Here is a 55,481-nt window from a genome sequence, read left to right as displayed (position 1 = left end):
GGTTAGCATTTTCTTGTCCTTTAGAATTTCGTGTTATCATTCTAACATGGATTGCGTGGATTTAAACAGCGACATGGGCGAGGGCTTTGGGGTGTACCGCTTGGGCGATGACACCGCCATCATGGAGTTTGTCAGCAGCGTAAATTTGGCTTGTGGCTGGCATGCGAGCGACCCGTTGATCATGCAAGAAATGGTGGGTCTTGCTCAAAAATCAAACCTAGGGCTGGGCGCACACCCGGGTTATCCTGACTTACTAGGCTTTGGGCGGCGCCATTTGAATATCAGTCCTAAAGAAGCTAGGGTTTATACCCTCTATCAAGTGGGCGCACTCTTTGCCTTTGCCAAAGCACAGAAAACCCCCTTGCAACATGTCAAATTGCACGGGAGTTTTTATAACCAAGCCGCCTATGATCTCAAACTCGCTTTGGAGGTGCTTAAGGGGATCAGAGACTTTGACCCCCATTTAATTGTGCTCGCGCCCAGCCTTAGCCCTATGGCAAAGTTGGGGCAGGACATGGGTTTAAAAATCGCTGAAGAAGTCTTTGCCGACAGGCACTACTTAGACGATGGGCGGCTGGTGCCAAGAGACCACCCAAAAGCCTTTGTCAGTGATTTAAACGAAGCCCTAATGCGCGTGGTTTGCATGGCAAAAGAGCGCAAGGTGCAAACCATCAGCGGCAAGAGCATAGACATCGTGGCTGACTCCATTTGCGTACATGGTGACAATCCCCAAGCGGTGTGGCTAGCCATGCAAATCAGAGAAGTTTTGCTAAAAAACGGGGTAGCCATCAAACCTCTAGGAGAGTTCATAAGGGGGACGCATTAGCCACTTACTCGGAGCAGCTTTTTTAATGGCGACCTCAGCGGTGGGCCCGGGCTTTCTTACCCAAAGCGCGCAATTTACCCAGGAGCTCAAAAGTGCTTTTGCCTGCGCGATCCTCATCGCCACCCTAGCCTCTTTGATCGCCCAGCTCAATGTGTGGCGGGTGCTTGCAGTAGCCAATCAAAGGGGGCAAGAGATTGCCAGCACCCTAGTGCCCGGGCTTGGGGCATTTTTGGCTTTCTTAATTTGTCTAGGAGGCTTGGTTTTTAACATTGGCAATGTGGGCGGGGTGGCGTTGGGCTTGCAGGTATTGGTCGGACTGAATTTAAAAAGTGGGGCTGGGCTTGGGGCGTGTTTAGCCATTTTTGTGTTTCTCTTCAAGCGGGCGATGCTTTTCATGGATAAAATGACGCAAATTTTAGGGGTGTTGATGGTGGCACTGATGGCTTTTGTCGCCCTGCACGCCAAAGCCCCCCTAGCGCAAGTCCTCAAAGAGAGCCTACACCCGAGCCACTTTTCTATGGTGGCGGTGTTGACTTTAATCGGGGGCACCGTGGGGGGGTACATCATTTTCTCGGGCGGGCATCGGCTTTTGGATGCTGGGGTCTGTGGTGCTCATCGCCTAAAAGAAGTGGATTTAGCCGCTTATTTGGGCATCTTTGTGGCAACTTTAGTGAGGGGGCTGTTGTTCTTGGTGATTTTAGGGGTGGTTGAGAGGGGAGTAGTGCTAAATCCTGCCAATCCCGCTCTTAGTGCCTTTGAGTCCTTTGGGGGGTGGGGACGGGTGGTTTTTGGCGTGGTGTTTTTAGCCGCAAGCCTCACCTCCATTGTGGGCGCGGCTTACACGAGTGTGTCGTTTTTAAAGAACTTAAGCTGGGTGAGGCGGCAGGAGAACACTTGGGTGGTGGGCTTTATCGGTGTGTCGGCTCTCATCTTTTTGGGCATAGGCAAACCCGCCACGCTCCTAATCGCCGCTGGGGCACTCAATGGGCTGATTTTGCCCCTAACTCTAGCCCTCATGCTCATCGCCGCCAAGAGCCCTAAAATCGTGGGCACTTACAAGCACCCCCCCATCTTAAACGTGCTGGGCTGGGTGGTGGTGGGCTTTAGTGGCTATTGGGGGCTGCTCTCTTTAAAACCGCTCTTCAAACTCTTTGGGGCTTAAAGTGGAGTTTAAACCCTGCGCTGAGGATGCTTTGTTGATCACCTTGGGCGATCTGATTGAACCTAGCCTCAATGCCAAGGTGCGCTTGTTGTGTGAAAAATTAAAGGTGCAAAGGTTACAAGGGGTGCTAGAGATTGTGCCCGCCTATGCCTCGTTGCTTGTGGTGTATGACCCCTTCATTTGCTCTTATACCCACTTGGTGGAGCAGGTGCAAGCCTTGAGCCTAGAGCTCTCTACACAAGAGGAGCAAGAGGTGTATTTGGTGGAAGTGCCCGCCTGCTATGAGCTAGGGCTGGATTTACAAAGCGTGGCAGAACAAACGGGTTTAAGCGTGGCGCAGGTGATAGAAAGGCACAGCGGGCGGGATTACTTGGTGTATTGTTTGGGTTTTTTGCCCGGCTTTGTTTATTTGGGTGGGCTAGACCCTGCGCTCAAACTGCCCCGCCTTGCCACGCCTAGATTAGAAGTGGCTGCGGGCTCCATTGGCATTGCCAACGAACAAACGGGCATTTACCCCATCGCTAGCCCGGCCGGCTGGCATATCCTCGCTAAAACCCCCATCAGTCTTTATCAGCCCAACAACGAACCCCCCGTCTCTATTTTTGCCGGCGATTATGTCCGCTACAAGCCCATTAGTCTCAAAGAGTTTCAAAATAGCCCACACACCCTAAAGCGCACCCTTGTGCCAAAGGATAGCCTGCATGCCTAGTGTGCGGGTGTTAAAAGCGGGGCTAAGCACCACTATCCAAGACTTGGGGCGGGTGGGCTATCTTGCACTAGGTATCCCTATAAGCGGGGCGATGGATCCCTTTAGCGCATGTGTGGCAAATTGGTTAGTGGGCAATGCCAAAGAGCAAGCCCTTTTAGAAATGACCTACACGGGCGACACCCTAGAGTTTTTAAAGCCCATGCAAATTGCCCTTACTGGGGCAAATTTAAGTCCTAAACTCAATGGGGCGCAGATTTCTAATTGGGAGTCTTATGCCGTGCAAGCAGGCGATATTTTAGAATTTGGCCAGCTTGTGAGTGGGGCTAGGGCGTATTTGGCTTTGAGCGGGGGGGTGCAAGTGCCCCTAGTGCAGGGTAGCAGAGCAACTTACATACGCGCGAAAATCGGGGGCTTTTTGGGGCGCACACTGCAAAAGGGCGATGAGATATTTACACTCCCAAGCCCTCCGCAACAAAAACGCTTGTTACCAAAGAAGCACCGCCCCCTTTATACCAAAGAAACGAGCCTGCCCGCCCTCTTAGGCACAGAGGCGCACTATTTTAGTCTGCAGAGTGTGCGCCGCTTTTTCCACTCCACCTACACGATCACAAAAAGAGCCGATCGCATGGGCATTTGTTTAGAGGGAATAGCCCTCGAGCGGCGTTTGTTAAAAGAGCTGGTGTCTAACCCCCTGGTTCTGGGCAGCGTGCAAGTGCCAAGCAGCGGGCAGCCCATCGTTTTAATGGCAGATAGGCAAACCTTGGGGGGCTATCCAAAAATTGCCACCCTACTTAAAGAAAGCGTGGTTGCCCTAGCCCAAATGCTGCCCGGGCACAAGGTGCATTTCATCCCCATCAAATTAGAGCAGGCGCAAGAGAGATACAAGACCTTTTATAAAAACCTCTCTCACTTGCAAGAGATTTTAAAATAAGGGCGCGTCCATGGTGCTAGGGATTTCTAAGCCCATCAGTTTCAACACGCTGGCGGCGACATTGTTTAAGCCACCGTTTTTCAGGCGTTTGACCCCATGCCCCATCACAAAACAATAGACCTCATAGGTGGTGTGGTTGGTGAGCACCTGCTCGCCTTCTTGCATGTGTTCGCAGTTGCCATGGTCGCTGGTGAGCACGAGGGCATAATCGAGCTCTTTAGCTAGTTGCACAATTTGCCCTAGGGCTTTATCCACCACCTCCACGGCTAAAACCGCCGCTTTAAAATTGCCTGTGTGCCCCACCATGTCTCCATTGGCAAAATTGACGATGATTAAATCCTTGCCCTTTTGCATGTGTTCGCAGACGGCATTAGCCACGCCAAAGGCACTCATCTCAGGACAGAGGTCGTAGGTTTTAACCTTGGGGCTTTCGATCAAAATCCGCTCTTCGTTTTTAAAAGGCTCTTCCACCCCACCATTGATAAAAAAGCTCACATGGGCGTATTTCTCGGTTTCGGCAATGTGCGCTTGGCTTAGCCCCGCATCTGCCACCACTTGGGCTAAAGTGTGGGTGATGTTGGGTTTTTCAAAGAGCACGGGGTAGGTAAAGTCGGGGCTGTAGCTTGTCATTGTGGCGATGTAAAGCTCTGGAGGGGCTTTAAAGCCCTCTAGTTCCTCACTCCCCCCCAAAGCTTGGGCTAATTGGCGCATGCGATCGCTTCTAAAGTTAATGCAAACCACCCCCTCGCCATCAAACATGCCCGTGTAGGTGGCAAAGCTAGCCGGCTCGATGAATTCGTCAGTGATCCCTCGAAAATACATTTCTTTAATGTAGCGATCGGGACCAAAGTCTGTTTTATTGGCGGCGTGCACGATGCAGTTATAAGCCTTTAGCAGCCGCTCGTAGCGTTTGTCGCGATCCATAGCAAAGAAACGCCCCGATAGGCTAGCGATGCGGATGTTTTCGCTACAAATGGAAGTGATGTGTTCTAAATAGCCCAATGCGCTTTGGGGCAGAGTGTCGCGCCCATCGGTGATTAAGTGCAACCACACCTTTTTGCCTAGCCTTTCTAAGAGTAATGCCATGCTGGTGAAGTGCTGGATGTGCGCATGCACCCCCCCATCACTCATCAATCCAACAACATGCACCACTTTGGCGTGATCAGTTACGCTCTTTAAGGCGGGGTTGTCCTCAATGTCCCCTGCTGCAAATGCCTTAGAAATGCGCACCAAGTCCTGGTAGAGCACCCGCCCCGCCCCCATGCACATGTGCCCCACCTCCGAGTTGCCCATTTGCCCTTCGGGTAGCCCTACACTGAGGCCATGCGTTTTGAGCAGGCTATGGGGAACATGCTCAAAGAGCCAATCGTAGGTGGGCTTTTTGGCCGCCATAAAGGCATTGCCTTCAGGGTTGGGGTTGTGCCCGATCCCATCCGTGATGATTAGGAGGGTCTTTTGCATTTAAAACACCGGCGATTCTTGCATCAAGATGATTTTATTGGCATCCTTGCTGTTTTTAGGCGTTTTGCCCGTGTGGGTTTTATCCCTAGGTTCGGTGTATTTAGGTGCGCTCTGGTGCGCTCTGGTGGTTGGTTTTAGCTTGTGGTGGGGGTGGGGGTTGTAGTGCTTTTTGGGGGTGTTGTGGGGCTTTGGGGTAGGAGCGATTTGGGGTTCGGGTTGCATTTGCGCCACCTCCTTGCTCGCATGTGCATATTTTGTATACTCGGTGGTTTGTAGAGGTGCAGCTCGGATTTCATCCACGCTCTCTTCTAAGGTGGGCATCATGCCTTGCAAGGTTTTGATTTTGGCGACGATGTCTTGGTAATACTCATCGGCAATTTGGTCAATGCGTTCGTTTTTTTGCCAGCGCAAACCCTTGTAGTAGGACTTGATCATGTCCTTTAAATCCCCCTTATGGATACGCTTCCAACTAATCAAGGTGTCTAGGGCAACTCTAGAGGCGAAGTTTTTATCTTTAATGAGCAAATCCCCATACACGCTTTGCATAAAACGGGTGTCGCGCTCGTTGTAAAGCTTAAGCACATCGGGAATATAGGCATGGTAAATGCCTGCACTCGGGTCGCTAAAATCCACCCGATACATGCCCGCGCAAGACTCTTTCCACGCAATGGCGGCTAACTCGTAGCCCAAATTATCTTTAAAACCGTAGCGGTAGGCATACACCAAAATGCGTTTTTGCGCAAGGCTAAATTTATGCGGATCCACACACTCAGCCAAAGACACCTTCTTTTTTACCTGATCTGCGATCAGGGCGTTAGGCAAAAAAAGACAAGCTAACAAGGCTAACGAAAAAAAACGGACCCTTTTTAAAACCGCTCGGCACACGCATTGCATAACAAACCTCTTAAGAGTTTTTCATTGTGATTTTGCTATAATTGTAGCAGAAGTAACCCTTGAACACCATAAAAACCACCTTTCACATAGGAGTCTACTTGGACCAAGCCCTCCTTGTTGAAATCTTGTTAGAAGAGTTGCCCGCTAAGCCCCTTTTGCAAGAATTCCCCCACATGCTAGACAAATGGCAAACCCTTTTAAGCGCACACGACTTAAGCACCGATACCAGGTTGCACTACACCCCCACAAGGCTTGTGTTGCATGCCCCAAATTTCCCCACCCACACGCCCACAAGCACACAAGAGTTTTTCGGTCCGCCTGTGGCTGTGGGTGTAACAGACAATGCCCTAAACGCCATAGGGCAAGGCTTTTACACAAAATTGAACTTGGAAGTGCCTCGTATGTGGCAAACAGCCACAAAAAATAATAAAGAAGTTTTATACGCTTGCATGCAAATTGCGCCCAAGCCCACAACTCCCCTCCTAGACAGCCTCATTTTAAACTTCTTGCAAGCCCTAGACTTTGGCAAAAGCATGGCGTGGGGGGAGGTCAAAGCCCGCTTTATCCGCCCCGTGCATAATATTTGCGTGCTTTTTGGCAGTGATGAAGTCCCCTTGCCCCTTTGCCAAGAAACCTTTTTATGCACCACAAAGCGCGCCACAAAATTGCACTTCTCCAAAGGCTTTGGCTGGCATGAAACCCCTAACATAGACGCTTATTTTGACACCTTAGAACAAGGTAAAGTCATTTTAGACCCCAAAGCTCGAGAAGTGAAAATCTTAAACGAAATCCACGCCCTAGAACAAGAGCATGGGTTTAAGGTGCAAGTGGATAGCGATTTGCTCGCCGAAGTCGTGGCGATCACAAGCTACCCCACCGCCCTTTATAGCAAATTTGACCCCACATTTTTAAGCCTACCCCCTGAAATCACCACCACCTCCATGCAAGAGCACCAACGCTACTTTGCCATTTTTAAAGAGGGGGCTTTGCATGCCGGTTTTATCGTAGTCGGCAACACGCCCTTAGACAACCCTACCGACTTTAAAGAGATTGTGACGGGCAATGAGAAGGTGCTCAAAGCGCGTCTTAGCGATGCCATGTTTTTTTATGAAAACGACCTGAAAAGCCCCTTTAGCCCCCAAAATACAAACTTAGAACAAATCGCCTTTGTGCAAGGCTTGGGCACACTCGCTAACAAAGTCCAAAGGGAGCAAACGATCGGGCAAGCCCTCGCACAAAAATACGCCCCAAATTTACAAGAAGACTTAAAAGAAGCCTTGAGTTTGTCTAAGCTCGACCTGCTTAGCGAAGTGGTCTATGAGTTCCCCGAATTACAAGGGATCATGGGGGGCTATTACGCCAAAGCTAAGGGACATAAAGAAGCCATCAGCACAGCGATTAAAGAGCAATACCTCCCTAGTAGCGAAAACGCCCCTTTGCCCTCTAGTCTTTTGGGGGCGTTGGTGTCTTTAAGCCACAAATTCGATAGCCTCTTAGCCCTTTTTAGCGTGGGGAAAATCCCCACGGGTTCTAAAGACCCCTTTGCTTTGCGCCGGGCGTGCAATGGCATTTTACGCATTTGTTTGCATTTCAATTTGCCTCTTGATTTGCAAATAGACACCCAAGAGCTGGCTAAAAATTATCAAAGTTTTAACACCGCCCTTTTAAGGGATTTTGCGCTAGAACGCCTAAGCCACATTTTAGAGAACATCCCCGGTTATAGCCTAAATATTTATAAGGCCGTGCTCTCAGGCATCGCCCAAAGCCAAGGGGCTTATGAAGTCTGCCAAATCGCCCAAAAGGTTCAAGCTTTAGCCACTTTCTTAGAAACTACGCAAACTAGGGAATTTGTGGCGGTGTTTAAAAGGGTGGCAAACATCACACAAAATTATAAGCCAGATTTAGAGCCCAGCCCAAAACTCTTTAAAGACCCTAGCGAACACGCCCTTTACAACGCTTTTTATGCTTTGCAAGCTAGAAAGTTCAAGGATTATTTAGAGCAACTACACGCCCTGTTTGCGCTTAAAGAGCCTTTGGAAGTGTTTTTTGACAATGTGCTTGTCAATGACCCCGATTTGGCTGTGCAGAACAACCGCAAAAGCCTACTAGGGGCGATTTATCGGGCATTTTTAGGCATTGCGGAAGCCAAAGAATTGTAGGCATGCGCTTAGCTTTGTTGTTGTGGGGGTTGTGGCTCGCAGCTTTAAGTGGGCGCAGTTTCACTTTAGCCGAGTTTTTTAAGCGGGTGGAGCGCAACTCTATGGAGCTCATCCAAAAAAAGGCAACTTTTATCAGCCTCTTAGAAGAGCAAAAATCCACCAATGCGTGGGACTTTCCTTACATCTCCAATGAAACCTCTATGGTGCGCAACTACCAAGGTATTGCAGAAGCCCAACCCCGCACGGTTTTAATGATCACGCCAAAGTTGCCGTGGGTTAGCCGTCTCTTAGCGCGCAGTTTATCCATTAAGAATGTGCAATACCGCAAGAGCTATGAACTCAGCCGTAATTTAGCTTTCATTGGGGCAAAAAGGCTGTATCTTAACTACATTTTAAACATCGAAAAACACAACATTTACGCTAGACGCGAACAAATCTTCCACTCCCAACTCGATGCGGCAAAAGCAAAAGTCGCCGCGGGGAGCATGTCTAAAAAAGACTACATCAACTTTAAAAACTCTTATTTGGAGTCCAAACTCGCTAAAATCAATATGGAAACGCTCATCATTAACCAAGAGCGCACCTTAAACACCATGCTTGCCATCGTCGATCCGATCGGGCAGAACGCCCGTTTTTCTAGCTTTGTGGATCAAGAGCACCAAATTAAAATCCCTGAGTTGAAGTTTGAGTATGTGCATTTGGGCGAACAGGCGCTAGAAAGGGTTTTACAGCACTCTTTATATGTGCAAGTGTTGGATCTGACCGCCAAGGACTACCGTGTCAATGCGAATTTAGCTAATCGGGATGTTTTTCATAATTTTGAATTTGGTTTGGGGACAGAAAGCTATAACTCAGCCACCAATTTGTCGATGGAATTTTACATCCCCCTACCCATAACGCCCAAAAATATCCATTTGAAGCGCAAGTTTATGGCGTTGGAAAACGGCGCACGGGCGCAAAACGAAGTGATGAAGCGCAACATCCACATCAACGCCAACGCCTATTTAGACCAATTACAAACCAAAGAACGCTACATTAAAATCCAAATCGATGCGATCGACAATAAGGCAAAACTCATGGAAATGGGACGGGTTGCCTACGAGGCGCAAAAAATCGGGCTCTTTGAATATCTTTTTTACCAAAATGCCTACATGGACGCACTGATTGCTCTAGCTGAGGCGCGGATTGAATATGTCAACATCACCGCTCTTTTGGAGGAAACTTTGGGCCAAACCCTCACACGCATAGGGAGCGTGTATTGAGATTACTCATTGCTCTTTTGTGCTTTTATGTGTTGCAAGCCTATGAAGAGATTTCTCTAACCCCTAAGCAAATTGAAAGTCTGGGGCTTAAGGTGGTGTCTTTGGATCAAAAATTTGCCACGCGCGGTCTGCCCTTCAGTGCCGCCATCGATTTTAATAACCTCAACCTCAAACACACCGTGATCCAAAGCCTAAGCTTCAACGCCACAGTCGTGGCGATTTACAAAAACGAGGGCGAGTTCGTGCATAGGGGCGATCTCATCTGCGAGATCAGCTCCATTGATTTGAGCAACCTTTACTTTGAGTTGCAAAACAACCAAAACAAATTAAAGGTCGCTTTAGATGTCAGCACTAAAGACCACGAACTTTACAAGCAGGGTGTGATCGCCAAGAGGGAATACCAAAACAGCTTTTTAATCAGCGAAGAGATGAGCCTTAAGGTGCGCCAACTCGAAACGACCTTTGCCAATTTTGGCATCGATCCTAAAGACCCTTTAGGGCTATATGGGTTTCGCATTATTGCGCGCAACAGCGGGATTCTCTCCATCGCCCCCAAAGTCTTAGGCGAAAAGATACTGCCTTTCACGACCTACATCCGCATTTCAGAGAATAACGACCTCATCGCCCGCATAAAACTCCCCGTGAGCTTGTCGCGCTACATCAAGCGCGGGTCGCAGGTGTTCGACCAAATGGGCAACGCCATTGGTAAAATCCAAAGCATATCCGTTGTGCTAGACAAAAGCTCCAACACCATTTTGGCCACCGCCCGCATCGAGGCAGGCAATTTCCATGTGGGCGAGATGATCGATGTCTACATTGAGGGGGCAAAACCCAAAAATTCGCTTTTTATCCCCTCCAGTGCCGTCATTAAAAACGACCAAGATTATTTGATTTTCGTGCGCACAAAAAAGGGTTTCATGCCCACTGCAGTGCGGGTCATTGAAGAGCGCAACCATGTCTTTGTCATCAGCAGTAAAAACATCAACCCGCATGCCAAAGTCGCCACGGGGGCTTTGGTGAGCTTAAAGGGCATTGTCAATAACTTAGGGGACGACGATTGATGCTAGCCTCTCTCATTGAATTTGCCCTAAGACAGCGTGTGGTTGTGCTCATTTGTGCCTTTTTGCTCTTGCTCTTTGGGCTTTACAGCTTTTTTACCACCCCCATAGATGCCTTTCCCGACATGTCTCCTACGCAGGTAAAGATCGTGTTAAAACTGCCGGGCAGTTCGCCCGAAGAGATGGAAAACAATGTCGTCCGCCCTTTGGAGTTAGAGTTGCTAGGGTTAAAGGGGGAGAAGTCTTTAAGGAGCACTTCTAAGTATTCCGTGTGCGACATCACGATCGACTTTGACGACAACATGGACATTTATTTAGCCCGTAACATTGTGAATGAAAAACTTTCCTTAGTGTTGCCCGACTTGCCCCCCGATTTAGAAGGGGGGATGGAGCCCATTGTAACCCCCCTATCTGACATCTTAATGTTTACGATCGATGGCAATTTGGACGACATTGACAAAAGGCAGTTATTAGACTTTCTCATCAAGCCCATGCTGCGCACGATCCCCGGGATTGCCGATGTCAATTCCATCGGGGGCTTTAGCCGCGCTTTCGTGGTCGTACCCGATTTTAACGACATGGCAAGGCTTGGCATTTCTATCAGCGATTTAGAAAACACCTTGCAGGCGAATTTAAGCAATAGCGGGGCGGGGCGGGTCGATAGAGATGGGGAAACCTATTTAGTCAAAATCCAAACCATCGCCCTAACCCCTGAGGAGATTGGCGACATCACCATCTCCACCAAGAAGGGCTTTTTACACATTAGGGACTTTGCAAGAGTGGTCGTGTCTTCGCGCACAAGGCTAGGCTTTGTGACGAAAAACGGGATCGATGAAACCACAGAGGGACTCGTGCTTTCGCTCAAAGGGGCAAACTCCAGCACGATCATTAAAGCCGTGCGTGAAAAACTCGACAATGAAATCAAGCCCTTACTGCCTGCCGGCGTGCACACGCACATCTTTTACGACAGATCCGAATTTACAAAAAAAGCCATCAGCACCGTTACAAAAACCTTGATTGAAGCCATTGTGCTCATCATCATCACGCTTTTTTTATTCTTGGGTAATTTTAGGGCGAGTATTGCGGTGGGTGTGATTTTGCCCTTGAGTTTAAGCGTGGCGTTCATTTTAATCAAGCTCAACCACATGACTTTAAATTTAATGAGCCTAGGCGGGCTCATCATCGCCATAGGCATGCTCATCGACTCGGCGGTGGTGGTGGTGGAAAACGCCTTTGAGAAGTTAAGCACCCACACAAGCACCACGAAACTCCACACCATTTACCGCTCCTCTAAAGAGATTGCCGTGTCCGTGGTGAGCGGGGTCATCATCATCATCGTGTTCTTTGTGCCCATCATGTCCTTAGAGGGCATTGAGGGCAAAATGTTTGTGCCGCTAGCCACTAGCATTGTGTTTGCGCTCTTGGGGACTTTGGTTTTAGCCATCACTGTGGTTCCGGTGATTAGCTCTATGGTGCTTAAAGTGCAGGCGCACAAAGAAACCCCACTCACGCGCTTTTTTTATTGGCTTTACACGCCCACTTTGCAATTTGCCCTCAAAAATCCCAAAACCATGCTCATCGGGGCGCTTATTTTTTTAGTATCTAGTCTGTCTCTTTTCCCCTTTGTAGGCAAGACCTTTATGCCAAACTTAGATGAGGGCAGTAGTGTTTTAAGTGTGCACACGGTGCCCTCCATCTCACTCGACCAATCTAAGGATTTGGTTTTACGCATTGAAAAGACCATTAAAGAGCGTGTTAAAGAGGTGAAAATGATTGTGGCGCGCACGGGCTCAGACGAGCTAGGGCTTGATCTAGACGGGCTCAACCACACCGACATGTTTATCTCTTACATCCCCAAAGAGCAGTGGAGTGTGAAAACAAAACAGGAACTCCTGGATAAGATTTTGGCGAGTTTAAAGGACTACAAAGGCATTAACTTTGCTTTCACCCAGCCCATTGAAATGCGCGTTTCGGAGATGCTCACGGGCGTGCGAGGGGACTTGGCAATTAAAATCTTTGGCAACGACATCGAAAAATTAAACGAGCTGAGTGCGCAGATTGTGGAGGTGGTGAAGGGCATTAAGGGCTCGGATGAGGTTTTCACCACTTTAAATAAGGGCGTGAATTATCTGTATGTCACGCCAGATAGGGACTCTATGGCAAATGTAGGTATCACTAGCGATGAGTTTGCTAAGTTTTTGAAATCCGCCCTAGAGGGCATCGTTGTGGAGTACATCCCCACGGGCATTTCACGCACCCCGGTCATCATCCGCCAAAACAAGGACATCGCCTCGAATGCCACTTTATTAAAAAGCCTTGAGATGACTTCTAATAGAGGTTTTGCCGTGCCGATCACTTCTATTGCGAACATTACAGAAGTTGATGGTCCCGTGGCGATTGTGCGCGAAAACAGCAAGAGGGTGAGCGTGGTTCGAAGCAATGTCGTGGGGCGGGACTTGGGCGGTTTCGTGCAAGAGGCGCGCCAAAAGATCGCTGAAAAGGTGCAACTGCCCCCAAACTACTACATCACCTACGGCGGGCAGTTTGAAAACCAAGAGCGGGCAAACAAACGCCTAGCCACCGTGATCCCCTTAAGCATTTTAGTGATTTTCTTTATTTTATTTTTCACCTTTAAAAGCGTGCCTTTATCGCTACTCATTTTATTAAATGTCCCCTTTGCGATCACAGGCGGACTTATTGCCCTTTTTGCCAGCCATGAATACATCTCAGTGCCTGCCAGCGTGGGTTTCATCGCGCTCTTTGGGATTGCAGTGTTAAATGGTGTGGTGATGGTAGGCTATTTTAGAGAGCTACTAAGGCAAGGTAAGAGCATAGAAGAGGTTGTGTTTGAGGGGGCTAAAAGGCGTTTGCGCCCCGTGTTAATGACCGCGTGCATTGCCGGGCTAGGCTTAATCCCCTTGTTGCTCTCCCATGGCGTGGGCTCAGAAGTGCAAAAGCCCTTAGCGATCGTGGTTTTAGGCGGACTTGCCACTTCGAGCATTTTAACGCTCCTGCTCTTGCCCCCGATGTTCATGCTTTTAGCGAAAAAATTAAAAGTGGTGTGATGGTTTTAGTGGAGATTTATGCGGACTTGGCGATCAAGGATATGATCGTGGATCACTTGTTCGCCCACGGGCATGAGGATTTTTACTTTGGGGAGTGTTTTGCCTACGCCACTTCTACGCTGTTAAAAAGTGAAAAAGAGCAGGTGAGCGGACGCAAGGACTATGGGCTGTTTAAACTCTACCTAGAAGAAGAGCGGGCGCAAATTTTAGCTAGGCAAATGCAAGCCTTGAGTAAAGAGGCGACTTTGTATTTAATCCCCCTTGGGGCAATCTCCACACCCCTAGCTTAGAACATGCTAGAATAGGCATTTTTGAAAGGATGGCTATGCGAGTTGCGGTTTTTGGCGGAGGGGCATGGGGACGGGCTTTAGCCTTTGCTTTGGGACACAAAAACTCCATCAAGATCGTTTCAAGACAGGATTTAACCCCCCTACTCATGCCCTTAAACAAAGACCTAGTGCTAAAGGAGCACGAGCCCATCACGCAATGCGTGTTACAAGAGGCGTTAGAGGCGGATTTATTTGTCATTGCCATCAGCGTACAGCATTTGAGGGCGTGGTTTGAAAGGGCAAAACTGCCCCCCCACTCTCGGGTGTTGATCGCCGCTAAGGGGGTTGAGATTGGGGGGCATTTTGTGAGCCAAATTGTGGGGGCGTTTTTAAAAAGCGAAAACATTTGCTACCTTGCCGGCCCTAGCTTTGCTAAGGAGATTGTGGCGAGTTTGCCCTGTGCTTTAGCGATACACTCCAACAATGCCACGCTGGCTAGTGCCTATGCTAGCTGTTTGCCCACCTTCATCCGCTCTTACATCCACGAGGACATTAGGGGAGCTGAGATCGCCGGGGCATATAAAAATGTGATCGCTATCGCCGCTGGGGTGTGCGATGGGCTGGAGTTAGGGCAGGGGGCTAAGGCGAGTTTGCTCTCAAGGGGGCTTGTGGAAATGAGCCGTTTTGGGGCACATTTTGGGGGCAAAATGGAAACTTTTTTAGGCTTGTCTGGGGCGGGGGATTTGTTTTTAACCGCCAATTCTGTGCTTTCACGCAATTACCGCGTAGGGCTAGGCATCGCCGCTTGCAAGCCCTTAGCCACGATTATAGAAGAGTTGCAAGAAGTCGCTGAGGGGATCAAAACCACCAAAGCGATCGTGCAAATCGCCACAAGGGAGAGTATCCACGCCCCCATTGCTAAAGAATTAGACCTGCTTTTAGAGGGCAAGAACCCCCTAGAGAGCATGACCGCCTTAATCAAACGCTAAGGATAACGCCGTGCTGACCTTTTCAAATATTTTATTGAAATTGCAAGAGTTTTGGGCGAAACAGGGTTGCACCCTTTTACAGCCCTATGACATCCCGGCAGGGGCGGGGACCTTCCACCCCGCCACCTTGCTAAGGAGTTTAGACTCCACCCCGTGGAGCGTGGCCTATGTCGCCCCTTCACGCCGTCCCACAGACGGGCGTTATGGCGAGAACCCTAACCGCTTAGGCAGTTACTACCAATTTCAAGTCTTAATCAAGCCAAGCCCCTTAAATATCCAAGAGCTGTATTTACAAAGTTTGCAGGCTCTAGGCATTGACTTTAGTAAGCACGACATCCGCTTTGTGGAGGACAACTGGGAGTCGCCCACTTTGGGGGCGTGGGGGCTAGGCTGGGAGGTGTGGCTTGATGGCATGGAGATCACGCAATTTACCTACTTTCAGCAAGTGGGCTCGATTGCTTGCAGCCCCACGCCTATAGAAATCACCTATGGCGTGGAGCGTTTAGCAACCTACATTCAGCAAGTCAATTCGGTGCTGGACATTGTATGGACGCTAAGGGATAACAAGCCCGTGTATTACAAAGAGGTGCATTTGGAGGGCGAATATGAGTTTAGCCATTACCACTTCAACCACGCCAATTTAGACTTTTTGCAAGCTAGCTTTGAAAACAACCAAGCCGAAGCCAAGCGTTGCTTAGAGCAAAACCTGCCCCTAGTGGCTTACGACTTTGTGATGCTCTCTAGCCATTTTTTTAATGTACTAGACGCTAGAAAGGCGTTGTCTGTGGCTAAACGCCAAGAGTGCATTTTAAAAATTAGAGAGCTTGCCAAAGCCTGTGCCTTGTTATACAAAGAGCAAGAGCCAGAGAGGTTAGCCCGCCTAAATGCTTAAGTTAAACGAACTTCTTGCCTTTTTAGACCAGCTAAGCCCCTTTGCTTTGCAAGAGAGTTGGGATAATGGGGGGCTGAATTTAGGCAGTTTGCATGCTGCGTATGAAAACATCGCCATCGCCCTAGAGCTCACTTTAGAGTTAGTGCAAGAGTTGCCCCCTAAAAGCGTGGTGCTCACTCACCACCCCCTATTTTTTAGACCCTTTAAAAACTTCAACCCCAGCCTTTACCCGGCTAACATCGCCACCTTGTTGTTACAAAAATCTTGTGCCCTTGTAGCCCTACACACGAATTTTGACAAGACCCATTTAAACCCCTACTTTGCCAAAACTCTAGGCTTTAGCCACACCAAAGAGGAGGGCATGGCATTAGTGGCTGAAATTACCCCCATAAGCCTAGAGGACTTAGCCACAAAGGTACAAGAGCGTTTAAACCTGCCCTATGTGCGTCTAGCAGACGCTAAAACCAAAATTAAGCGTGTGGCTGTGGTGTGTGGGGCGGGCTGTGGGGTTTTACACGAGCTTAAAGAGCCCCCTAGCAATCTTTGCCTCATCACGGGCGACATCAAGCACCACGATGCCATGCAGGCTCTCAGTGTGGGGGTTTCGCTCTTAGAAGTCCCCCATTATGAGAGCGAAAAGTTTTTTGTACCCTTGCTGAAAGACTTGCTAGAGCCCTACATTTTGCAATCTCAAGTAAAGTGTGTTAGACTACTCGATTGTAAAAATCCATTTATACTTAAGGTTTGACATGAACGCCCACTTAGTGCAGTTGATCCAAATTGCCAAGTTAGATAAAGACATTGAAGCTTTAGAGCCCTTGATTAAAGCCAAGAGAGCCGACTTAGACAAAGCCCTAGCCACAAGACAGAAAAAGCAGGCAGAATACGCCTTGCTTGAAGAAGAAAAAGGCAGTTTGCACCTACAAATCCAAAAGAACGAACAAGCCTTGTACGAAACCAACGCCAAAGTCGATAGCATCCAAAAAAAGATTTCTCAAGTCAAAAGCGAAAGAGAGTTACGCTCTCTAGGCATTGAAGAGGACATCACCAAAGAACGGGCGAACCAAGCCAACAAAGAGATCGAACGCTTGCAGATAGAGAGCGCGCATAAGAGCAAGCTGCAGGAAACCTTACAAAGTGCCTTAGAGGATTTGGAGCAAGAGATCGCCACGCTCGAGCAGAAAGTGGAGACAGAAACTGCCGAGATTAAAGAGCAACAGCAAAGAATCTTCCAAGAAAAGCAAGATTTAACCTTGAAAATGGACCATAAACTCATCGCCTTCTATGAGAAAATCCGCCGTTGGGCGGGCAACACCTGCGTTGTGAGTGTGAAAAAGCAAGCTTGTGGGGGGTGCTTTATCCGTATTAATGATCGCACCTATGCCGAGGTTTTAAGCAGCAGCGACATTTTGACTTGCCCGCATTGTGGTAGGATTTTATACATAGACACCGCACAATCCGCTTAAGGTTTGGCTTTTTTTAAGTTTGTGTATTTAACGCTCTTGTCTGTGGGGCATTTGTGCGCCACGCCCTTTTTAGCCCTCTTTAGCCTCAAGGCAAAATACCGCCACTCACTCAAGGCGCGCTTTTTTGCTAGGAGATATGCCCTAAGCTTTAAGCCCCGCTTATGGCTGCACGCTTGCTCTTTAGGCGAGGTGAAGTCCTTAGAGTGTTTGCTAAATGCCTTTAAGGACACGCCCACACTCTTAACCACCACCACGCAAACGGGCTACAACCACGCCCAAAAATTGGCCAAAGATCACCACAATCTCCAAGCGCACTTTTTACTCTTTGAAACCTTGTTATTTCTATGGTGCAAGGATTTAGATGAGTTAAAAGCCCTTGTGGTAACAGAGGCGGAGCTGTGGTTTCAACTCTTTGCTGTGGCAAAGTCTGTGGGCGCAAAGACCTTTTTAATCAACGCCCGCATTTCTAGCCGCTCCTACCCCAAATACAAACGCTTCAAGCCCTTTTACACTGCCCTTTTTAAAAACATTGATTTTATCTACGCCCAAAGTGTGCTAGACAAAGAGAGGTTAGAAAGCTTAGGAGCAAAAACACTTTGTGTTTTCCCCCACACTAAGTTATTCAACCCCCCCATTTGCACCAAAAATTACCCCAAACTTAAAAACTTAAGCATTGTGGGGGCGAGCACCCACGCTAGCGAAGAGGCACTGATTGTAGAGGCGTTTTTAAGCTTAGACGAGTCGGCACAGCTCATTTTAGTCCCCCGCCACCCCGAACGCTTTAAAGAAGTGCGAAGCTATTTAGAAAAGCACCCCAAACTTAAAGGTGATTTTAGCTGTTTTTCTAGGGGCTTGAGGTGGGATAGTCGGGTGCTTCTCATTGACGCTTTGGGCGAGCTGATTAACTTTTATGCGATCGCGGATATTGTTATTTTGGGCGGGGCGTTTGCCCCCATTGGCGGGCACAACCCCCTAGAACCTGCTTACTTTGGGGTAAAGCTCATCAGTGGGACGCATATCTTTAACCAAGAGGCGTTGTTTGCCTGCGTGCAGAATTTTTATTTGGTGCAAGAAAACGAATTAGCCCCCACTTTGGCAAACCACGCCACGCTAAAGCACAGCAAAATAGACACCCACGAGCAAGAACTCCAAACTTTAATCAAGGCAATTAATGTTACAGGCGTATAAGGTTTTGGCTAAACAGCTTACAATCTCGCATAAAGAGGCTAAAAGGCTCATCGACAAAGGTCTAGTGAGCGTAGCCGGGCAAAGGCTCAAATTAGCTAGAGCGCTTATCGCCTCAAATGCCCCCTTAAGCGTCTTAAAGTGTGAAAGTCAGGTTTTAGCCAAAGAGACAGAGTTTCTAGCCTTGAATAAAGCCCAAAATGTGTCTAGTTTTGAATTAGAGCGCACCCACAAGCCCTACCAACTTTGCCACCGCTTAGACCAAAGCACAAGCGGCGTTTTATTGTTGGGTTTGGGGGAGTTTTATAAAAAAGCCCTAGAGGCGTTTAAAGAGCGCAAGGTGTATAAAGAGTATTTGGCTTTAGTGCAAGGGGTGTTAGATAAACCTTTAAGCGTGTCAAAGAATTTAAGCGTGCAAAAAAGCCACACAGAGGATAAAAAGGGCTTTGTGCGGGCGTTTGTGGATAAAAAGGGCAAGAGGGCACTTACGCACATCACCCCCATTAAGACAATCGGGCAAATGACTTTATTAAAAGTGGTGATAGAAACGGGAGTAACGCACCAAATTAGGGCGCATTTAGCCCACCTCAAACACCCCATTGTGGGCGACATTTTCTACGGCGCAAAGCCTAATCAATATTTTTTCTTACACGCTTTTAAATTAGAGCTATTAGGGCTAAAATTTCAAGCCCCCCTACCCCCTTACTTCAAGGATTGCTGTGAGTTACTGGAACACGATTTATAGCCATTTTAGCCCCATTGCTTTTCATCTCTTTTCTATCCCCGTGCATTGGTATGGGCTCGCCTATGTGAGCGCGCTCGTTGTCGCCTTTTTTCTCGCCAAGAGGGCACTAAAGACAGACCCCGCGCGCTTTCCCATTAGCCAAACAAACTTTGAGAGCTATTTTTTATACGCTGAGGTGGGCGTAGTGTTGGGGGCAAGGCTGGGCTACATTCTCATTTACGACCCCAACACGCTTTACTACCTCAAAGCCCCATGGCAAATTTTTAACCCCTTTTACAACGGGGAGTTTATCGGCATTAGAGGCATGAGCTATCACGGCGGGCTTGTGGGTTTTTTGGTGGCTTCGTGGGTCTTTAGCAAGGTGAAAAAGCAAAACTTCTTAATTTACTTGGATTTGATCGCCGTGAGTTTGCCCCTAGCCTATGTCTTTGGGCGCATTGGTAACTTTTTAAACCAAGAGCTCTTTGGGCGGGTTGTGCCCAAGGGCGATATTTTTGGCGAGAAAATAGGCATTTTAGTGGGTGGGGTGTTGCGTTACCCCAGTCAGCTCATAGAGGCATTTTTAGAGGGCTTTTGTGTGTTCTTGGTGATTTGTGTGGCTAGGCATTACAGCAAAACGCATGGCATGCTCATGGTGGTGTATGGCTTTGCTTATGCGTGTGCGCGGTTTGTGGCAGAGTATTTTAGAGAAGCGGATGCACAGCTGGGTTATTATGTGTGGCATTTAAGCATGGGGCAGATTTTGAGTTTTTGTATGGTGCTGGTGTCCTTGGGGCTGTGGGGCTTTATCAAACTTGATAAATCCGCCCAAATGCGCTAAAATGGGGCTTTTTAGGGAGTGCAATGGAAAACAAAGAAGATGCGATCATTAGGTTTTCGGTGTCCTTACAACAAAATCTTTTAGATGAGCTAGATAACCGCATCATTAAAAACGGCTACTCATCTAGGTCCGAGCTCGTGCGCGACATGATTAGAGAGCGCCTTGTAGAGGACAGCTGGTCTAGGGCAGATAGCGAGGACAAAGGCTTGATTGTGGCGGTTGTGGTGCTCATTTACGATCACCACCAACGAGAGCTCAACCAGCGCATGATCGACATCCAACACGAGAGCCACATCAGCATTTTATGCACCACGCATGTGCATTTGGATGCGCACAACTGCCTAGAAACCATCATCTTAAGGGGCAAGCCGGCGGACATCATGCACTTGCATTTAGAAATCGGGGGGCTTAAGGGCGTGAAATTCTCCAAGCTCACCAAAGCATCGAGTTTTGAGTCCAACACCTAAGCCCACCATTGCGCTGTATGGGGGCAGCTTTGACCCTCCCCACATCGCCCATTTAGAGGTGATTTACCAAACTTTAGCCAGTTTTACCCTAGATAGGTTGTTTGTCCTAGTCGCCCACCAAAACCCCTTTAAAAAGCCCCCCGCCTTCACGCCCAAGCAACGCTTGCTGTGGATGCAAGAACTCTTAAGGGGGGTGGACAAAGTCGTGGTGAGCGATTATGAAATCAAACAAAACCGCCCCGTGCCCACCATTGAGAGCGTGCGCCATTTTCACCAAACCTACACCCCCCAAAAGCTCTACTTTGTCATGGGCACGGACAATGTGGTGGGCTTAAAGGATTGGGAGGGCTACACGGAGCTTATCAACCTTGTACATTTTATTTTGGTGCAAAGGCAGGGCTACCCCTTGAGCACGCCCCCAAGTTTCACCCACTCGTTTTTATCTCTTGAAAACATCAAATGCCCTATTTCATCCACACAGATTAAAGCCGTGCTTGCCAAACACCAAATCTCCCCCCACCTACCCCCCCTAGTGCAAAGCGGAGTGCTGACAACCTTTAAGGAGAACCATGAGAATTGCTAGAATCGTCGCCTTGCTTGAGGAGAAGAAGGCGGAAAATGTCGCCACCTTTGATTTAAGAGAGCAAGACTACATCACCGAGCATGTGGTGATCGCCACCGCCTTAGCGGGCAAGCACGCCCTAGCCCTGCTCGATCACCTCAAAACCACGCTCAAACCCCTAGGCGAAACCTTTTACGCCGTGGATGAGAGCAATGAGGAGTGGATCATCATTGACTTGGGCGACATTATGGTGCATATTTTCACCCAGAATTATAGAGAGCGTTTTGATTTAGACGGGTTTTTAAAGACCTATAACAAGCCCCATTGAAAATCATTGCCATCATCGGGGCGAGTGGGAGCGGGAAGAGTGCATTAGGGCTAGAGATCGCTTTGTGCTTAAATACCCCCATTGTATCCTTAGATTCGCTGAGTGTTTATCAAGAGCTAGACATTGCCAGCGCCAAACCAAGCCCACAAGAGCTAGCCCTTGTCAAGCACTACGGCATAGACATTTTAACCATCCCCCAAAAAAACAATGCCCAAGTCTTTAAAGCCGAGCTTGAAAGGGCTATGTTAGAACACGAACAACTCTTGATTGTAGGCGGGAGTGGGTTTTATTTAAAATCCGTGATCGAGGGCTTGAGCCCACAGCCCACACTCAGCCAAAAGCAAGAGCAAGAGATTTTAGAGCAAATCAAAGCTCTAAAAGACCCCCACGCCTTTTTAGCTAAAATTGACCCCACCTACGCCAAGCACGCCACAGACCCTTATCGCACCGCCCAGGGGCTAAAACTCTACTTTGCCACAAACACCCCCCCAAGCCTTTATTTTAAAAACCACCCCAAAGAGCCCTTTAGCCACCCCATAGACATTTTTATTTTAACCCTAGACAAGCCCGCCCTGTACGCACAGATCGCCAAACGCACAAGGCGCATGTTAAAAAGGGGCATGGTGCAAGAGATTGAAACCTTAGCTCAAAAGTACGGCACGCACCACCAACCCTTTAAAGCCATAGGACCTAAAGAGTGCTTGCAATATTTAAGGGGAGAAATTAAGGCGACAGAGCTAGAAAGCCTCATCACCACGCACACTTGCCAGCTGGCTAAACGCCAAATGACCTTCAACAAGGGTTTTAAAAACGCACAATTCTTGCCCTCCTTCAAGCTCAAACAAGCGATTTTGCGCCTTAATGCTCCCGCACAATAGCCGAACTTTTAACAATCACGCGGTTATAGTCTTTTTGTAAGGGGCGTTGGTTGGGCTTGTTGTGCATGATTTTTTTAATGCCTTCAAATTGCTGGGGCGAGAGGCTAAGGGTTTCCTCAAGGACAAACCAAGTCACGCCCTCTGTGCAAGGGGGTGTTGTGAGCGAGCCGTTGAAGTGGTAGTAGTGGATCGTGTCTGGCAAAAGTTTTTCTAAGGCGAGGGGTTTGGGGGGTGTTTTGTATGTATAAGCGTTTAAGAGAGGCGTTAAGAAGGGATTTTCTTGCCCAATTGTAAAGCCAATCCCCACCACCAATAAACGCCCTTGAGCGTCTTTATGCACTAGGTGCATGCTCAAGGGTTGGCGCTTGCCATGGATGGCAAATTCCATAGGGATATGGAAGTGCAGATTCACTAGGTTATACTTGTGATCTCTGTAGATAGTAGAATCTTTGGGGTGGGCAAACTTAGCCACAAAAGTGTGGTGTGCATAGTCGATCGAAGTGGGGGCTGTGCTGTGGTAGTTAAAGACAAAATTTTCTTTGTCGGGTGCATGGTAGTAATGTTCGATATTGATGGGAGATTGGTTTTTCCCCGCCTTACAAACCGCATAGTCTTTATGTAATTTATCCCAGTGTTTAGCCCCCGTATGGGCTTCATAGCTCCAATGCTCTGCCCCTAAAGCCATGGGCAAACTTAAAGATAAACCGATGAGAAATAAACTTGTTTTCATAACCGTTTAAGCCTTTCTAAAATGTTTTTATTTAAACTCTTTGGGTCTTGGCTTGCGTCTAGGGTGTGGGTTTTGAGCCCCAAAAGTTGGCAAGCTTGCAACAAACGCTCTTGGGTGTGCTCTAAAAACTCTAGCCCCTTGGATTCGATAAAGTCGTGGGTTTTGGTGTGCATCCGCTCTTTTAAGGCTTTAGGATGTAGTTTTAGCAAAAATACACAATCGGGCAACACTTCTAACAAGCCGTGTAAGCGGTGTAATTCTAGGGCTTGCTCTAAGGGATAAGGAGCGTAGGCAAGCCCTGAGATCAAAGAGCGGTCGCTAAAGATGAGTTTATGGGCGTTGGGCTTTAGCACCTCCTCTAAGTGCAACGTCCGATCGGCTAGGAACAATAAAAACTGCGTAGGTGGGCTTAAATTCTCATGCAAGACCTTTTGGCGTAGGGCTTGCCCTAACTTAGTGCCCCCCGGCTCTTTGGTAAAAAGTGCATGCGGGTAGGCTTCTTTAAGTAGGGCAATTTGCGTGCTCTTGCCGCTCGTGTCTACCCCTTCTAAAGCGACATACATCTAAAACCTTTGGTTGATGAAGTCTAACACAAGGGGGGGGACTAGGTGGGCGATTTGCCCCTTGTGGCTTAGGATTGAGCGCACCACAGACGAGCTGATGAAGGCGTTTTGCAAAGCGGGCATGAAAAAAAGGGTTTCAAGCTCGGGGTTTAAAGATTTATTGGCATAACCCATTTGAAACTCAAATTCAAAATCGCTCACCGCTCTAAGCCCTCTTATGATCCACTTACAGCTATAAGACTTCGCTAAATCGCATAACAGCCCCTCAAAGGCGAGGCATTGGACATTGTCTAAAGACTTCGTGGCAAGTTGCAACATTTCTAATCGCTCTGGCAAGCTAAACATGGGGTTTTTTACGCTGGATTTTGCCACCGCCACAATTAGGGGGTTAAACAAGTTTGCCCCTTTTTTGATGATGTCTAAATGCCCGTTGGTGATGGGATCAAAGGTCCCCGGATAAATAGCCGGGTGCATTAAACCCCCCACCTTGGGTATAAGTCGTGTTCGATCCCTAAAGAATCAAACCACTTACCCACTAAAAACAGCTCCATGCTCTCTAGGTCTTTGGGTTTGGTGTAGTAGGTGAGTAAGGGGGGGGCGATGATCGCACCCGTCTGCGCTAATTTTAAAAGGTTTTCAAGAGCGATAGAGTGCAGGGGCAACTCCCTAGGGGCGATTAAAAGCTTTTTCTGCTCTTTTAAGGCGACTGAAGCCGTGCGTGTGAGTAGGTCATCGCAAATGCCATGGGCAATTTTGCTAAAGGTGTTGAGGCTGGCTGGGATCACCGCCATCGCATCTACGTTGAAACTGCCCGAAGAGATGGGCGCGTCTATCTCGTGGTGCTTGTAAAGGGTGTAGGGGCGTTTCAACTCTTTTAATTTGTCTGTAAAATTTAACTCCATTTCCGCTAGCACAACTTTCTTAGCATGCGCACTGAGCACAATGAATAACTCCACTCCAAGCGGCAAGTTTTCCACAAACCGCCACGCCAAATTAACCCCGCTCGCCCCACTCACGCCTAAGACTAACTTCACAGCACCTCCCCTTTTAAAAACCCCGTGATTTTCACCTGCACGACTTTTTTACTCTCCACATTTAACGCTTGGATCACTTGATCCAAAACTCCATTTTCTAAGGCTTGCAAAGAAGTTTCTAAAGAGATCGCCCCCTCTCTTAGCGTGGCGTGGAAAATCTCGTGCTTGTAAACTAAAATTTGTGCCCCGACTTTGTCGATGCTTAAAAGCGTGTTGGCGGCTAAGAAACTCCTTGCACTAGAGTTATTGATGTAAGACGAGTCGATGGGCATGGCAAAAAAGCGGGTGAAGGGAACACTCACTTGGTAGGTGTTGCTGGGGTCTAGGTTTTGGTCTTTTCTTAACATGCTCTTGCTCTTATAGACCTGGATCGTGGCTTTGATTTTATAGCGCACCCACACGCTTTGGTTTTGTAGGCTTAGGTTGAGCAGCCCCTCTTGGCTTAAAAACTGCGGATTGCGCCAAGATAAATTTAAATCTTGTGGCTTTTTGGCTTGCTTTAAAATTTTCTCCAACACGGCGGGGTTGCCGCTAGTAAGGCTTATTTGCACGGCTTGGATTTTCAAGGGGTATTTGGCGTAAAAGTTATTGTAGGCTTGCCTGATCGCTTGCTCTAAAAGCCCCTCAGCCATTAGGGGCAAACTGAGTAGGATAAAAAGTAAGAGCCTCAAAGCACGATCTTTTTAACAGAGTTTGGTCTAAGCCACACAAGTCCATGCGTGAAGAAGACTTGCAAGTGCCCCTCTTCAATGTGTTTAATCAAGCCAAAGCCATAGTGGGAGTGGTGCACGCAATCGCCCACATGTAGAATGGGGGCGGGGGCTAATTTGGCTTCTTCCACAAAACGGGATGGGCTCAAATTGACTTGCTTTTGCCTAAAATACGCGCGCTCTTTAGTGCTACAAATATAAAATTCTTCCTTCGCTCTTGTGATGGCGACATAGCCTAAACGGCGCTCTTCTTCAATGTCCGCCTCCTTTGTGCCATAGGGGAAAAAGCCCTCTTCAAAGCCCACGAGAAAAACCACGCTAAACTCCAAACCTTTAGAGGCATGCACGGTCATGCACTTGACCCCCTTAGAATTTTTTGAATGGATGGCTGGAGTTTCTAACACGCTCTGGTCTAAAAAATCTTGCACGGATACACAGCTCTCTAATGCTAAAGATTCAGTCACAAAGTCTAAAAACATGGTTTTTAAAGCTTGTAAGCGTTCTAAAACTTCCTCATCTGTTTGTTCTCCATCGTCCATGTAGGCGTAGGCGTTAAAAAGCTCTAGAGCTTGCTTAGGTTTGCTTAGGTGCGTGGCTTGGAGGGATAGGGCATCTAAAAGGGTGAAAAACTCTTGTAAGCGAGCGTGGGCTTTACTGGGGAGTCCTTGGAGCAAATGGGATTGATAAGCCTTAGCGATGCTACAAGCATTTTGCGCGCAAATGCATTGGATTTTTTCTACACTACCCTTGCCCAACCCTTTAACTTTGCTAAGCAAGCGCAAAAGTGCGCTGTCGTCATGGGGGTTAGCCAGCGTGCGCAAATAGGCGAGGCGGTCTTTAATTTCGGCGCGCTCAAAAAAGCCCGTCTGTCCCACAAGAGTGTAGGGGATTTTAGCTTGGCGTAGGGTTTTTTCAATGTCTTCAGCAAGGCAATTAAAGCGGTAAAGGATGGCGATTTCCTCATAGGGGATTCCCTTAGCGGCGCATTCTAGGATTTTTTTAAGGATAAAGCCTTGTTCTTCTAAGGTGTTTGGGAAATGCTTCGCTTTTATGGTGTGTGCACCCCCTTGGCTCTTTTGGCTAAATAAGGTCTTTTGGTGGCGGTATTGGTTATGGGCGATGAGTTCGTTTGCGCAGCTAAGGATTTCAGGGGTGGAGCGGTAATTTTGCTCGAGTTTGATGACCTTAGCTCTGGGGAATCGGTTCTGAAAGTCTAAAATATTGCTGATGTCTGCCCCCCTAAAGCCGTAAATGCTTTGGTCGTCATCACCCACCACGCACAAGTTTTCGTGGGTGCTGCAAAGTTGTTTTAAAAGTTTGAATTGCAAGGGGTTGGTGTCTTGGTACTCATCTACAGAGATGTATTGGTAATACTCGCTGATTTGGCGCGCCAGTGTAGGCGTTTCTTCTAAGATGAGATGGGGCAGTGCGATGAGGTCGTCATAATCCACCCAATTTTGTTTTTCTAAATATTCTCCATAAGCCCTAAACGCTTTTTTGACATCGGGGTAGCAATCTTCCCATTTGATGAGGTGGTTTTTGATCCGCAAAAAATTTTTAAATAAATGACCGAGAAAGTGAGAATCGTCTTGCCATGGAAAATTACTATTGTTTTTGTAGGGGAGCAAAATGTGTTTGAGTTCTTTTTTAAGTTCTTCGGGTTTTTTGACAATAAAGTCTTTTGTGCGCCCCAACACTCCCATGTATTTTCTCAAAAAAGCGCAACCAAAGCTGTGGAAAGTGCTGAGTTTGAGTTTATAAGGTTTGTGCTGTGTGCCGAGCAATGCCATCGCCCTCTCTTGCATTTCATGGGCGGCTTTTTTGGTGAAGGTTAAAGTGAGCGTGTTTTCAGGGCGCACCCCCACAGAGCCGATGAGGTAAGCTAGGCGGGTGGTTAGAGTCTTGGTTTTACCGCTGCCTGCTCCGGCTAAAATCAATAAGGGTCCGTCAATATGGAGCACAGCTTCTCTTTGGGCAGAGTTTAGAGGGGCAAGTAGACTTTGGGCATTCATGGCAAATCTTGGGCGTTTGTGGGTGCTCTTAAATAGAAATCAAAATAAGAAGAGTGAAAATCATGGGCTTTAATCGCACCAAAATTATTTAAGCTAGCCTCTAAATTACCAACTCTTTGGTAAAGCAGTCCCAAGCCATAGCGCACATCGTAATTGCCCGGATCCATGCTCTTGCCAATCTCTAACAACAAGGCGGCATCGTCAAAGCGTTTTAAAGCAATGTAGGATAGACTCGCCAATTCGTAAACCTCCATTTCGTGATCGCCCAGCTTGTCGATGAGGGCGTTGTAAATCCCTATGGATTTTTCATACTGCTTTTGGAAAATGTGGAGCAAGCCGAGCATGCGCAATAAATCTGTGCTCATCTCTTGGTTGTTTGAAGCACTTAAGCGGGCGTTGAGCTCCTCCTCCTCTTGGTTTAAAAGCCCTGTGATGAAGCCCATGTAGATATACATCTTGCGTGCCAAAAGCGGACCATGTATGAGTTCCTCAAAGTTCGTCTTTTTGTTGGTTAAAAAGGCATAAGCCCCAAGCATTTGGCGGATATCGGCGTGGTATTTAAGCATCATCTCATAAAACACACTTGTGAGCATGTTTTTGGGGCGCATTTTTTTTAGGGCGGCGAAGTTTTTCACTAGCCCTTGTTTGTTATGGGTGCGGTTGGCATAGGCTACACCTAAGGCGTAGTAAATGCTCAAAGGCCGCTTAGCCTTTTGCATCCAGTTCAAATCATCATCGGTCGCCCCGTTTAAATAAGAGAGGAAAGAACTTAAAAAGGCATGCCTTGTGGGATCACTAAACTTCAAAGTTTGGAAATCCAAAGTGATTTGTTTGAGTAGGGCACTAGGGTCGCGGTAATCTAGGCGTGTGCTCATGACAGCAAAAATACCAGCGAGGACATTTTTAGGATCGAGGTGGTAAGCCTTTTTAAAGTGGAATCTGGCTTTATGGAAGTTCTCTAGCTGGGCGTAGATTAAACCCGTATCGTAATGTGCCACAGAGCTGTTAGGATTATCTTCTAACGAGAGTTCAAACTCTTTAAGCGCTAGGCGTAAGTGAAAGAGGCTTAGGTGCTTGATCCCGGCGATCATGTGTCGGTCGGCAAGGCTGCCATATTTACCATTTTCTAAAAAATTGACTGCCTCCATAAAATCCTGACTCTCACCGCTATCCACAAAAAACACCCCCTCTTGGATCGCACCCAAGGCACTTTTAATATTGACTAATTTGTAGGGGGCGTAGTAAAACAATACCCGATTGACGGGCAGTCCGGGTCCATCTTTAAAATTTCTACTCCAAAAATCCTTGCGGATGGTGTTCATGTCAAAAAAATACGCATTAGGAGATGGCTCAATTGGGTAAGTGTCCGTTAAAATCTTTTCTTGGTGTTTGCTTTTATTGATGTCGTGTAAAAGAGCCTTTAAGATGTCTTGCACGGCACCAAAATCCCCCAATTTGAGTGCGATGAGCTCTAAAGCCACTAGCACATCTTTATCTTCCTTGTAGCGTTCGTTGTAGCGTTGCAGGTATTCAATCGCCTGTTCGTAATCGCCCATGCGCGCATAGAGCAAGCCCAAAGCCTTATTATCTCTGGGAGTAGCGGTAGCGCTCAGTTGTGTGATAGCGCTGGCTTCGTCTCCAAAGAGCAAATATATCTTAGCCGCCAAGCGTTGCCTATCCCCGTTGAATAAATCGGAGTTGGGGTTGGTTAAGGCAGATAGGGTTTCAAAGTAATGCCCTCCGTAGTAAAGAGTCAGGGCATAGACATAGGAGTAAATGGGCTGTTTTTCTATTTCTGACATGTTGTCTACGGCCACTTTTAAATAGCGGGTGTAAAGATCCATATTGTTGATATAAAAGGCAGCAGCCATTGCGTCAATGGCATCCACACTATCATTACCCTTAATCGCTAAAGCATCATTAAAAGCCTGTAAGGCTCCTGTATAGTCGTGCTTACGCATTCTAATCACCCCTAGATTGTGGTTAGCAATGCTCGATGAAATGTTGGAGATGTTGCTAAAAACCTGCAAAGATTCATCGATTTGCCCATGGTTGTAGAGGATTTCAGCCTTCTTAATCAAAGTGTTGACTTGCTCTTCATTGCTTAGGGGGATGCGGCTACTCTCTTTTAAAGTGGGCAAGTTATCTAAAATCGAATTCTCGCTCTTCTCCACTTGCACGAGTTTACTAAGTTGTTGTTCGGTGTTTTTGCTCAGTTTTTTTTCATGGTGTTCTTCATGGGCAACAAAGCTTGTGATGAGTGCACCCACAACGATTAAGACCACAAGGCCCGTCCCACCCAAAACAGAGAAGTATAGTCTAGGGTAGCTATGCAAGCGGACTAAAAACTCTTTGGGGCTTTTAGCGTTGAAAAGGGGGCTTTCTTTGTTAAAAAATTTTTTAATCTGGTCTAAAAAGACAGAGAATTTATTTTCACTCTTGCTTTTGTTTTGTTCCCCCTCTACAAGGTCACTAGGGGCATTTTTTCGGTTAGTTGTCTTATTTTTTTGGGGTTGCTCTTGATTTTCATCCACCATACCAAACCTTTAGAATGTGCTAGGCAAGTAGGGCAACAACACTTTAGGGATTTTAATGTGCCCATCTTGTTCTTGGTGGTTCTCCATCAAAGCCACCAAAGTGCGCCCCACTGCCAAAGACGAGCCGTTTAAAGTGTGCACGAAAGTATTCTTTTTGTTCTCTTTGTAGCGGATTTTGGCGCGTCTGGCTTGAAAATCCCTAGTGTTACTCACTGAGCTAATCTCCCTATAGCAATTTTGCCCGGGTAGCCACACCTCAATATCGATTGTGTTGCTTGCACTAAAACCGATGTCCCCGCTGCAAAGTTGCATGAATCTATGGGGCAATTCTAGGGCTTTTAAAATCCCACTTGCGGTTTCTAACATCTTAGCTTGCATGGCATCGCTCTCTTTAGGGTGGGTGATCGCCACTAACTCCACTTTGTCAAATTGATGCTGGCGGATAATGCCCCTTGTGTCCTTGCCCGCGCTGCCCGCCTCTTTACGAAAACACGGCGTGCAAGCGGTCATTAAAATGGGCAATTCTTCGGCAGTTAAAATCTCATCGGCGTATAAATTCGTAAGGCTCACTTCAGAAGTGGGGATCAAATACAAATCCTCCTCTTGCACCTTGAATAAATCCTCTTTAAACTTGGGTAATTGCCCCGTGCCAAAGAGGGTTTGGGTATTCACCAAAATGGGGGGGCTCACGATTTCAAAGCCCGCTTTGTAGTTGTAATCGAGCATAAAATTTAAAAGCGCGCGGCTTAAAAGCGCACCTTCTTTTCTTAGCACACTAAAGCGGCTTTGTGCAATCTTTACGCCCCTTTCAAACTCAATCCAGCCATTTTCTTGGGCGAGTTCGTGGTGTTCTTTGGGCGTAAAGCTAAAGGTTTTTGGTTCTAACACCCTCTTAATCTCTACATTGTCGTTTTCATCTTTGCCAAAGGGCGTGATGGGGTCTAGTAGGTTGGGGATAGTGTGTAAAAGTGCGTCTAGCTCCTCTTCTAGTGTGTTGGTGTGGGCGACTAGGTCTGCGATCTTGACTTTGTTCGCCTCTAGGGCGTTTTTTAACTCTTGTGCCTTTGCGGGGTCGTCCTTGTAGGTGAAAAAGAGTTTAGAGCTTTTGTTTTGGAACTCTTGGGCTTGCTCGAGCTCTTGTTTCTTGGCTTTGTAGGCGATGAGTTGTTCTTTTAGAGTTTCTAAAATTGTGGGGTCTAAAAAGCGTTTGGCTAAATTTTCTTGCACGCCCTCAAAATCGCTAAGTAGTCGTTTTTTATCAATCATCATCTCTCCTTAATTTGGGGGACGAAAGCCCCACTCCTTAGCCCATGCCTGCAAATACGCCTTATGCACCTCCAAGTGCAACACCCCCAAATCCCCCTCTAAACTGCTGGCGATATTGCCATTGGGCAGGGCGATCAAACTATCCCCATAGAAACGCCATGGGATGTTTTGGTTTTCACGCACCATACCGATACGATTTGCCCTAGCCACCAGCATAGAGTTACAAAATGCCCTTGAGCGCAAGACACAGCGCCAACGCTCAAACGACTCAAAGGTGCTAGCCGTGCTAACCAACACTACCTCTACTCCCGCCTCTTGCAAAGCCACCCAAAGCCTATCAAAATGCAGTTCATACCCAAAGAGTGGGGCGATTTTAATCCCCTCAATTTCTAGGATCGGGGGGGTTTTAAAGGCGGTGGGCTGTGGGTTGGCAAAAAAGCTAGCCTCCCCCCAGTGTTCAAAATTCACTAAGCGTTGTTGGCTGTAAAATTGCGTATCCTGTGGGCTGATTAAAGCAATGTGTTTCAACAAGCCCTGCTCTTTTAATAAGACAAGCGGGACACTAAAGGTGATTTGGTGTTTGGCACTTAAGAGCTGTAATTGGTCTAGGCGGGCTTGGCTGTGGCTGTCGATCTTCTCGGGGGCTAGACTTAAGAGCTCCAAGAAAAAGGGAGTCGCGGCATACTCGGGCAAAACCACCACCGCATTTGGGGGCATTTGGCGCACGCTCTTTTGGATGAACTCCCACTCAAAACTAGCCATTTGTAGTAGAAATAAATGCATTAGAGTTTCACCGCAAAAATGCCCGACACACTTTTATACATGTAGTGGCTCTTTTGGACGACCTCTAAGCCCACATCACTAAGTTCCTCTTCTAGCTCATCTGCGCTGATGAACCTTTCAATGGATTTTGGCAAATAGGCGTAGGCTTTGTAATTCCAGCTAACAAGCATCCCCACAAAGGGCAAAATCTTAGAAGTGTAGATGTGTGCCAAGTAGCCTAAAATCCCCTTTTTATCTTGGCGCATAAACTCAAGCACCAACAACACCCCCCCTTTTTTTAGCACCCTAGTAAACTCTTTTAACGCCTCTTTGCGCTCCACGACATTACGCAGCCCATAGGCGATGGAGAGCAAATCCACGCTATTATCAGCTAAGGTGCGTAAGTTTTTTGCTTCCAAACAATCTAGGCGGATACGGGCGTTTTGGTTAAAGGGGCTTGCGGCGATTTTTTGCTCGGCTAGGCGCAACATTTCCGCAGACGGGTCGATCCCACACACGCTTGCCACGCTTCCCTTACACGCAACGATTCTCTCCAAAACACACAACAACATATCCGCTGTCCCACACGCAATGTCTGCGACATTTAAGTCCTTTAGATCCCTTCTAAAGGCGTAAACATGGCGCAGGGCCTCTTGCACGCTCTCTTTGCGCCATTTATGGTCTTGCTTGAAGCTGACAACTTTATTTGCTGTGTCGTAGGTTTTGGCAATGGAGTCGAACATGCCGATGATTTGCTGTTGCTTGTCTGTGGGTTTTGCCATCAAAAGAATTTCCCCACCACCGCAAACACAATCACCGCCATGCATGCGGTCGGCACTTCGTTCATCACCCTAAAAAAGCGCGAACTTTTATAAGTCCCCTCGTTTTTGAGCGCACGCATCCACTTACGGCACATGAAGTGAAAATGCAAGAGCAACAGCACAAAGAGCAATTTTAAATGCACCCAGCCGTAGTGGAATAAATCTAGCCCGCCCAAAATATAAAACAACCCTAAACCACTAAGGATGCTTAACACCATGGCGGGCGTGGCAATGCCGTTGAACAAGCGCGCCTCTTGCACCCGCACCACCGCTACAAACTCGGGCTTGTCGTGGTTTTCTCTGTGATAGACGAACAAACGGGGCAAGTAAAGCAAAGCTGCCATCCACGAGATGACGGCTAAGATATGCACGATTTTAAGCCACAGATATAGGGTTTGCATGTCAATGTCCTAGTGCTTTTTCTAAAAGATGGGGCGCGCCGATCAAATCCACCCACGCCCCCGTGCTTTGGGTTTCCTTCACCACCACTTGCACGCCATACTTTAGCCCCCTAGCCTTGAGAGCCTGCAAAGCCCCTAGCCCCACCCATTCGCAAATGTGCATGGGCACCACAAAGGGCTCTAATTTGGCTTGTTCTAAACAAAGTTGTAAAGACAAGCCATAGGCTTTCATAAGCCCCCCAACGCCTAAAAGCACCCCTCCAAAATAGCGCACCACAAAGATCGCCACATTGATTAAATCCTCACGGCGCAGCATGTCCAATAGGGGTTTGGTGCTGTTTCTTGGTTCTCTATCCTCGTGCAAGGCTTCTTTTAGGGTGTTGTCCTCTAAATAGCGGTAGGCGTAAACGATGTGGCGGGCTTTGAAGTGTTCTTGTTGCAGTTGCTTTAAAGTGGGGCTAAAGGCGTGCATGGGCACGAGAAAGCCTAAAAAGATCGAGCCTTTGATTTGGTGTTTGGAAGTGGGGGCGTTTAATAGGCTTTGCATCAGTGCTGCATGTAGATTTTCATTGTGGGGCTTTCGAGCAGAAGCGTGTTCTTGCCCCTTGTGATGTTAAAAACGCCCTTCAAATGGTTGTAAAACGCCAACTCAAATGCCATCAATTTCTCATTCCCACAAACTTTTCTGGCGATCCCCTTGTCGTCTAAGACAAGGTGATCATCATCCCTAAAGTTATAGCTAAAAAAGTACTTGTTACAGTAAACCATGCCATAGGCCCTTAGCTGCCGTTGGTCAAACTCTATATGCCCCATAGGGCTTCTCACCAGCGTAGGGGGCTTTTGGGTTTGGTCGCGTTTAATGTCGCTCTCTAAATGCTTCATGTCTTTTTTGATCATGGACGCATCGGGAGAGATGTCCTTGGTGTCTAAGTTCTTAATGCGCTGTTCTAACTCGGCTTGCAAGAGTTCTAGCTTGTCTTTGGGGGGGTTCTTAGAGTTGCTTTGGGGTTGGGGGGGTTGGGGTTGGGGGTGCTGCGCTTCCTCTATCAAGTCTTTAAAGTCAAAGGTTTGCCCATCCAACACCACCCGTACAATCTGGTATTGGTTGTGGCTGAAGTTTTTATTAAAAAAGCGCACCAACACACAACCGGTCAAGAGCACAGACAAGCCCACCATAGACAATAAAAAATGTGCTCTAAAGCCCCTCACAAACCGCACGCCAAACTCCTTCACACAGATAAATCCCTATTATATTCCAACTTGGTATAAAAGTAGCTTTATGTTATAATTGCGCCTTAATTTACCCTAAAGTTTGGAGATGCTCTACTACCTCTACCCTCTTTTGCACATTAATTTATTTCAGTATTTGACTTTCCGCTCAGGGATGGCGTTTTTTTTAAGTTTCTTTGGCTGTGTCTTTGTGATGCCTAAATTCATCGCATGGGCAAAGGCAAAAAAAGCAAACCAACCCATATCGGTTTATATCCCCCACCAAAACAAGCAAAACACCCCCACCATGGGCGGAGTGGTCTTTATAGCCACCACTTTAGTGGCTGCGCTTTTAACCGCTCGGCTTGACAATCTCTTCGTGCTTTTAGGGCTTTTTACCCTTGTGGGCTTTGGGCTCATCGGGGTGCAAGACGATTACACCAAAATCAGCCGCAAGAGCAATGCCGGCGTGACCTCACGCTATAAATTTGGCATGTTAGCTTTGCTTGCTTTTTTTATTACCCTCGCCCTCTTAGGGCTCATGCAAAACAAAGACCTTTACTTCCCCTTTTTAAAACACCCCATTTTTTCTTTTGAAGGGCATAATCTCTTGCTTGTGGGCTTTTGGATGTTGGTGTTCCTCTCCACCTCTAATGCCGTGAATTTGACAGACGGGCTAGACGGGCTAGCCACGGTGCCGAGCATTTGCGTGCTTGTGAGCCTTAGCGTGTTTATTTATGTCGTGGGCAATGCCGAGTTTAGTAAATACCTACTCTATCCAAAGGTGAGCCACAGCGGAGAGGTCATGGTCGTGGCGATGGCTTTAGTGGGCGCGCTCTTAGGGTTTTTATGGTTTAACTCCTTTCCGGCAGAGGTGTTTATGGGCGATAGTGGGAGCTTAAGCATTGGGGGGTTCATCGCCTACATGGCAATCCTTACAAACAATGAAATCTTATTGATCCTAATGGGGTCTGTGTTTGTGCTTGAGGCGGGTTCGGTGATTTTACAGGTTACCAGCTACAAGACCCGCAAAAAGCGCATTTTCCGCATGGCACCCTTGCACCACCATTTTGAATCCAAGGGTTGGCCCGAGAATAAAATCATTTTGCGCTTTTGGATCATCGCCCTTTTGAGTAATATTGTGGCTCTGCTTAGTTTAAAAGTGCGCTAAATTAGCGTTAAGTTATCCTAGTGTGCTATCCTAGCCTTTATTGATTGACTTTATTTCGAAGGCTTTTAATGATCTCTTTGCTTGGATATGGACAAACAAATAGAGCTTTTGCCGCCTATTTGCACCGCAAGAACATCCCCTATTGCATTTATGATGATCATGTGCTGACCCCCTCGCTAGACACCAACCAGCAAAAGTGGCTGCCCTCTAAAATGTTTAACCCTTACACTTCTAATTTAGAGCTCGTGAGCCCGGGCATTCCTTTTAACCACCCCCTCGTGGTGGCTAGCAAGCACCTTTGTAGCGAATACGACTACATTAAACGGCTTTGGGAGAGTAACCGCAAAGACCCCCTGCCGACCACGATTTTTATCAGCGGGACCAATGGCAAGACCACGACCACAAAAATGTTAGGGCTCTTGCTCAAAAATGCCCAAGTGGGGGGCAATATCGGCACGCCTTTAATCCAGCTCTACACTAAAAGTTTAGAGCTAAAACCCCCTTACACCTGGGTGCTTGAAACCAGTTCTTTCACTCTGCACTACACCAACCACTTGAGCCCACAAACCTATGTTCTCCTCCCCCTAGCCCAAGACCACTTGAGTTGGCATGGCAATTATGAAAACTATGTGGCGGCAAAGTTAAAACCCTTGAGCCTAATGGGCGCACACACCCACGCCTTTTTGCACGCTCCACTCAAAGACCACCCCCTCGTGCACGCCACAAAGACAGAGAGCATTTTTTATGAAAACTCCAAAGATTTGGCGCAAAAAATGGGGCTAGACGCTTCGAAGTTGCGCTTTAAAGAACCCTTTTTGCTCGATGCCCTCTTGGCTTTGAGTGCCGCAAAATTACACACGGGTGTTGCCGATTACGACTTGCTAAATAGCTATGCGATCCAACCCCACCGCATCGAGATTTTTACAGATAAAGGTGGCAATACTTGGGTGGATGACAGCAAGGCGACCAATGTAGACGCAACCCTAAAAGCCTTAGAGCGTTTTCAAGACAACTACATACACTTGATTTTAGGTGGGGACACAAAGGGCGTGGATTTAAAACCTTTGTTTGAAGCGCTTTCAAACCTACAAGCGGAGGTTTATGCCATAGGCGTGAGCGCGCCTGCGATCATGCAAATGGCTGAGGAACACAACATCCCCGCCCACTTATGCCGCAAAATCGAAGTGGCGGTGCAAGAGATCAAGAAAAATTTAAAGCAGGGCGACATCGGCATGCTCTCTCCCAGTGCGGCAAGCTTAGATCAATTCGCCTCTTACAAGCACAGAGGGGACGCTTTTAAACAATGTGTTTTGGAGTGAACATGCGTTTTATCGCTTTGCTTTTTTTAGTGGTTTTTGTGGGGTTTGGGCGGGCTGAAACCCACGAAGGCGGGGACTTAGATTTAGTGGATTTGCACCTTTTATTAAAGCAAATCAACCAGCTCAACCAAGTCATCACCCGCTACCAAAAAGACCCCAGCAAGCACACGGAAGTTTCTTTATACAGCGACCAAAGAAACGAGTTGATGCACACTTTTGCATTGCAACTTTTAAACACACGGGAGCGGATTGGCATCAATATTGAAGAAAACGAAAAACAACAGCACGCTTTACAAAAGGCACTTTTAAAAAGCAGTAAAAGCAACGACATTTACACTTACTTTACAGACACGCTCCAACTCAAAAACCTAGAAGTTGAAGCGGACATGTATGGCTTTTTAAAAAAAATCCGCACCTCCACCGACTTTTTTAGCCAAGAGAAAGACATTAAGTCTATCAGCGCCTCTTATTTAATCAAGCTAGAAACTTATGCAGCCAAAACCTACGCTGTTCCGGATCGCTTGGAAGACATCAAAAAGCACGAACTGCAAAGTGCCCTAGAGCAGTATAAAATCAAGTTACAAACCTACATCGATGTGTTGCGCTACATCCAACAACACCCTAAAGATGTCCTTGCCAAGAGCGTTATTTTTAACATCAACATGCAATGGGTATTAGAGCGCATCGCCGGGGCGATTAACCACATTTTCCCCGACATGAACGGCTTACAAAATGCTAAAATCTTGCTCTCTTTAGGGCTCTTGGCGTTCTTGCTCGCTTTGCGCCAGCTTGTAACAGCCCTCTTTGTCAAAGCCCTTGATTATTGTGTGCGCTTTACCCGTAAGAATGCCAACATCAACATCCAAGAAAAAATCCGCAACAGCATTCTAGCCCCCATCTCCACTTTTTTATTCATCTACAGCTTTGACATCTCTATAGACATTCTCTACTACCCCCACCCTGCCCCTGCACGCTTTGATATGTATTTGGGCGTGGTGTATATCCTGCTTGTTGCATGGTTGGTGATCGCTCTATTTAAAGCCTATGGGGCGGCGATTTTAGCCACTCTAGCCTCGCGCAAAAATGGTTTTCGTAAAGAAGTCGTCAACTTGATCTTAAAGATCGCCTACTTCTTTATCTTTGTCCTCACGATTTTGGGAGTGCTCAAACAACTAGGCTTTAATATCTCTACGATCATCGCTTCTCTTGGTATCGGCGGATTAGCGGTGGCTTTGGCGGTTAAAGACATGTTGGCTAATTTCTTTGCCTCTGTGATTTTGCTCTTAGACAATTCTTTTAACCAAGGCGACTGGATTGTGTGTGGCGATGTGGAGGGTACGGTTGTGGAAATGGGGCTTAGACGCACCACAATTAGAGGGTTTGACAATGCCCTTTTCTTTGTGCCTAACTCCGAATTGGCTGGCAAATTTGTGCGCAACTGGAGTCGCCGTAAAATGGGGCGACGCATTAAAATGATCGTGGGGGTTACTTATAGTTCTTCGCAAGAAGCCCTACAAAAATGCGTTTTGGGGATTAGAAACATGCTCTTAGAACACCCCCGCATTGCCAAAGGCGACGATTTAGACAAGATCTCCAAACAACAACTCAGCGAGCACCACGAATACCTCATGGACCGCCAAAATATTGTTTCTGTCAATGATTTAATGGGTTACAAGGCGGATTTATTTGTGTATGTGGATAGTTTTGGAGATAGTTCTATTAATATTTTCATCTATTGCTTTTCTAAAAGCATTGCTTGGGAGGAGTGGCTTGCCACTAAAGAGGATGTGATTTTTAAAATCATGGGAGTGGTGGAAGAGTGTGGCTTGAGTTTTGCTTTCCCCTCACAAAGTATCTATATTGAAAGCATGCCAGCACCCCATGTTTAATCTATACCCAATAGCGGAGGACATTTATGTCGTTTCTTAAAAACCTCAAACTAGGTGCTAAAACAGCCTTAGCCATTTCTTCTATCTTAGTTTTATCGTTCTTGACTTTGGGGGCGTATTACATCAAGGAAATCACCCGCGTTCTAGTTAGAGGTGCGAACGACACGGTGAAAGTGCGGGCTATCAGCCAAGCGATCAACATTTCCCTAGAACTCAAAAATGTGAGAGAATCCTTGAGCGACTACGCCGACTATTTTTCAGGGGATGGCTACACCTTCATTAGAAACTCCAATGGGGCAGAGATCATAGACAATATCCGCAAGCTATGCACCCATAACGAGTTTGTGCGGGGCGCATATTTGGTGTTGGTTAAAGACGGCAAACCCTTATTCAGTTACGAGGTGTCCCAACAACACAACCATGACTTGTTCATAGAAAGAAATGGCATCAATGTTCTTAAATCCCCCCTTGTCGCCAAAGTGATCCAAACACAAGCCCTAAACCGCACAAGTAGCGAGATGACAACCTTATCTGGTGGGGCTACATACTTTGGTTTCACCATGGCTGCTCCTATTTTTGATCAGCACCGCCAGTTAAGGGCTGTTGTCGCTGTCTTTGTGAGCTTTGATTACATCCAAGGACGCTACTTCCCCCAAAATATAGGGGAAAATGGATTTTTAGTGGGTTCAAGAGATCGTATTTTTGCCATCAACCGCAACCACAAATTGCAAGGGCAGTCCTTCACAAAAATCATGCAAGCCAAAGAGGCGCGGGTTGTCGTGGATTTTAGAAGAAACGGGCAACCGGGCCAGAGTCTTATCACCTCCTTTTACTCCGATGTTTTGCACGAAGATATTATTTTATCTTTGCATGTCTTTAGACCCTACGGGCAGCTCATGGACTACAATTGGGTGGTGGGCTCTGCCATTACAAAAAAGAAGGTTTATAGCCATGTACGCCATGTGCAGCTTGCCATCCTTGCCATTGGGCTTATATCTCTCATCGTAGCCATCGTTGTGATGGTTTTTTACATCCGTTTGCAAATCGTGGCGCGTATCCATAGAGTGATGAACACGCTCACCAGTTTTTTTAGACTCTTAAACCACGAAGAAGATGTTGAATTGAAGGTTTATCACTCCAGCCAAAACGATGAACTCGGCTGGATGCTAAACTCCATTAGCTCCAACATCACCAAAATCCAACAGGTTTTCCATAATGACAATGCCGCCGTTGTGGAAACCACAGAATTAGCCCTAGATATGCAAAAGGGCATCATTGTCGCTAAAGAAGCGCAAAGCAAGGCAAACACCCCCAAACTCTCCGAACTCATCAAGGTAATGCACTCTATGGTTGAAAACTTAGAGAAAAAAGTGGGCTCGGATTTGAATAAAATTTTATCAGTGGTGCATGCCTACCAAAATTTGGATTTTACCCCCCAAATTGAAAATGCAAAGGGTGAGATTGAAATGTCCGTCAATCAACTAGGTTCCGAGATCATCGATATGTTAAACACCTCTCTAGCTTTTGCCAACCAGCTCAACACCAAAGCCCTAGATTTAAAAGAGAGCATGGAAAAACTCTCTTCTAGCTCGACTAAACAATCTGCCGAAATCAAACAAGCCACACAGAACATTGAGGGAATCACGCAAAACATCACCGATGTGAGCGCAAAGAGCGATGAGATGATCGCCCAAAGCCAAGACATTAAAAGTATTGTGGAAATCATTAGAGATATTGCCGATCAAACGAACTTATTAGCTCTAAACGCCGCCATTGAAGCCGCTAGAGCAGGTGAGCATGGACGAGGCTTTGCAGTCGTGGCTGATGAAGTGAGAAAACTCGCCGAGCGCACCCAAAAGTCTTTGAGTGAGATTGAAAGCAATATCAACGTATTGCTTCAAAGCATTGCCGACAACTCGACAGCCATTAAAGCGCAAGCCTCCGCAGTGCTAGACATCAATAAATCTATGGGGCAATTTGATGCGAGCTTGACACATAACTTAAAAATCGCCCAAAATTGTTTAGGCATCAGCCAAGAGATCGAACACATCGCTAGCGATATTTTAGAAGACACGGGTAAGAAAAAGTTTTAAAGAGGGGAGGGGCGAGCCCCCAAAATCTGCAAGCTAAAAGACTAAAAACGGGGAGTTTTAAGCTGGCTTACGCACTTCCCTAATGCGCGCAGCTTTGCCCTTTTTGTGGCGCAAGTAGTAGAGTTTGGCGCGGCGCACCCGCCCCACCCTTAAAACCTCAATGCTCACTAAACTTGCCGAGTAAAGAGGAAAAATCCGCTCCACGCCCACGCCGTTCGCACCGATTTTACGGACGCAAAAGGTCTTGCCGACCCCATTACCCCTTAAGGCGATGCAAACGCCCTCAAAGTTTTGGGTACGCATTTTATCGCCCTCTTGGATACGGATGCCAAGACGCAGAGTGTCGCCGGCTTTAAAGTGGGGGGGTTGTGCCTTGATTTGAGCGTCCTCAAAGGATTGCAAATAGCGGTTTTTCATTTGGATGAACCTTTCTTGTTGTTTTGGCAGAACTTCTGCAAAGACCTATCTAAGCAATAAAGGGGGGGACGAAAATACTTAGTCCTTTGGATAGATAAATCGTGCATAATCCCCCCTATTTTGGCATGGTTACCCTTTGAATACGCTGAAATAGTCGGCAGTTGCGTACAGCTGGGCTTTTTGGCTAGGTTATAGGTGTTGGCAAAGTTGGGGGCTTCTAAGAGATTTTGGCTAAAACTCTCTTTCTCTAGCGAGTGGGCGTTGCCTAAAGTCCCCTTTAAAAGCCGCGCCACGCTATCGCACACACACAAGGCGGGCAACTCCCCGCCTGTGAGCACGAAATCCCCCACGCTAAAGACCTCATCGGCGTGGGTTTCTATCAAGCGCTCATCAAAGCCATCGTAACGGCCGCAGATGAGGATTAGGTGTTGGTGGGTGGCAAGCCTTTGTGCGTCTTGTTGCGTGTAGGGCTTGCCCACAGGGCTTAAGAAAATCACATGTCCCTTTTCTAGGCTCTCTAGGGCGTTTTCCACCATGTAGGGGTCTAAAATTTGCCCCGCCCCCCCGCCCACTAAGGGGAAGTCCGCCCGTTTGAATTTATGGGGCGAAAAGGGGCGCATGTCCACCAAATTAAGGCTAAAAATGCCCTGCGCTAGCGCGCGCTTTAAAATGGAGTCCTCAAAGTAAAAAGAGAGTAAGTTAGGGAACAGGCTAAGGATGCTAAAGCGCATTAACTCTCCTCTAACAGCCCTAAAGCATCTTTAGTGTGGATACGCCTAGCCTTTAAGTCTGTGCCCACAATATAGCGGGGGATGTAGGGGATTAAAAATTTTTTAGTGGGGGCTTGCACCTGCAAATAATCCACCCCTGCTAGACTCTCCACCCCCAAAACCACACCCAAGACATCGCCCTCCTCCACCACTTCTAGCCCCACCAATTGAAACGCCAAAAACTCCCCCTCTTGCAACTTGCAAAGCCTTAGCGTCTCTTCCTCACTCATTTTAAGGGTACTGCCTGTAAGCTCTTGCGCTTGTTCTCTTGTGCTCACCCCCTCTAAGAACAGCAAAGAGGTTTTAGGCTCGTAGGCGTGGATTTGGTAAGTTTGGGAGGGCTTTAGGGGGCTAGAGACCTGCACACTTGCCCCTAAAGTTAAACACTCCAAACAATTACTTTGTAGATTGAGTTTGAGCCCGCCCTTTAAGCCCACAGCCCTCCCAAGCAGCCCCACAACCAAGAGATTAGAGCACATAGGGGTTTTTAGCTGCCACGACCACGATTTTATAGCTAAAGCCATCCTTTGCCTTGACTCCAGAGATAAAGGCTTTGAGCGCGCTCACCATTTTGCCATCCTTGCCGATCACCCGCCCCATGTCCAGCGGATTGGCGTGGATACAAACCTCCTTAACCCCCGGCTCGATGAGGCGCACCTGAACCTGCAAGACCTGCGGGTAGGTTACAATCTTTTTACAATACTCGGCGACAAAAATCTCAATGGGGTAACCTTGGTTTTCTTGGGGGTTGGGGGCTTCTTTAGGGTTTGTTGGGGCTTGCTCTGTGTCTATTTGGGGGGATTCTTGGGGGTGGCTCTCCTCCACAAGGTTTTCTAAATCGTCTTGTGGCTCTGGCATGTGCACCCCCTCCCCAAGCTTAGGCTTGTTGTTTAGAGAGTTTTTCCACCCTCTCGCTCATTTTCGCCCCCACGCCTTTCCAATAATCTAGCCTTGCATGGTCGATTTGCACCACTTTGGGGTTGGTCAAGGGGTTGTAATACCCAATGGATTCGATCCAACCCCCATCGCGGCGTTTGCGTGAGTCTGTAACCACAATGCGGTAAAAGGGCTTTTTCTTGCGTCCAGTGCGGGTAAGTCGTACAATTGTCATGGCGTTCCTTATCATTTGTTGCAAATTTTCCATTATAGTGCTTTTTTCTAAAAGAAAGCTTTGTTTAAGCAAAATCCCCATTGTCTTTTATTTTGCTACAATAAGGGCTCATTCTAACACAAAGGATTCTCATGTCTGCACGCATTGAAGCTAAAGGTTTTGCAATCCATTCTAAAGAGGGCAAATTTGCCGAACACCACTTCACCCGCCACGCTGTGGGTGAAAAAGATGTGTTGATTGATATTCATTACTGCGGGATTTGCCACAGCGACATCCACTCTGCCTACAGCGAGTGGCATGACGGCATCTACCCTATGATCCCCGGTCATGAAATTGCGGGTGTGGTTAAGGAAGTGGGCGCACAGGCACGCAAATTTAAAGTGGGGGATAAAGTGGGTGTGGGTTGTTTTGTCAATTCTTGTAAAGAGTGCGTCCCTTGCAGTGATCACCACGAACAATTTTGCAAAAAAGCGGTGTTCACCTACGATTGCAAGGACTATTTTCACAATGACGAGCCCCACATGGGAGGGTATTCTAATTGTATTGTGGTGGATGAAGACTACATCATCCGTGTCCCCCACGATGCGCCCCTAGAAAAAGTCGCCCCCCTGCTCTGTGCGGGCATCACCACCTACTCGCCTTTAAAATTCTCTAAGGTCAAAGAGGGTTCTAAGGTGGGCATTGCCGGCTTTGGCGGGCTGGGGCATATGGGCTTGAAATACGCCTTGGCAATGGGGGCTGAAGTGAGCGTGATCGGGCGTAGCGAGGCTAAAAAAGAAATGGCGTTAAAAATGGGCGCAAAACACTATTACAGCGATGTCAAAGACGCAAAGGGGGCAAATTTAGATCTCATCATCTCCACCATCCCCACCCCCTACAACATGGCAGATTATTTAAATGTGCTCGCCTATGGGGGTGAATTTGCCATTGTGGGCTTGCCTCCAAGAGACAAACCCATCACCCTCAGCGCCTCTAACTTTGTGTGGCATGCCAATAAAAAAGTCTATGGCTCACTCATTGGAGGGATTAAAGAAACCCAAGAAATGCTAGACTTTTCTGTTTTGCACAACATTTACCCCGAAATTGAGCTGGTTACAGGCAAAGATATTGACAGAGTGTATTACGATCTCACCCACTCTAATGCCCAATTTCGCCATGTCATTGACATGAAAAAGTCGTTTTAGACTTCGCTAGCCTCCTTGGGAGCTTAGGGGGCTAGTAAAGCGTTACATGCTCGGGTTTACAAAAGAGCACGAGCTCTTTACCATCGTTAAGGCGGTATAGGTCGATGTGCCCCTGATCCAAGATAAAATCCACACCGCAATCGCTCACCGCCACCTCCACACGCACCATGCGTTCCTCTTTGGGATCGCGCTTCATGGTTAAAATCCGCCCCGTGAACGCCATAGGATCTAGGATCAGTCGCTGTGTGAAGTTTGGGATCAGCACTTCTAGAACTTTTAAAATAATGGTGATGTCATCATCAATTTTGCAACTCTCCACCTCCGAATGCATGCATTTGGCTTGCACCACGACATCTTTAGCTTCAAAGTGTATGCGCCAACGCCCTTGTCCCCTTTCATGTAAAGAAATCTTGCCTCGGATGCGGTTTTTTACATAAAGACTTGCACTTGGCATAATTTTCCTTCTTAAGCATTGATTTTAAGAGTTTAGCAAAATATAAACAACTGCGATCGGCAAGATAAGCAAATATTTGGCGTTTTGGCGTTTTTACACAGAAATTTATATTTCTGCTAAATAGAAATTTACTTTAAAAACACCATTTTTAGCCGATCTAGGGGTCTATTTTTCTTGTAAGGAGTTTTTTATGCGTAGCCGTTCTTTGTTTGTGAAATGGGGGGGGGGGGGGGCGATAGCCGCTCTCTTGCTTGTGGGTTGCACCACTAAGATTGCGAGCATCAACCCAAATCAGCCCATGACAGGGCATGTCAATCCTGTGCTTGGGTATGCTTGTAATAATTTCACTTGGCCCTATGGTAAGGCGGATGACTTGAAGCAACAAGCCTTGCAACAAGCCCAAAATCAAGCAAATCGTTTTGCTGAAGCAGCGGGGGCGAAGGAAGGCGAGTTGATCAATGTTACGGTCAAAAAAGAGATGTGGCCTTGGTTTTGGTGGCTCTTGGGTTCTAAGTGTGTAAAAGTGGAAGGCTACGCACGCCCCAAAGCGGATTAGCAAACTTAAGTTCTCGCCCCAAGAGAGACTCATAAAAGGACTAACCCTCTTACCGCTCTAGCACTTAGGGGCATGCGCCCCTTGGGGGCAGTTGGGGGCAATGTCTTAAAAATCTCAAGTTGATTGTAAATGGCTTGGGGGATTTTAAGCGGTGCGCTGTGGCAACTTTAAAGACTGCACACACAAACCTGATTTTTTCAAAAACCTCTAACACCCAAGTTTCCCCCTCCAAAAGGGCAACTTTAAAAACGCTCGTGCTCTGTATTTCCATATACACAATTTTAACGCAGAACCTCTTATTTCTAGGGGGTGTGTTTGTTTTTGCGTATTTTTACGCCACTTTGAGGGGGCTGTGCGTCAAGACAGCCTAAAAGCCCTTAAAAAATCTTGTTTTCATGCTATCATGGGTGGGTCTAAATTTTAAGGAGAAGCAATGAAAAGATTAGCAATCGGCATGTTTTTGGCTTATGGTTTAATGCACGCGGCGAGCCTAGACACGAGCAAGGCGAGCATGGAGTTTACGGCGTTTAAAACGGCGCACAAGGCGGGCGTGAAGGGGACTTTTGACCATGTGGTTTATAAATTTGGTAAGGACACCTCCAGCATCGCCAAAACCCTAGATAAGGCGAGCGCAACCATCAATGCCGATCAGTTGGATCTGCACGATGCAACCAAAACTAAAAATGTCAAAGAAGCGTTTTTTGATCTCTTTAAAGACAAAACCCTCAAAGTTATTTTTAGAAATGTGGTGGAGGGCGACAAACAAGGCACGATTTTAGCTAGTGTGCGCATGAATGGCAAAAGCGTGAAAGTGCCCATGAGCTATAAAATTGAAAACAAAGAATTGGTCGCTACGGGCGTGCTCGACATTTTAGAATTTGGTTTGAGCAACGAGTTTAAAGAACTTGCTAAAAAATGCAGTGCACAGCATGAAAAACTCACTTGGTCGCAAGTAGAAATCAGCTTTAAAGCCCCCGTTAAAGAATAGGCAACAATGACGAAAAAAGAGTTGGAGCACCCGCTCTTGCACAGCATCAACGATTTTAACGAAGCCAAACAGGTGATTGTGGGAGGGGTGAACTCCCCCGTGCGGGCGTTTAAGAGTGTCGGGGGCGTGCCCCCCTTTATCTTTAAGGGGCGAGGGTTCTCCCTCTTTGATGTGGATGGCAACACCTATGTGGATTTCGTGCAGAGTTGGGGGCCCCTGCTCTTTGGGCATGCCGACCCTGAAATTGAAGAGCAAGTCATTAATACGCTGCAAAAGGGCTTAAGCTTTGGTGCGCCCACTGAGCTAGAAACCACTTTGGCAAAAAAGATTGTGGTGGGCTATGAGGGCGTGGAGAAGGTGCGCTTAGTTAGCAGCGGCACAGAAGCCACGATGAGCGCGATCCGCCTCGCAAGGGCATTTAGCGGTAAGGACGACATTTTAAAGTTTGAGGGCTGTTACCACGGGCACAGCGACAGCTTGCTGGTGAGCGCAGGCAGTGGATGCGCTACCTTTGGCAACCCTTCATCTTTAGGCGTGCCCCACGACTTTAGCAAACACACCCTAGTCGCCCGCTACAACGATTTAGACTCGGTTAGGGCGTGCTTTGAGGCGGGCAATGTGGGCTGTGTGATCATTGAGCCCATTGCGGGCAATATGGGGCTTGTGCCCGCTACGCTCGAGTTTTTACAAGGCTTGCAAGAGCTTTGCAAAGAGAGGGGGGCGGTGTTGATCTTTGATGAGGTGATGAGCGGCTTTAGGGCGAGTGCCAGTGGTTCGCAGGGCTTGCACCATTTAGTCCCCGACTTGGTAACTTTTGGCAAGGTCATTGGGGGCGGACTACCCCTAGCCTGCTTTGGCGGACGGCAAGACATCATGGACTTGCTCGCCCCTGTGGGTGGGGTGTATCAAGCCGGGACTTTAAGCGGCAATCCCGTAGCGGTGGCAGCAGGTATTGTGGCGTTGGAGAAAATCAAACGACAGCCCAAGCTGTATGAACGCCTAGAGAAGCTAGCTAATCAGTTTTGCGAAGGGCTAAGACAAGCGGCACACGCTTGTGGTTTTGCTTTGCAAACCTGCGTTAGGGGGAGTATGTTTGGATTTTTCTTTAGCCAAAAGCAAGTGTCAAACTTTGAAGATGCTAAGCAGTCTAACACTGCCCTTTATGCGCAGTTTCACCAAAAAATGCTACAAAAGGGCGTGTATCTGCCCGCCTCCGCCTTTGAAACAAGCTTCATCTGTAGCCCGATGGACGCACCCATCATTGAAGCCTGCTTAGGCAAGGCGCAAGCGAGTTTTTATGAGCTCCAACACGGAGTCTAAACCCAAATTTAAACCCGTGGTGGAGGGGGCGAACGCCTTGAGTCTAGGCATTTCTATCGTTGTCGCCCTCTTGCTTGGTATTGGGGCGGGCTATGGCTTGGTGAAATTAACGGGTATTGCGTGGCTCTTTTGGCTAGGCGTGGCTTGGGGCGTGGGGGCTGCGATTTTAAATGTCTACAAAGCCTACAAACAAGCTAAAAAAGAGCTAGACGAGCTGGCAAACGACCCCAAATACAAACCCCTAGCCTGATGTGTTCTTATCTGTGCGCCTTGCTCTTACTGGGCTTTAATGCGCTGTGTGCCGGGGGGGTGTTTTGCTTCTTTGGTGCGCTAGGGGTGCTAAGCTTTGAAGGGGCGTTTTTAAGCTTCTTATTGATTTTACTTACCGGCTATCAACAACTGAAAAACAAACTACAAAGCACCAAAGAGTCCATGCCTTCTAAGTTCTTTGCCTTTGGTTTGGGGCTGCAAATCTCATTAGGCTGGCTAAAAATCCTTGCCTACGGGGTGTTTTTAGGGGGGTTATTTGGCTTGCTAGAGCTGAAACTCTTAGTGCCCGTGGCGTACTTCGTGGGGCTTGGGGCGTGCTTGGTGGGCGTGGTGGTCTTGCAAGCCCTTAGGCGTGCCAAATCTTAGGGCGGTAATGTGAAAGCCCATAAGCCACTACCCCCACAAAGTTTAGCCGCACGCGGTGTTGCTTAGCGCGTCTCATTAAGGTCAGCTTGTGCCTAGGGGGCACGCTTAAGAGCAGTTCATACTCCTCTCCGCTCAAATAGGCTTTGTTGTGTGGTGTGTCAAGTTTGCACGCCAATTTATTGAGCTTGGATAAGCGGTTGCACTCGGCTAAAAGCCCGTCTGAAATGTCAAGCCCGGCATGCACGAAGGGGCGCACGCTTAAAATGAAGGGCAAGAGGTTTTGTAGTCTAGGGCGGGCAAATTTGGATTTAGGCGACACCCTGCCCCCCCTTAAAAGAGCCCTTAAGTCCTTATCGCTTTGCCCAAGTGTGCCCGTATGCACCAATAAATCCCTAGGGCGTATTTTAATGCGCTCTAAAGGCTTAGTGCTCTTAGCGATTAAAGTAACGCTTAGGCTCAAATGCGCCCCCAGCGTGGTGTCCCCGCCCACAATTTTAATCTTAAACTCTTTGCACGCCCGAGCTATCCCTGCGACTAGTTGCCTCATCTCGGCTAACTTGCACCCCCTAGCAAGTTGCACGCCCAGCAAAGCGTATTTAGGGCAAGCTGCCATGGCAATGGCATCCGAGATATTCACACACATGGCTTTATACCCGATTTGGGTGTAACTTAACCACCCCCGTTTAAAATGCACCCCCTCGCTAAACATGTCAAGCATGTAAAGGGCTTTAGAGGTATCTAACAACACCGCGTCATCGCCCAGCCCCCACACCACCCCGCTTTGCGCGAGGGTGTTTAAAAAGCTTGTTTCTAAATCCACTAAATTTTAAAGCTAAAATCCACCCACACCGCTTGGTGGATGAGTGCGCCGCTGCTAATGGCATCCACTCCACTTTTAGCGTAGGCTTGCACGCTTTCTTCAGTGATGTTTCCGCTTGCCTCCAAGAGCACTAGGGGGTAATTTTTATTGCGCTCGGCTACGACCTCTTTAATGCTCTCAATGTCCATGTTGTCGCACATGACAATGTCCGCCCCCGCCTGCATGGCATCACACGCCATGGCAACGGTGCTTGCCTCAATCTCGATCTTAGCCGTCCATGGGATTTCTTGGCGGGCTTTGGCGATGAAGGCGTGTAAATCCCCGATGTGGGCTAAATGCGTGTCTTTCACCATTAAAGCGTCATCTAGCCCTATGCGGTGGTTTTTTGCCCCCCCGTTACGCACAGAATACTTTTCAAACACCCTTAAAAGCGGGCGGGTTTTGCGCGTGTCTAATAGGCTGATGGGTAAGCCTTGAATGAGGCGCACAAAGCTTGCTGTCTTGGTGGCGATCCCACTGCTGTGTTGCAAAATGTTTAAGAGCACCCGCTCAATCTGCAAGAGTTGCCGCCAATCCCCAAAGACTTCTAATAAAATTTGTTTGGGGCTGAAACTCTCTTTGTCTTGGATTTTCCACGCATATTTTAACCCAAACATCTCTAGCAACTCAGTGGCGTAAACTTGCCCTGAGAACACCCCGCGATCTTTAGAGAGCACCACCGCTTGCACCTCTTTAGCCTCCACTAGGCGGGCGAACAAATCCCCTGCGCCCAAGTCCTCCGCCAAGCAATCCTTTAAAAACGCTTGTATCTGTAAATCTTTCATGACAGCTCCATCATTTTATCTAGGGCGGCCTTCGCCCATTTAGCCACGCTACCCTTTTGGTAAAAATGCACCACCAAGAGCGCGTCTAAATCCTTTAAAAGTTGCTTGATTTGGGCACTACCCATGCAGTGCGCCTATGGGCGTGGAGAAGAGCACCTTTTGCCCCATACTTGCGTTTAACGCCACATGAGGCACAAAGAGCACAATCGTAGAGCCCATTTCAAAACGCCCCAATTCTGCGCCCTTTTTAAGCGCAATGGGGGGGTTGTAGGTGTAGATTTGGGGCTTCTTGTGTATTTTGGCGTTGGTGTGGATGTGCATGTCAAAATTTAATACAATCTGCCCCACATTGAGTGCGCCCACCGCCACGAAGTATAAAACCTGCCCCCTAGAGTCTTTAGCCACCACCACCACCCGTTCGTTGCGGATGAAGAGCTTTTGGTGTTTCTTTAAGGCGGGGGTATTTACGGGCAAAAGCTCTCCGCAAAAGTGGCGCACCTCTGTAATTTCTAAATCACAAGGGGCGTGGAAGCGGTGGTAATCTTTGGGCGATAAATAGAAGTTGCAATAGCTGTAGTTTTCTAATTGCTCTCCCTTGCCCAGTAGTTCATTAACCCGATAGCTCATGCCCTTAATCTGTAGGGCTAAATTGTCTTGCACCGCCCCGCAAGTGCTGATGGTGCTGTCGCAAGGGGCGATGAGGACATTGGGGTTAGCGTCAATGGGGCGGGGGGTGGCTAAAGCCCTTGTAAAAAGGGCGTTTAAAGTGGGGTAGCTTTTAAGGGGGGCAAAGCCACCTAAATCGATGTTAAAAAGGCGGACATAAATAGAATTGATGAGCCATTGAACGGGGGGGATGAAGGCGCACCTAGAAAACTTGCCAAAGAGTTTTGAAAGGGTGTTGCTCTGTGCCACTATTGCAAATCCGCCAATTTCAATACAAACTCAATCTGCCCCTTGCTGATGCGCAATTCTTTGGCGATGGAGTCGATGCTATGCCCATCTTGAAAAAGCTGAATGACCCGCTTTTCGTCAATGTCATCGCTGCCCGGGGTGAAGTGCCCGAGCTCTTTAAATTTATTCTCCAGCACGATGATTTTTTCCTCCAAATAGTCCCTATCCTTGTGCATGGTGTCTTGGATTTCTTGCAAATGGTTGTAGAGATTAGTTAGGTTCGTGTTTAAGTTCGTGTTGACCTCGTTTTTAACATTGGTGCTGATGTTGGAGGCGTTGAACTCGGCTTGCATTTCGTTTTCTTGTATCCACTTGCGGATTTTGTAAATCTCTTGGTTGATGGTATCTAGGGCTTTTTCGAGTTGCTTGGTTTTGCTCGCAAACTCTTTGTCTTTCAAGTGGCTGTAGGTGACCAAACACACAAACACCAAAACCACCCCTCCCCCCGCAATCCACAGAACTTCATTAAAGCTCAAGTCCATGCATAGCCTTTCTTTCATTTAAACTTTCTAATTCGCTTTGGGCGATGTGGCTATCCCACTCTTTAATGTCGCTCGCGTGCATGCGCTCCACACTTAGTAGCATGGGCGTAAATGCCCTAGCCACAAAGCCCAGCCTTTTATAGGGGGTTTTGGGTAGTTTTGTGCGCATGTAATACAGCTCCCCCTCTTTTAACCCCCCGCTCTTAACGCCCAAAATCCCATGCCCTAGCACGCCAATCACCCCCACCCCCTCCAAGGGCAAGTAGACCCTATCCTGCTCGTGCAAATACCGCTCAATGCGCTCTAATTTTTGGTAAATCTCGCTTAGGGCTTTAAAAATGATGTCCTCGCGATCTTTGCCATAAAAAACCTCCCACGGGGCACTAAAGCCCCCCTCGCTTTGGCCTAGTTGCAAATACTCGCTTTCATGTTCGGGCTTTAAAGGGGCAAATTCTAAAGGCAAAGCCACCGCTACAAGGCGGGTGTAAAAGCCAAATGCCACGCAAGCGCGCTTGCACGCCTCTAAATCCAAGCCAAGCCCCTATCCACGACAATAAAACCCAAAAACACCACCCCCAAATACCCATTCGTCACAAAAAACGCCTTGGGGATATTCCTAAAGTCTTTGAGCACTAGCCACTGCTCGTAAATCAAAATCATAAGGCACACCCCCACACCTAGCCAAGCCACGCCCCCTAAGTGCGCGCTTTTAGCAAAGAGAGCCCAAAAGAGCACGGCTAAAATGTGGCACGCCCTAGACACCCACAGCGTGGTTTGTGCGCCAAAGATTGCGGGCACCGAGTAAAGCCCCTCTTGTTTGTCAAACTCCATGTCTTGCAGGGAGTAGAGCAAGTCAAAACCCGCCACCCAAAACGCCACCCCCAAAGCCAGCCACAAGCTCCAAAGCGGAATTGTGCCCAGCACCGCCACCACGCCCGCAATGGGCGCCAATCCCAAGCACACGCCCAGCACTAAATGCGCCAAATAGCTAAAGCGTTTCATGTAAGAATAGCCCGCTAAAATCGCCAAAAAGGGCAGGGAGAGTTTAAAGGCAAGGGCATTGATGGCATAGCTCACACCCACAAAGCCTAAAGCATTAGCCACACAAAACACCCGCAAGGTGGTGAGCGAAATGCGCCCATCCACGCTCGGGCGGTTCTTGGTGCGCTCGTTTTTAATGTCGAATTTGCGATCGGCTAAGCGGTTAAAGCCCATGGCAAAGTTGCGCGCAAAGAGCAAGGCCAAAGCGCATAGAAACAAAGTCTGCACGCCCTCAACAAAGCCCAAATGCGCCTGCAAGCCCGCCACCACAAGGGCGATTAAAATAAACATACCTGAAAATATGGTGTGCTCGATCGCCACCAAATAGCCTAAAAGCTTGAGCTTTTCTAACATTAAAACCTCTTTAAAAGCCCCTATTCTAACATAAAATTACAAAATCAACAGATAGAGCAAAAAGCCCACCCCCACTACGCCCACCCCCACCCACGCCCAAAAGAAACGCATAGCTAAAAGCGACAAGCCCACATAGGCGCATAAAAACCAAGCGGGGGTGAAAAAACTTTTTAAATGCAAGGGCAAGCGCACCAAAGAGAGCAAGTAGGGGTCTAATAATCCACCTAAATGCAGGGCGTGCAAGATCAAAACCGAGGGGAAAAACACCACGAACACGAAAGAGAGCAAAATGATGCCAAGTTGCGTAGCCCCAAAGGGGGCAAAGAAAAAATGCACTAAGGGCAACATTAAAATAAAAATGCCGGCATTAAAGAGCAGGGCGTAGAGCCATGCGGGCATTTTAGGCATGTGCTTGATAAAGAGAAAGATATAAAACACCCCGCCCACAGACAGCCAAAATCCGGCGGAGCGCACCAAATTAGGGAATAAGGCAAGGCAAAGAAGCGCGCTTAAGCCCAAGAGCCAAAAGCTCACAAGCTCCAACCCTCCATAGACCAAGACAAAGCCCAAGAGTGCCATGACATATGCCCTTAAAAAAGCGGGTTGGAAGTGCAGTAAGATTAAATACCCAAAGAGAGCCATTAACACCACGGCCATTAGATCAAAATAGCGGTTTCTGTAGGGGAAATAGCGTTGTTGCAAAAATTTATAAGGCGGGCTTAGTAGGTAAAAGAAAAACGCGCTCAGCAAGCCTAAATGAAACCCGCTGATGGCAATTAAGGGGCTTACCCCAAAACCCACGACCACCTGCCTTAAGCGTTGGTCCAAAGGGTCGGCTAAAAATAAAGTCCTATAAAAGTTAGCCATGAGCAGGTTTTGGTGCTGTTTGTTGATGAAGGCGCGCCAGGGGGCGGTGGGGTCGCTTTTGTTTTCTAGGGAGAGTTTCAAGGTGTGAAAATAGCAATTTTTAAGAAACTGCCAAAAGGAACACCGCCCCATTTTGCCCCACGCGCGCACGAAGTGGTGGGTTAAGTCCTTGATGTCCTCTTCACTCGTGATGTAAAAGTGGTTGTTGTGCGTGTCTTGTAGTTTCAACACAAAATGGCCATTTTTAGGATATTGTAACAACACTTGAGCGTGCAACTCTAGGGGTTTCTTGCTTAAAAAGACTTTGTATTGTTGGTGCTTCACACCAAAAGAGAGGGCGCATAAACTGAGCAACAACAGCAAGGCAAAAATCTTTTCTTTTGGGCTTTGCAGAAGGGGGATGGGGTTATTAGAAGGGGCAATCATCGCCCCATCCACCATCTATGGGGTTTGGCATGTTAAAGTTGCTTGGCATGCCATCGCCCATGTTGATGTTTGTGGGCGTTTGATCACCCTGTGGCTCTTCTCCCTCTTTGGGGATGTCGCTAAAGCGAGTGTAAATCTTGTCAAAATGGACTTTCACCGTGCCAGTCCCCCCATTGCGGTTTTTGGCTAAAATTATTTCGGCTTGCTCCTTTTCGTAGCGCAGACTGTCTTGCAATGCATTAAATTTTTTCTCTAAATTCTTTGCCTCCTCCACCTTGCCTTCCTTGCGCAACTTCGCTACTCTGTCATTGTGTTCTCTGTGCTTATACACCGCATCGCGGTAAAGAAACAAGACTTGATCGGCGTCTTGCTCGATCGCTCCACTTTCTTTTAAATCCGACAAAATCGGGCGTTTGTCCTCTCTGCTCTCTAGTAAGCGGTTGAGCTGTGACAGAGCAATGATGGGGATATTAAGCTCTCTAGCCAAAATCTTTAGCTCCCGGCTGATTTTGGCGATTTGCTCGTGGCGGCTGTCCTCCCCATCGCCCCTCATGAGCTGCAAATAGTCAATGATCGCTAGGGCAATTTCGGGGTGTTCGTGCTTGAGTTTACGCAACTTAGAGCGGGCTTGGCGGATGTTTAACAGCCCGGCATCATCTATGTAAAGCGGTTTATCGTAGATTTGTTGTGTGTGTTTGGTGAGCCTCTCCCACTCATCTTCGCTTAAATTGCCATTTTTGATGTTGTGTAGGTGTAAATTCGTGTAACAAGAGAGCATGCGCATCATGAGTTGCTCTGCCCCCATCTCTATGCTAAAAATTGCCACGCCTTGGTTGTGGTTTAAGGTGGTTTTGGCAAAGTTGAGCACTAGGCTAGTCTTTCCCATGCTCGGGCGTGCCCCAATGATGATTAAATCACCGGGCGAAAAACCCCCCGTGAGTTCATTGAGCTTTAAAAACCCCGTGTCTAGCCCTATGAGTTTTTCATTGCCCCTAGCTTTCGCCTCCGCAATCATTTTCAAGGTGTCTTTCAATACCTTAGCCATGTCCTTAAAGCCCGTTTCTACATTGTCCAAAGAGATTTGATAAACCTTGCGCTCAATGCTGTCTAGGATGTCTGCGGTGGGGCGGTCTTGTTGGCACAGCTCACGGATTTGCAGGGCTAGGCGCATTAAATGCCGTTTTGTGGAAGCCTCTTTGATGGCGTGGATATAGCTTCTTAAATCCGCTAGGGGATTTGTTTGCATCACCAAAGCCAAAGCGTCTAGGACTTGTGGATTGCCCTGTGCCTTTTTCTCTAAAAACATGGCACTTATGGGCTTTTGCTCGGCGTGTAGCTGACTGCAATACTCAAAGAGCTTGCCATGGGCGGGGCTAGAAAAGTCCTCACTTTTAAGCTGACTAGAAAAGTCCTCAAATTGTTGGCTGTCTAATAGGGCGGAGAGCACCACCCTTTCCATCAAAATCAAGTCATCATCGGTGTGTGAAGTTTCTAACATAGTGCTGCTTATTGACCTACTTTAATAAATTTAGAGCTTGTTGGCATAAGTCTTTCCAAGCTGAAGATTGTTTAATGGCAACGCAAGCTTGAAAGGTCTTTTTAGCTCCCTCTTTGTCGTTCTTTTGGCGCTGT

General features: G+C 47.6%; 62 protein-coding genes (2 of these 62 cut by a window edge). 30 read left to right on the top strand and 32 right to left on the bottom strand.

From position 1 onward, the window contains the following. Positions 1-9, bottom strand: partial view of a class 1 fructose-bisphosphatase gene (locus tag QSJ47_RS02065; protein WP_285602262.1) — the 5' end (the start) only. 867 nt of this gene lie to the left of the window's left edge; 9 of the gene's 876 nt are visible here — the first part of the coding sequence; its start codon is at positions 7-9; its stop codon lies off the left edge, out of view. A gap of 37 nt (positions 10-46) precedes the next feature. Between QSJ47_RS02065 and QSJ47_RS02060 the strand changes: the two genes are divergently transcribed. The 4 genes from QSJ47_RS02060 to QSJ47_RS02045 are packed head-to-tail and all read left to right on the top strand — an operon-like array spanning position 47 to position 3,628. After that, positions 47-826, top strand: a complete 780-nt coding sequence (locus QSJ47_RS02060; protein WP_053825801.1) for a LamB/YcsF family protein — start codon at positions 47-49, stop codon at positions 824-826. A gap of 25 nt (positions 827-851) precedes the next feature. Next, positions 852-1,988, top strand: a complete 1,137-nt coding sequence (locus QSJ47_RS02055) for an NRAMP family divalent metal transporter (RefSeq protein WP_285602261.1) — start codon at positions 852-854, stop codon at positions 1,986-1,988. A 1-nt stretch (position 1,989) separates the two neighbouring features. Then, positions 1,990-2,697 carry a 5-oxoprolinase subunit PxpB gene (gene pxpB / locus QSJ47_RS02050; protein WP_221272064.1) on the top strand — a complete coding sequence of 236 codons (708 nt, stop codon included), beginning with the start codon at positions 1,990-1,992 and terminating at the stop codon, positions 2,695-2,697. Further along, complete coding sequence (locus QSJ47_RS02045) at positions 2,690-3,628, top strand: 5-oxoprolinase subunit C family protein (RefSeq protein ID WP_285602260.1); 939 nt, start codon at positions 2,690-2,692, stop codon at positions 3,626-3,628. Before pxpB ends, QSJ47_RS02045 begins: the two co-directional genes overlap by 8 nt. Here the strand turns inward: QSJ47_RS02045 and gpmI are convergent. Together gpmI and QSJ47_RS02035 are read right to left on the bottom strand one after the other, a co-directional pair. Next, a complete protein-coding gene (gene gpmI / locus QSJ47_RS02040) occupies positions 3,620-5,089 on the bottom strand; it encodes a 2,3-bisphosphoglycerate-independent phosphoglycerate mutase (protein ID WP_285602259.1) in 1,470 nt (489 codons plus the stop codon). The two genes, QSJ47_RS02045 and gpmI, sit on opposite strands and share 9 nt — an antisense overlap. Then, a complete protein-coding gene (locus QSJ47_RS02035; protein ID WP_285602258.1) occupies positions 5,090-5,872 on the bottom strand; it encodes a hypothetical protein in 783 nt (260 codons plus the stop codon). A gap of 209 nt (positions 5,873-6,081) precedes the next feature. Between QSJ47_RS02035 and glyS the strand changes: the two genes are divergently transcribed. The 16 genes from glyS to miaA are packed head-to-tail and all read left to right on the top strand — an operon-like array spanning position 6,082 to position 22,128. Then, positions 6,082-8,142: a glycine--tRNA ligase subunit beta gene (glyS, locus tag QSJ47_RS02030; protein ID WP_285602257.1), complete on the top strand. Its 2,061-nt coding sequence runs from the start codon at positions 6,082-6,084 to the stop codon at positions 8,140-8,142. A gap of 2 nt (positions 8,143-8,144) precedes the next feature. Then, positions 8,145-9,404, top strand: coding sequence for a TolC family protein (locus QSJ47_RS02025; protein ID WP_285602256.1), 1,260 nt, complete (start codon positions 8,145-8,147; stop codon positions 9,402-9,404). Then, positions 9,401-10,465, top strand: coding sequence for an efflux RND transporter periplasmic adaptor subunit (locus tag QSJ47_RS02020; RefSeq protein WP_285602255.1), 1,065 nt, complete (start codon positions 9,401-9,403; stop codon positions 10,463-10,465). Before QSJ47_RS02025 ends, QSJ47_RS02020 begins: the two co-directional genes overlap by 4 nt. After that, a complete protein-coding gene (locus QSJ47_RS02015; RefSeq protein ID WP_285602360.1) occupies positions 10,465-13,527 on the top strand; it encodes an efflux RND transporter permease subunit in 3,063 nt (1,020 codons plus the stop codon). Before QSJ47_RS02020 ends, QSJ47_RS02015 begins: the two co-directional genes overlap by 1 nt. Continuing rightward, positions 13,527-13,817: a DUF3240 family protein gene (locus QSJ47_RS02010; protein WP_285602254.1), complete on the top strand. Its 291-nt coding sequence runs from the start codon at positions 13,527-13,529 to the stop codon at positions 13,815-13,817. The genes QSJ47_RS02015 and QSJ47_RS02010 overlap by 1 nt, the downstream gene beginning before the upstream one ends. Positions 13,818-13,852: 35 nt before the next feature. After that, entirely contained in the window at positions 13,853-14,785 is a 933-nt protein-coding gene (locus QSJ47_RS02005) for an NAD(P)H-dependent glycerol-3-phosphate dehydrogenase (RefSeq protein ID WP_285602253.1), read from the top strand. Between the two features lie 10 nt (positions 14,786-14,795). Next, positions 14,796-15,677, top strand: a complete 882-nt coding sequence (glyQ, locus tag QSJ47_RS02000) for a glycine--tRNA ligase subunit alpha (protein WP_285602252.1) — start codon at positions 14,796-14,798, stop codon at positions 15,675-15,677. Further along, positions 15,670-16,425, top strand: a complete 756-nt coding sequence (locus QSJ47_RS01995; RefSeq protein ID WP_285602251.1) for a Nif3-like dinuclear metal center hexameric protein — start codon at positions 15,670-15,672, stop codon at positions 16,423-16,425. Before glyQ ends, QSJ47_RS01995 begins: the two co-directional genes overlap by 8 nt. 1 nt (position 16,426) lies before the next feature. After that, positions 16,427-17,143, top strand: coding sequence for a zinc ribbon domain-containing protein (locus QSJ47_RS01990; RefSeq protein ID WP_221272054.1), 717 nt, complete (start codon positions 16,427-16,429; stop codon positions 17,141-17,143). A 3-nt stretch (positions 17,144-17,146) separates the two neighbouring features. Then, a complete protein-coding gene (gene waaA / locus QSJ47_RS01985; protein WP_221272053.1) occupies positions 17,147-18,331 on the top strand; it encodes a lipid IV(A) 3-deoxy-D-manno-octulosonic acid transferase in 1,185 nt (394 codons plus the stop codon). After that, positions 18,315-19,073, top strand: coding sequence for an RluA family pseudouridine synthase (locus QSJ47_RS01980; RefSeq protein ID WP_221272052.1), 759 nt, complete (start codon positions 18,315-18,317; stop codon positions 19,071-19,073). The genes waaA and QSJ47_RS01980 overlap by 17 nt, the downstream gene beginning before the upstream one ends. After that, a complete protein-coding gene (lgt, locus tag QSJ47_RS01975; protein ID WP_221272051.1) occupies positions 19,048-19,893 on the top strand; it encodes a prolipoprotein diacylglyceryl transferase in 846 nt (281 codons plus the stop codon). Before QSJ47_RS01980 ends, lgt begins: the two co-directional genes overlap by 26 nt. A gap of 23 nt (positions 19,894-19,916) precedes the next feature. Next, on the top strand, positions 19,917-20,360 hold the full coding sequence (gene nikR, locus QSJ47_RS01970) for a nickel-responsive transcriptional regulator NikR (protein ID WP_221272050.1): 444 nt from the start codon (positions 19,917-19,919) through the stop codon (positions 20,358-20,360). Then, complete coding sequence (gene nadD, locus QSJ47_RS01965) at positions 20,344-20,943, top strand: nicotinate (nicotinamide) nucleotide adenylyltransferase (RefSeq protein ID WP_285602250.1); 600 nt, start codon at positions 20,344-20,346, stop codon at positions 20,941-20,943. The genes nikR and nadD overlap by 17 nt, the downstream gene beginning before the upstream one ends. After that, positions 20,930-21,250 (top strand): ribosome silencing factor, encoded by a 321-nt coding sequence (rsfS, locus tag QSJ47_RS01960; protein ID WP_221272048.1) that lies wholly within the window; start codon positions 20,930-20,932, stop codon positions 21,248-21,250. The genes nadD and rsfS overlap by 14 nt, the downstream gene beginning before the upstream one ends. Continuing rightward, the gene (gene miaA / locus QSJ47_RS01955) at positions 21,247-22,128 is read left to right on the top strand and encodes a tRNA (adenosine(37)-N6)-dimethylallyltransferase MiaA (RefSeq protein WP_285602249.1); all 882 of its coding nucleotides are present in this window, start codon (positions 21,247-21,249) and stop codon (positions 22,126-22,128) included. The genes rsfS and miaA overlap by 4 nt, the downstream gene beginning before the upstream one ends. On the opposite strand, the gene QSJ47_RS01950 is transcribed toward miaA, so the two are convergent. From QSJ47_RS01950 to QSJ47_RS01890, 13 genes are read right to left on the bottom strand one after another with little or no spacing between them, the layout of a single operon-like run. After that, a complete protein-coding gene (locus QSJ47_RS01950; RefSeq protein WP_285602248.1) occupies positions 22,109-22,858 on the bottom strand; it encodes a carbonic anhydrase in 750 nt (249 codons plus the stop codon). The two genes, miaA and QSJ47_RS01950, sit on opposite strands and share 20 nt — an antisense overlap. Then, entirely contained in the window at positions 22,855-23,421 is a 567-nt protein-coding gene (gene tmk, locus QSJ47_RS01945) for a dTMP kinase (protein ID WP_285602247.1), read from the bottom strand. Before tmk ends, QSJ47_RS01950 begins: the two co-directional genes overlap by 4 nt. After that, entirely contained in the window at positions 23,422-23,895 is a 474-nt protein-coding gene (gene coaD, locus QSJ47_RS01940) for a pantetheine-phosphate adenylyltransferase (protein WP_285602246.1), read from the bottom strand. It abuts the gene before it with no gap. Further along, positions 23,895-24,455, bottom strand: coding sequence for a UbiX family flavin prenyltransferase (locus tag QSJ47_RS01935; protein WP_221272043.1), 561 nt, complete (start codon positions 24,453-24,455; stop codon positions 23,895-23,897). Before QSJ47_RS01935 ends, coaD begins: the two co-directional genes overlap by 1 nt. After that, positions 24,452-25,126: a flagellar basal body P-ring formation chaperone FlgA gene (flgA, locus tag QSJ47_RS01930; protein WP_285602245.1), complete on the bottom strand. Its 675-nt coding sequence runs from the start codon at positions 25,124-25,126 to the stop codon at positions 24,452-24,454. Before flgA ends, QSJ47_RS01935 begins: the two co-directional genes overlap by 4 nt. Beyond that, on the bottom strand, positions 25,123-27,177 hold the full coding sequence (locus QSJ47_RS01925; protein ID WP_221272042.1) for an ATP-dependent helicase: 2,055 nt from the start codon (positions 27,175-27,177) through the stop codon (positions 25,123-25,125). Before QSJ47_RS01925 ends, flgA begins: the two co-directional genes overlap by 4 nt. Next, on the bottom strand, positions 27,174-29,714 hold the full coding sequence (locus tag QSJ47_RS01920) for a tetratricopeptide repeat protein (protein WP_285602244.1): 2,541 nt from the start codon (positions 29,712-29,714) through the stop codon (positions 27,174-27,176). Before QSJ47_RS01920 ends, QSJ47_RS01925 begins: the two co-directional genes overlap by 4 nt. 9 nt (positions 29,715-29,723) lie before the next feature. After that, positions 29,724-30,980, bottom strand: a complete 1,257-nt coding sequence (gene serS / locus QSJ47_RS01915) for a serine--tRNA ligase (protein ID WP_221272040.1) — start codon at positions 30,978-30,980, stop codon at positions 29,724-29,726. 9 nt (positions 30,981-30,989) lie between these two features. Next, positions 30,990-31,763, bottom strand: a complete 774-nt coding sequence (locus QSJ47_RS01910) for a carbon-nitrogen hydrolase family protein (protein ID WP_285602243.1) — start codon at positions 31,761-31,763, stop codon at positions 30,990-30,992. Then, on the bottom strand, positions 31,763-32,524 hold the full coding sequence (ubiE, locus tag QSJ47_RS01905) for a bifunctional demethylmenaquinone methyltransferase/2-methoxy-6-polyprenyl-1,4-benzoquinol methylase UbiE (protein ID WP_285602242.1): 762 nt from the start codon (positions 32,522-32,524) through the stop codon (positions 31,763-31,765). The genes QSJ47_RS01910 and ubiE overlap by 1 nt, the downstream gene beginning before the upstream one ends. Next, complete coding sequence (hemJ, locus tag QSJ47_RS01900; protein WP_221272037.1) at positions 32,524-32,964, bottom strand: protoporphyrinogen oxidase HemJ; 441 nt, start codon at positions 32,962-32,964, stop codon at positions 32,524-32,526. Before hemJ ends, ubiE begins: the two co-directional genes overlap by 1 nt. A 1-nt stretch (position 32,965) precedes the next feature. Further along, positions 32,966-33,511 (bottom strand): YigZ family protein, encoded by a 546-nt coding sequence (locus QSJ47_RS01895; protein WP_285602241.1) that lies wholly within the window; start codon positions 33,509-33,511, stop codon positions 32,966-32,968. After that, positions 33,511-34,182 carry an META domain-containing protein gene (locus tag QSJ47_RS01890; RefSeq protein ID WP_285602240.1) on the bottom strand — a complete coding sequence of 224 codons (672 nt, stop codon included), beginning with the start codon at positions 34,180-34,182 and terminating at the stop codon, positions 33,511-33,513. The genes QSJ47_RS01895 and QSJ47_RS01890 overlap by 1 nt, the downstream gene beginning before the upstream one ends. Before the next feature lie 100 nt (positions 34,183-34,282). Between QSJ47_RS01890 and mraY the strand changes: the two genes are divergently transcribed. The 4 genes from mraY to QSJ47_RS08255 all read left to right on the top strand — a co-directional run bounded on the left by mraY (position 34,283) and on the right by QSJ47_RS08255 (position 40,645). Further along, entirely contained in the window at positions 34,283-35,344 is a 1,062-nt protein-coding gene (mraY, locus tag QSJ47_RS01885; protein WP_221272035.1) for a phospho-N-acetylmuramoyl-pentapeptide-transferase, read from the top strand. Between the two features lie 68 nt (positions 35,345-35,412). After that, positions 35,413-36,663 (top strand): UDP-N-acetylmuramoyl-L-alanine--D-glutamate ligase, encoded by a 1,251-nt coding sequence (gene murD / locus QSJ47_RS01880; protein ID WP_221272034.1) that lies wholly within the window; start codon positions 35,413-35,415, stop codon positions 36,661-36,663. A gap of 2 nt (positions 36,664-36,665) precedes the next feature. Then, the gene (locus tag QSJ47_RS01875; RefSeq protein ID WP_285602239.1) at positions 36,666-38,552 is read left to right on the top strand and encodes a mechanosensitive ion channel family protein; all 1,887 of its coding nucleotides are present in this window, start codon (positions 36,666-36,668) and stop codon (positions 38,550-38,552) included. 1,682 nt (positions 38,553-40,234) lie between these two features. Then, positions 40,235-40,645, top strand: coding sequence for a methyl-accepting chemotaxis protein (locus QSJ47_RS08255; protein ID WP_502875105.1), 411 nt, complete (start codon positions 40,235-40,237; stop codon positions 40,643-40,645). Positions 40,646-40,702: 57 nt separating this feature from the next. On the opposite strand, the gene rplS is transcribed toward QSJ47_RS08255, so the two are convergent. From rplS to rpsP, 5 genes are read right to left on the bottom strand one after another with little or no spacing between them, the layout of a single operon-like run. Then, positions 40,703-41,062 carry a 50S ribosomal protein L19 gene (rplS, locus tag QSJ47_RS01865; protein WP_221272032.1) on the bottom strand — a complete coding sequence of 120 codons (360 nt, stop codon included), beginning with the start codon at positions 41,060-41,062 and terminating at the stop codon, positions 40,703-40,705. After that, positions 41,059-41,793, bottom strand: a complete 735-nt coding sequence (gene trmD, locus QSJ47_RS01860; RefSeq protein WP_285602237.1) for a tRNA (guanosine(37)-N1)-methyltransferase TrmD — start codon at positions 41,791-41,793, stop codon at positions 41,059-41,061. The genes rplS and trmD overlap by 4 nt, the downstream gene beginning before the upstream one ends. Further along, the gene (gene rimM, locus QSJ47_RS01855) at positions 41,793-42,311 is read right to left on the bottom strand and encodes a ribosome maturation factor RimM (protein WP_221272533.1); all 519 of its coding nucleotides are present in this window, start codon (positions 42,309-42,311) and stop codon (positions 41,793-41,795) included. The genes trmD and rimM overlap by 1 nt, the downstream gene beginning before the upstream one ends. Beyond that, the gene (locus tag QSJ47_RS01850; RefSeq protein WP_221272030.1) at positions 42,301-42,690 is read right to left on the bottom strand and encodes a KH domain-containing protein; all 390 of its coding nucleotides are present in this window, start codon (positions 42,688-42,690) and stop codon (positions 42,301-42,303) included. The genes rimM and QSJ47_RS01850 overlap by 11 nt, the downstream gene beginning before the upstream one ends. Positions 42,691-42,709: 19 nt before the next feature. After that, positions 42,710-42,943, bottom strand: a complete 234-nt coding sequence (rpsP, locus tag QSJ47_RS01845; protein ID WP_285602236.1) for a 30S ribosomal protein S16 — start codon at positions 42,941-42,943, stop codon at positions 42,710-42,712. A 131-nt stretch (positions 42,944-43,074) separates the two neighbouring features. On the opposite strand from rpsP, the gene QSJ47_RS01840 reads away from it, so the two are divergent. Next, the gene (locus QSJ47_RS01840; RefSeq protein ID WP_285602235.1) at positions 43,075-44,127 is read left to right on the top strand and encodes an NAD(P)-dependent alcohol dehydrogenase; all 1,053 of its coding nucleotides are present in this window, start codon (positions 43,075-43,077) and stop codon (positions 44,125-44,127) included. 31 nt (positions 44,128-44,158) lie between these two features. Here QSJ47_RS01840 and QSJ47_RS01835 read toward each other — a convergent pair whose 3' ends face one another. Further along, positions 44,159-44,581, bottom strand: coding sequence for a hypothetical protein (locus QSJ47_RS01835; RefSeq protein WP_221272027.1), 423 nt, complete (start codon positions 44,579-44,581; stop codon positions 44,159-44,161). 190 nt (positions 44,582-44,771) lie between these two features. On the opposite strand from QSJ47_RS01835, the gene QSJ47_RS01830 reads away from it, so the two are divergent. From QSJ47_RS01830 to QSJ47_RS01810, 5 genes are all read left to right on the top strand, one after another. Beyond that, entirely contained in the window at positions 44,772-45,137 is a 366-nt protein-coding gene (locus QSJ47_RS01830; protein WP_285602234.1) for a hypothetical protein, read from the top strand. A 433-nt stretch (positions 45,138-45,570) separates the two neighbouring features. Continuing rightward, positions 45,571-46,125 (top strand): YceI family protein, encoded by a 555-nt coding sequence (locus QSJ47_RS01825; RefSeq protein ID WP_053829318.1) that lies wholly within the window; start codon positions 45,571-45,573, stop codon positions 46,123-46,125. Positions 46,126-46,131: 6 nt separating this feature from the next. After that, positions 46,132-47,445 (top strand): glutamate-1-semialdehyde 2,1-aminomutase, encoded by a 1,314-nt coding sequence (gene hemL / locus QSJ47_RS01820; RefSeq protein WP_221272026.1) that lies wholly within the window; start codon positions 46,132-46,134, stop codon positions 47,443-47,445. Next, positions 47,423-47,695 carry an AtpZ/AtpI family protein gene (locus tag QSJ47_RS01815; RefSeq protein WP_285602233.1) on the top strand — a complete coding sequence of 91 codons (273 nt, stop codon included), beginning with the start codon at positions 47,423-47,425 and terminating at the stop codon, positions 47,693-47,695. The genes hemL and QSJ47_RS01815 overlap by 23 nt, the downstream gene beginning before the upstream one ends. Continuing rightward, positions 47,695-48,081: a hypothetical protein gene (locus QSJ47_RS01810; protein ID WP_285602232.1), complete on the top strand. Its 387-nt coding sequence runs from the start codon at positions 47,695-47,697 to the stop codon at positions 48,079-48,081. Before QSJ47_RS01815 ends, QSJ47_RS01810 begins: the two co-directional genes overlap by 1 nt. On the opposite strand, the gene QSJ47_RS01805 is transcribed toward QSJ47_RS01810, so the two are convergent. The 10 genes in view from QSJ47_RS01805 to QSJ47_RS01760 are tightly spaced (at most 36 nt apart) and all read right to left on the bottom strand, a layout consistent with a single transcriptional unit that may run on beyond the window. Further along, positions 48,062-48,901, bottom strand: coding sequence for a thiamine-phosphate kinase (locus QSJ47_RS01805; protein ID WP_285602231.1), 840 nt, complete (start codon positions 48,899-48,901; stop codon positions 48,062-48,064). The two genes, QSJ47_RS01810 and QSJ47_RS01805, sit on opposite strands and share 20 nt — an antisense overlap. After that, a complete protein-coding gene (nadC, locus tag QSJ47_RS01800) occupies positions 48,901-49,725 on the bottom strand; it encodes a carboxylating nicotinate-nucleotide diphosphorylase (RefSeq protein ID WP_285602230.1) in 825 nt (274 codons plus the stop codon). Before nadC ends, QSJ47_RS01805 begins: the two co-directional genes overlap by 1 nt. Next, positions 49,722-49,850 (bottom strand): hypothetical protein, encoded by a 129-nt coding sequence (locus QSJ47_RS01795; RefSeq protein ID WP_260321611.1) that lies wholly within the window; start codon positions 49,848-49,850, stop codon positions 49,722-49,724. The genes nadC and QSJ47_RS01795 overlap by 4 nt, the downstream gene beginning before the upstream one ends. Continuing rightward, positions 49,843-50,640 (bottom strand): phosphatidylserine decarboxylase, encoded by a 798-nt coding sequence (locus QSJ47_RS01790; RefSeq protein ID WP_285602229.1) that lies wholly within the window; start codon positions 50,638-50,640, stop codon positions 49,843-49,845. Before QSJ47_RS01790 ends, QSJ47_RS01795 begins: the two co-directional genes overlap by 8 nt. Then, entirely contained in the window at positions 50,640-51,161 is a 522-nt protein-coding gene (locus tag QSJ47_RS01785) for a helix-turn-helix domain-containing protein (protein ID WP_285602228.1), read from the bottom strand. The genes QSJ47_RS01790 and QSJ47_RS01785 overlap by 1 nt, the downstream gene beginning before the upstream one ends. After that, positions 51,145-51,693 (bottom strand): hypothetical protein, encoded by a 549-nt coding sequence (locus QSJ47_RS01780; RefSeq protein ID WP_285602227.1) that lies wholly within the window; start codon positions 51,691-51,693, stop codon positions 51,145-51,147. Before QSJ47_RS01780 ends, QSJ47_RS01785 begins: the two co-directional genes overlap by 17 nt. After that, positions 51,684-52,556: a menaquinone biosynthesis prenyltransferase MqnP gene (gene mqnP, locus QSJ47_RS01775; protein ID WP_221272018.1), complete on the bottom strand. Its 873-nt coding sequence runs from the start codon at positions 52,554-52,556 to the stop codon at positions 51,684-51,686. Before mqnP ends, QSJ47_RS01780 begins: the two co-directional genes overlap by 10 nt. Before the next feature lie 36 nt (positions 52,557-52,592). Next, positions 52,593-53,849 carry a ComEC/Rec2 family competence protein gene (locus QSJ47_RS01770; protein ID WP_285602226.1) on the bottom strand — a complete coding sequence of 419 codons (1,257 nt, stop codon included), beginning with the start codon at positions 53,847-53,849 and terminating at the stop codon, positions 52,593-52,595. Continuing rightward, positions 53,833-55,347 (bottom strand): replicative DNA helicase, encoded by a 1,515-nt coding sequence (dnaB, locus tag QSJ47_RS01765; protein ID WP_221272016.1) that lies wholly within the window; start codon positions 55,345-55,347, stop codon positions 53,833-53,835. Before dnaB ends, QSJ47_RS01770 begins: the two co-directional genes overlap by 17 nt. A 16-nt stretch (positions 55,348-55,363) precedes the next feature. After that, a protein-coding gene (locus QSJ47_RS01760; RefSeq protein WP_285602225.1) for a DUF7494 domain-containing protein crosses the window boundary here: on the bottom strand, positions 55,364-55,481 show its 3' portion. It continues 2,228 nt past the right edge of the window; the window shows 118 of its 2,346 coding nt (coding positions 2,229-2,346); its start codon lies off the right edge, out of view; it ends in the stop codon at positions 55,364-55,366.

It is taken from the genome of Helicobacter sp. NHP22-001 (genome assembly GCF_030270165.1).
GTDB lineage: Bacteria > Campylobacterota > Campylobacteria > Campylobacterales > Helicobacteraceae > Helicobacter > Helicobacter gastrofelis.
This window is presented reverse-complemented; position numbering and strand designations above follow the sequence as displayed.

Bases quoted from the DNA above. Each gene is read 5' to 3' on its own strand.
- tmk (WP_285602247.1), bottom strand. From the start codon at position 23,421: ATGTATGTCGCTTTAGAAGGGGTAGACACGAGCGGCAAGAGCACGCAA.
- QSJ47_RS01950 (WP_285602248.1), bottom strand. From the start codon at position 22,858: ATGAAAACAAGTTTATTTCTCATCGGTTTATCTTTAAGTTTGCCCATG.
- trmD (WP_285602237.1), bottom strand. From the start codon at position 41,793: ATGCGCTTTAGCATCCTTAGCCTGTTCCCTAACTTACTCTCTTTTTAC.
- QSJ47_RS01795 (WP_260321611.1), bottom strand. From the start codon at position 49,850: ATGGGTAGTGCCCAAATCAAGCAACTTTTAAAGGATTTAGACGCGCTC.
- QSJ47_RS01875 (WP_285602239.1), top strand. From the start codon at position 36,666: ATGCGTTTTATCGCTTTGCTTTTTTTAGTGGTTTTTGTGGGGTTTGGG.
- ubiE (WP_285602242.1), bottom strand. From the start codon at position 32,524: ATGGCAAAACCCACAGACAAGCAACAGCAAATCATCGGCATGTTCGAC.
- serS (WP_221272040.1), bottom strand. From the start codon at position 30,980: ATGATTGATAAAAAACGACTACTTAGCGATTTTGAGGGCGTGCAAGAA.
- QSJ47_RS02055 (WP_285602261.1), top strand. From the start codon at position 852: ATGGCGACCTCAGCGGTGGGCCCGGGCTTTCTTACCCAAAGCGCGCAA.
- QSJ47_RS01825 (WP_053829318.1), top strand. From the start codon at position 45,571: ATGAAAAGATTAGCAATCGGCATGTTTTTGGCTTATGGTTTAATGCAC.
- QSJ47_RS01810 (WP_285602232.1), top strand. From the start codon at position 47,695: ATGTGTTCTTATCTGTGCGCCTTGCTCTTACTGGGCTTTAATGCGCTG.
- QSJ47_RS08255 (WP_502875105.1), top strand. From the start codon at position 40,235: ATGATCGCCCAAAGCCAAGACATTAAAAGTATTGTGGAAATCATTAGA.
- QSJ47_RS02025 (WP_285602256.1), top strand. From the start codon at position 8,145: ATGCGCTTAGCTTTGTTGTTGTGGGGGTTGTGGCTCGCAGCTTTAAGT.
- gpmI (WP_285602259.1), bottom strand. From the start codon at position 5,089: ATGCAAAAGACCCTCCTAATCATCACGGATGGGATCGGGCACAACCCC.
- QSJ47_RS01980 (WP_221272052.1), top strand. From the start codon at position 18,315: ATGTTACAGGCGTATAAGGTTTTGGCTAAACAGCTTACAATCTCGCAT.
- QSJ47_RS01770 (WP_285602226.1), bottom strand. From the start codon at position 53,849: ATGATTGCCCCTTCTAATAACCCCATCCCCCTTCTGCAAAGCCCAAAA.
- rimM (WP_221272533.1), bottom strand. From the start codon at position 42,311: ATGTGCTCTAATCTCTTGGTTGTGGGGCTGCTTGGGAGGGCTGTGGGC.
- nadC (WP_285602230.1), bottom strand. From the start codon at position 49,725: ATGAAAGATTTACAGATACAAGCGTTTTTAAAGGATTGCTTGGCGGAG.
- QSJ47_RS01920 (WP_285602244.1), bottom strand. From the start codon at position 29,714: ATGGTGGATGAAAATCAAGAGCAACCCCAAAAAAATAAGACAACTAAC.
- rsfS (WP_221272048.1), top strand. From the start codon at position 20,930: ATGAGAATTGCTAGAATCGTCGCCTTGCTTGAGGAGAAGAAGGCGGAA.
- QSJ47_RS01895 (WP_285602241.1), bottom strand. From the start codon at position 33,511: ATGCAAAGCCTATTAAACGCCCCCACTTCCAAACACCAAATCAAAGGC.
- coaD (WP_285602246.1), bottom strand. From the start codon at position 23,895: ATGCACCCGGCTATTTATCCGGGGACCTTTGATCCCATCACCAACGGG.
- hemL (WP_221272026.1), top strand. From the start codon at position 46,132: ATGACGAAAAAAGAGTTGGAGCACCCGCTCTTGCACAGCATCAACGAT.
- rplS (WP_221272032.1), bottom strand. From the start codon at position 41,062: ATGAAAAACCGCTATTTGCAATCCTTTGAGGACGCTCAAATCAAGGCA.
- QSJ47_RS01835 (WP_221272027.1), bottom strand. From the start codon at position 44,581: ATGCCAAGTGCAAGTCTTTATGTAAAAAACCGCATCCGAGGCAAGATT.
- QSJ47_RS02045 (WP_285602260.1), top strand. From the start codon at position 2,690: ATGCCTAGTGTGCGGGTGTTAAAAGCGGGGCTAAGCACCACTATCCAA.
- QSJ47_RS02015 (WP_285602360.1), top strand. From the start codon at position 10,465: ATGCTAGCCTCTCTCATTGAATTTGCCCTAAGACAGCGTGTGGTTGTG.
- QSJ47_RS01785 (WP_285602228.1), bottom strand. From the start codon at position 51,161: ATGGACTTGAGCTTTAATGAAGTTCTGTGGATTGCGGGGGGAGGGGTG.
- QSJ47_RS01850 (WP_221272030.1), bottom strand. From the start codon at position 42,690: ATGCCAGAGCCACAAGACGATTTAGAAAACCTTGTGGAGGAGAGCCAC.
- QSJ47_RS02005 (WP_285602253.1), top strand. From the start codon at position 13,853: ATGCGAGTTGCGGTTTTTGGCGGAGGGGCATGGGGACGGGCTTTAGCC.
- hemJ (WP_221272037.1), bottom strand. From the start codon at position 32,964: ATGCAAACCCTATATCTGTGGCTTAAAATCGTGCATATCTTAGCCGTC.
- QSJ47_RS01925 (WP_221272042.1), bottom strand. From the start codon at position 27,177: ATGAATGCCCAAAGTCTACTTGCCCCTCTAAACTCTGCCCAAAGAGAA.
- QSJ47_RS01990 (WP_221272054.1), top strand. From the start codon at position 16,427: ATGAACGCCCACTTAGTGCAGTTGATCCAAATTGCCAAGTTAGATAAA.
- QSJ47_RS02060 (WP_053825801.1), top strand. From the start codon at position 47: ATGGATTGCGTGGATTTAAACAGCGACATGGGCGAGGGCTTTGGGGTG.
- mraY (WP_221272035.1), top strand. From the start codon at position 34,283: ATGCTCTACTACCTCTACCCTCTTTTGCACATTAATTTATTTCAGTAT.
- dnaB (WP_221272016.1), bottom strand. From the start codon at position 55,347: ATGTTAGAAACTTCACACACCGATGATGACTTGATTTTGATGGAAAGG.
- rpsP (WP_285602236.1), bottom strand. From the start codon at position 42,943: ATGACAATTGTACGACTTACCCGCACTGGACGCAAGAAAAAGCCCTTT.
- murD (WP_221272034.1), top strand. From the start codon at position 35,413: ATGATCTCTTTGCTTGGATATGGACAAACAAATAGAGCTTTTGCCGCC.
- QSJ47_RS01815 (WP_285602233.1), top strand. From the start codon at position 47,423: ATGAGCTCCAACACGGAGTCTAAACCCAAATTTAAACCCGTGGTGGAG.
- QSJ47_RS01830 (WP_285602234.1), top strand. From the start codon at position 44,772: ATGCGTAGCCGTTCTTTGTTTGTGAAATGGGGGGGGGGGGGGGCGATA.
- QSJ47_RS01840 (WP_285602235.1), top strand. From the start codon at position 43,075: ATGTCTGCACGCATTGAAGCTAAAGGTTTTGCAATCCATTCTAAAGAG.
- QSJ47_RS02010 (WP_285602254.1), top strand. From the start codon at position 13,527: ATGGTTTTAGTGGAGATTTATGCGGACTTGGCGATCAAGGATATGATC.
- mqnP (WP_221272018.1), bottom strand. From the start codon at position 52,556: ATGTTAGAAAAGCTCAAGCTTTTAGGCTATTTGGTGGCGATCGAGCAC.
- nikR (WP_221272050.1), top strand. From the start codon at position 19,917: ATGGAAAACAAAGAAGATGCGATCATTAGGTTTTCGGTGTCCTTACAA.
- QSJ47_RS01995 (WP_285602251.1), top strand. From the start codon at position 15,670: ATGCTTAAGTTAAACGAACTTCTTGCCTTTTTAGACCAGCTAAGCCCC.
- QSJ47_RS01910 (WP_285602243.1), bottom strand. From the start codon at position 31,763: ATGCATTTATTTCTACTACAAATGGCTAGTTTTGAGTGGGAGTTCATC.